Raw genomic sequence first — 57,671 nt, 5'->3', positions numbered from 1 at the left:
GTTTCCGTGAGACCGCAGAGGAAGAACTGCTGGCCCGTTTCCTGAAAACGGTACAGCCTTCCCGCTGGAGCAAGGTGAAGCCCGAACTGAAAAAGGACAAGATAACTTTCCCTGACATCGTATCCTGGGATAGCATCCATCTGGAATACCACCGGGAATATGAGTTCTCGTATGACTGCGGAAGGAAAGTGGACATTTTCTGCGAAGGTATCGCATACGGAGCAGATGACGTGATAAACGGTTCAAGCGGTATGGTCATCGGCCTTGACAGACGCGATGTGGATATAACCGAATGGTACAACCTCACCCTGAGCAACGCAGAACAGATCAAGTTCTACAAGAACGGACGCATCGACGTACGCTTCAAGGACAGTCAGGCCGCAGAGAACTGCTACAGAAGGCTGCGGCTGGATGAAATCACACTCAGAGAAGAGTGATTCATGAAATACTTATTCAGACACCCCGTAAGACATCCTTGCGGGGTGTCTTCGTTTCCAACCATTAAAAAAGAAAAGACATGTATGCCATCATACCCCAACAGATTCCTCAGGACAGGCGTGCCGAGATCAACGAGAAAATCCTATTCGCCATAGACTCCGGCAAGGACCTCGTTCCGAAGGAAAGCATCTACAACTGCTACACGGGAATCGGAGGACTGCACAACCTCAGGCAGGCGGATTTCACCAGCTACCATGAATACGCCGAGGCCAAGAAGGAATTCGAGATGGGACAGTTCTTCACCCCGCACGACATATGCCGAAGCATGGTGGAGACCCTTTCTCCGACATCGGCGGAAATGGTACTTGACATGTGCTGCGGCATGGGCAACTTCTTCAACCATCTGCCCAACCTGCACAATGCCTACGGATTCGACATTGACGGCAAGGCGGTGGCCGTTGCCAGATACCTCTACCCGGAAGCTCATATCGAGAAATGCGACATACAGCTGTACAATCCCGAACAGCGTTTCGACATCATTGTCGGAAATCCGCCCTTCAACCTGAAATTTGATTACAGGCTGTCGCAGGAATTCTACATGGACAAGGCCTATGACGTGCTCAACCCTGCCGGAATCCTGATGGTCATCGTCCCTCTCTCCTTCATGCAGAACGAGTTCTGGGAAAAGACACGCGTGGCGAAAATCAACTCGAATTTCTCCTTCATCGGCCAGACCAGGCTGGAACATTCAGCTTTCTCTACGGTGGGCGTGCAGAATTTCGCAACAAAAATCATGGTATTCCTCCGCCGTTCCCTCCATATTGAAATGCAGCCGTACAACGCGGAAGAGTTTGTCAGCATGGATGAGCTGAAGAAACGCATAGCCGAAGTGCGGAAAATGAAACACCGGCTGCGCCTCCAGCTGATGCGGGAGTGCAACCATATAGACAAAGAAGAGCTGGAACAGTTCGAGTACAGGCTCGCCAAATACATGTACGAGCTGAAAGCCCATGCCGTGCTGAACAGGCATGTCGAAAAGGCGGAGGCGCTGGTGTCCAAATTCCGCAACCAGAAACCGCCGGAAAATGCCACCCGGGAACAGATAAAGGAATGGGAACGCAAGAAGTTGACCACCGGCAAGGTTCTCGGCATCATCCGCAGGTACATCACCTCGCAGAACGTGGTGCAGCGCAAGGAAGTGGCATTGGTGAAGACATCCTACGGCTTCAAGCTGAAGCAATATGCCCCACGTCTGCTTGACAAGGTCACGCACAAGGCCGCAGGCATCAACGACCTCATACTCGGAAGGGCCGAACTCCCGATGCCGGAAAACGTCACAGAAAAGAACATGCGGCAGATCCGTGCCGCCAGTAAACTGATACGGCGCAAACAGAGGCAATACGAGACCCAGAATCTCCAGTTTGCGGAAATGCGGGAAGATGCCGGCCTGAAGGAATACCTGGACCGCACCACATTCATCAACAAGGACGGTGAAGTCTGCGAATTCACGGACTTGCAGAAACACGACCTGAACCTCGTGTTGCAGAAACGCTACGCCCTGCTGAACTGGCAGCAGGGTTCAGGCAAGACTGCCGCCGTCTATCACAGGGCGAAATACCTGCTCAAGTTCAGAAAGGCAAAGAACGTCATCATACTTGCCCCGGCCATCGCCACCAACATGACCTGGATACCGTTCCTTACCATAAACAAGGAACGCTTCCGTACAATACAGACCGCCGGCGACCTCAACAACATACCGGAAGGGACATTCCTTGTCGTCTCCACCTCCATGCTCCGGAAACTGAAAAGAGGACTAATGCGTTTCGTGAAACGCACTTCCGGCAAGCTGTGCCTTGTCTTCGACGAGTCGGACGAAATCACCAATCCCACATCGCAGCGTACAAGAAACATCCTGTGCATATTCAGGAGGCTCAGGTACAAGATCCTCGACACGGGAACAACCACCCGCAACAACATCGCGGAACTGTACAGCCAGTTCGAACTACTCTACAACAACTCCGTAAACATGATATGCTGGAGCCCGCAGGTCTACCACGAAAACAGGGGCCACGAGATAGAGGAAGAGAACAACCCGGATTACGGAACACCGTTCCCCGCCTTCAGGGGGCATGTCCTTTTCCGTGCCTGCCACTGTCCGGGGAAAGCCACTGTATTCGGCATCGAGAAACAGAACCAGGACGTGTACAACAAGGACGAACTCTCCGAACTTATCGGCAAGACGGTCATCACCCGTAAATTCAGGGACTTCGCAGGAGAGAAATACCAGATACGGACACATACCGTCCGTCCCTCGGAAGGAGAACACGAGGTATACCGTGTCATCATCGAGGAATTCTGCCGCATCTGTGAGCTGTACTACAACAGCACGGGAGACACGAAAAAGGATGCAGGACTGAGACTCATGAGGCAGATCAAACTGCTTATCAAAGCCTGTTCGGTACCTCACCTGATAGAGGGATACTACGGTGACAGTTATCCTTCCAAGACCCGCTATATTGAAAGGCTCATAAGGACAATACCGGGTAAGGTTGCCATCGGATGTACCACATTGGCGGCCTTCGACCTCTACGAGAGCTATATCCGGGAACATTTTCCCGACAGACCTGTATTTGTGGTCAAGGGAGATGTAGCCTTTAAGAAACGACAGAGCATCGTGACCGAATTCGACTCCACCATCAACGGCATCCTGATATGCACACAGCAGAGCCTGAGCAGCTCCGTGAACATACCTACCTGCAACGACGTGATACTGGAATCCCTGCAGTGGAACATCCCCCGTATGGAACAGTTCTACTTCCGTTTCATCCGTCTCGATTCCAAAGAAATGAAGGATGTCCACTATGTCACCTACGAAGATTCGGTCGAACAGAACCTGATGGCACTGGTACTGACCAAGGAGCGTCTGAACGAATTCATCAAGACCGGTGAGGTCAAAGAACAGTCAGAAATCTTCGAGGAGTTCGACATCACAATGTCTGTCATCGACAGCCTGCTCATCCGCACGCAGGACAGTGAAGGCAAAATACACATCAGCTGGGGAAGCCAGCGCATAACAGAATAAATATGAACCGTATGAAGAAGACCGGGAGTTCCATTCCCACCGACAAAGGTAAGCCGCGTCCCCATCGGCTGAGCAAGGTCAGGCCGCAGGCGGTTTTCAGGAAAATCATCCTCGCGGAGCTGCGGTATTTTCCCGAAAAACCCTGCACAGCCGGGACACGGCACCTTGTCGAGGTCGGTGGAATGGAATCCCCGGCATCCACATACATAAAAGACAAGTAATATGGATCTGAACAATGCAGAGATTGCCGTGACCACACAGCATCTCATTGACATAAAGGATTACAGGGACTACTGGCTGCACCTGTCCGACTACAGCGACATGGGCGAGTTCCTGAGTGCCTGTTCCGACCTGTTTCCCGGAGAAAAGGAACCGGAATACCGGTATCCGAAATGGGAAAACATTCCGGACACACTGATCAGCCGTGAATGGCTCTGTTCCAACTTCTTCGAGATCAGGGATGCCCTTGAAAGGCTCGAAGAGGAAGAAACGGAGTTTTTCATAAGCTGGAGCAGAAGTTACGGATATGACATCACCACGGATGACCCGCACATGATGGTATCACACTACCATGACCTGTACGGGGATACCGTCACGGAAACGGAAGAAGACGCGGACACGGGAGAAGATGCCCTGATATACACGGGCGTATCAAGCTACTACTGCGACATGCTTCCATTCCGTTACGAAATATTTGATGACAATTATGACTAAAAGACAAAAGATATGGAAATCAACTTCAAAGGACCTGTAATGCCTATCGACCCATACTCGCAGCTGGCATTCGTGGAAATACTGAACATACTACTGACGGCGGGACACATCGTGGACGTGAACCGCTTCCTCATAAGCAGGAATGTCAATCCGCAGTTCGGCTCACTGTCAGGCTATTTCAGATGGTCGTTCGCCGGAGACCATTTTACCCTCTGGCAACGCACGGACTACAATTCAACGCTATGTTTTAACCACAGGATACTCGATCTGCCTTTCGGTATCCTGGCAGCGAAAGACAGCGGGAAAGAGACAAAAATAAACTGAACGAGAAACAACAGAAAAATAAATACATGTACGGGAAACGGAATCCTGCCGTACACAGGTAACGGAATATGGAAGAACAGAAAAGACTGACCATGGAATTCGTGAAATCGCTTATGGACAAGTCCTACACGCTGGTGTGGGTGGGTTACAACGACAATTTCGACAACTGCTATGACACCATCCAGAAGTGTTTGGAAGAAAGGAGTTGTGAAAGTCTGTGGGAGAAAGTGGACGAGTGGTACGATGACGCGGAATGGGAAGCAGTCCATGAAATCTTCTCAAAGCTGAAGGATGAATGCATCGGCTTCCACGGCTTTGAAGAAGAGGAGGTGGAAGAGTTCTTCGAGGAACATGAGGAAGAAATCAGGGAGGAAATCTACAACCGAAACGATTCAGACATCTTGAAGGAACTGATTAAGAACACGGATGACATTCCCGTGCGTGTCGAGATGCTCTCCAACTACGACTGCATCAATTCCAACTGGCTGGAATCGCAGGAAGGCTACCGGTACAAGGAGTCCTATTTCGGGGACATAGTCGATGCCCTGAATCTCAATCCTGCCAAGGTGAAGAAAGTTTTGGTGGAGAATGGTTACACGGTGTATGGCCGTTTCCCCGACAAAAAATACCGAGATGGCAAGGAACAGGTATCCTACGAACAATTCTACCAGGAACTCGTCAACTCCTGCTGCGGTGCTAACCTGCTGACCTATATCGGTAAGGTAAGCCTGACGGAACTCTATGAAGCCGGATTCTCGCTCGGGGAAGTCATTATCCCCAAAGGTAACTGCTGCGGTATATTCAGCTCCATGTACGGTGGCGGAAGTCTCCTGGAGATGGAGCTTAAAAAGGATGTCCGGCTGAAACTGGGAGTCAGGGACTATCACGGATTTCGCTTCCGGCTTGACAGCGAGTGGTCAGAATATGAATGCTCCATCAAGCGAGTGTATGGGGTATGCGACTCCTTCTTCGGTGAAAGGATAGCTCTTGTCGTTTCATAAACAATTCATTTATATAACAATTAAAATCATAAGCATTATGGAAAAGTACGAAGTAAGAGTAAGGTACACCTTCGAGGGTACCTATAAGGTCGTGGCGGAAGACCGCGACGAGGCGGAAAGAATTGTAACGGAAGACTGCGGTCTGGTATTGGGCGGAAACATCCACACTACCCGCGATGATGACGAGGTGACAGAGTGGAGATTCAGCAGTCACCCTGACATGCAGATCCTTTCTTTCAGGGAACGGGTTGACAAAGGCAAGGTCAGATACACGTCCATGTGTTTCAGCGACAGGATTGAAGAACTGAGAAAGGACATAATCGAAGCCATCAGGCAACTGCTCGATGCGCACGGCCTGAAAAAAATCACGTTTACCGACAACGAAGAAGACCCTGTATGGATCATCTGGTTTGACGATAATGCAGAACCATACGAGTGTTATGTTACAGGAATTGAGGTTACTGACAAGCACATTACCGTGTTGACAACAATAAAGGACAGTATGGAAGAGGTTTTCTGTCAGAGTCCTTTCGAACTCGGAGCCAGCAACATTGATTGGCTTAATCAAATGTACGAAGCAGTAAGGCTTCAACTTGAAAATACAAAAGGAAACTCTTGAAACGAAAGACAATATGGCAACAAAAATCAATATGGACAGATACGTCTGGGAAGGATGGACTGTCGGAGCGTTCATCAGGGAACTGGCCCCGCAGGTGGAAATGATCATGAGCGGGCAAAGCTGGAGGGAACCTTTCAGGAACAAACAGGAACTGGCGGACTGGTGCAGGGACAACCAGCCCTATTACAAGAAAAGGATCCCTGAAGTGAACAGCTATTTTGCAAGGATGTATAACCTTAAATAAAAACAACATTATGAAATATCAAGCGGAAAATGCAGTCTCCAGCTTCTCGGATTATAACTTCCCCCAAAATTTAACCATGAGTCATTTGAAAGATTTGTTTTGATAACATTACCATATGTCAACAGCGTATTAATGATAAATGCAATAGCAATTCCACTAATTATGATTCCCAAAACAACATATAAATCTTTTTTTCATCAATTCATATTTATTACAACGATTCACTAACTTTTTTAATCGCCTTATAAATCTCGCTATAAGAATCTCTACCTTTATATTTTTCAGCCAGTTCACATGCTTTATCCATTTTTGAGTCTGCAAGCATTTCTTTGACCCATTTATCCTTCTCAAGATATTTCCGAGTTTTATCGTATGTTGGCAGATATTGCTTTAATGCTCTTTCTGTTGCTGTTGAATCTCGAAAATATCGACACGTATCTTCAAAATGTAGTAAAAACCAATATTCTATTGACTGTAAGCTATCACAGAGAATCACATTGGAATTATTTTCATATTTCTTTTTGAGCGACACCATTTTTTTATTCTCTGCATCAGAACGCCTGCTAACATCAGCATCAAAAACACATATTACAAAGACATCTTCATCCAAAAGTTCCTTTATTTTCTTTTCTATTTTCTCAATACTATTGTTTTCAAATAAACGAGGAGAAATAGAGTATCTATAACCAAGTATTTTTTTCAAATGACTGAAATAGAATAATTCAGTCAAACCCTCACCGACGATATGAATAACCTGTCTGGTCGCTGTATTTTTTCTCGATTTTCTCATAAAAGTACATGATTATAGATTAGGAACTGCACCGAATTTACCGAACTTATATGCCTTTTGGAGAGAACTGATCCTATTCAATCCCTTAAAATCTGTCAGAGGATACAATATACTTGATCCATCCGGATTCTTTTCAGTAAACCAAACATTATCTTTTCTAAGCAAATCTTCCTCTCCTAACAGTCCATCATAATGTGTAGTGAACAACAACTGGGCTTGCTCTGATTCCTTTAGAAAACGTTCAATGATGTATTCTATCAATTTCGGATGAAGAGAAGATTCAATCTCGTCAACTGCGAGAAAAGCATCTCTTTCAAGAATCTTTTGCACTTGAGCAGCTAAGCCAAATGTACGGATAGTACCGTCCGATTCAAACAGTTCCGGGAACTCATAATAATCATTGCTACCATCATCAGATGAAACTTTATGCTGATACATAGTATAATTAATCAAACCCTTATGCGTTTCCTGTTCTTTGGAAGTAATATTTGAAATATTAAAATCTGCTTCCTGCAGATACCTCAAAATATAATCTTTTGCAGACTCATTCTTGATTGATTCTTCGGCATAACGACTTAAAGATGATGCAGGCACAATAGCCGGCATAACCTGATTGGCCAGATACTGAAGAACCGTCTCTAGTTCTACAATATGTGTATTCACCTGCATATAGGCAGCAAAAACTGACATATTATGCAAACACTTCAATGTTATTTCCTCTTTGACAGATTGCGACATCTTGATTTTCTGTCCAAATTTAATAACAGATACGTTATTCTCAGTATTTCTTTCAAATATAGTAGCAGGCTGTTGACTTGGATAATAGATTAGACTTTCCTTTGCTACGTGCCATCTGTCTAAAGCTACAGAATAGACATAACGAACAGCTTTCTCCTCATTCTTCAAATAGAACGAAATCGAATATTCAGATAACTGCCTCGAACTTGTTTTATTCAGAAGAAACGGGACTATTTGAATTTGTTCTGCCTTATTAAGTGGAGTATAAGTAATGAATGACTTGATGAAATCACAAACTTTAATAATATTACTCTTACCCGAAGCATTTGCTCCATAGATGACAGCCACTTTCAATAGCCTCACATCACCCCCCAATTCAACGACATGATATGATTCCATATCCTTACTTCTATCAGCTTCAAAACTTAATATAGCCTCGTCTCTAAATGAGAACATATTCTTAAATCTAATTTCTGCTATCATATAATCTCTGTTTTTCACAAAAATATAACTAAATATCCAAACCTACAAATTAGATTTAATTATTTACATCATTCATGTAAATATTGAAAACTAATATCTATTTTATCGAATTTATTATAACCACAGAAGATATAATCATTTAATCAAAATATCAGTCCATCCATCAATACAAAAAATCGATACAAATCAACGTCAATCTTCATATTATCTCACTTCACAAAGATTTAAAGACAACCCGAAAATACGTATTCTATTTGCATAATATTACACGCCATTGATAAATATGCTACACCACTAAAAAAGAGGTAAAAAATACCTCTTCCTTGTAACTTATTTACTGGAAAACTTTGAAATTCAGCAAAATACAATTATCCTTGTCTATGGAAAGAATGTGAAGTTATTATAATTTATTTATAATCAATTAGTTGCAATAATTAAAAGAACAGGCAAGTGATGGTAAGTGGCATGTAAAAAAAACCGTCCTCGCTCCGGTATGGTTCATACATTTGCGAGGACGATATCTAATTGACACACACACTATTTATAATAAAATCCGAAATGAGTTTATTCCTAAAAAACTTTAAGTGCCTGCCTGGATTTTGCCCGAGTCAGGGTCGGGAATTTCTTTCGCGGATATTTTTCCGTTGTCAAGGGGATGATAGCGGGCTATCTGACGAGAGAAAACTGGGAAAAAAGCGGAAGAAAATGACCTGATAATATTTCCTTAATTGGAAAACCCAGACCGGCTCTTAAAGAAACACAACTTTATACACCTATCTAACCTATCTACTCTTGTCTTAAAAATTTACAAAACCGATATCCGGCTTCTGTTTTCACGATACAAAGGCAAATGCCTCGTGATTTTCCCACAACAACCGGTATTTTATCGTCTTCGACCCGTCCTGCTTGTATTAACTTGCCTTCTGCATCATATATTTTGTAATCTCCGGCAATTTTCTCGGCAAACCGTACTTGTCCGTCGAAGTAGTATGCTCTTGCTTCCGAAACTGCCCGGTCGCAGATACCGATTGTCCCGATATATTCGTATGCTCCTATTGTGGCGTGCCCTTCCATGTCTCGCGGACGCCCTGTCTGGTCTTGCTCCAAAAGCGTGAAGGGGGCTTCGTCTCTGAGACCGCCATCTAAATCGGTCATGGTCATATAGTATTCGTTCAAATCTCTTTTTGCCAGGTTATTTATCGGTGTAGTCCCATATTGCGGATTCAATACCCCGACCGTATAGGTTCCGTTTCCTTCATTTTTGGGACTGGCTTCGAACCGGTCGCCCGATACCGTCCCATCCAGGGTCTGCGCCAACCAAGAAAGTCCCGTGCCATAGTCTGCTGCCATTATATCCGTACCGGATTGTTTCATCACGATATTGTCGGCCGATGTGTACAGGTTGTGCTTCCCCATACAGTTCTTTATACCGGCACTTTCGTAGCATATATCACCGATACCGCCTGTCGAGTGATTTCCGGCTACTATATTGTTATACATAAAGACCCAGCCCGAAACCAATTGTACTGCCGCACCTTTGAAGCCGGAGGCGTTTCCTGCACTTTCACAGAAATTTCCGGCAATGGTATTGTTCACCAACGAAATTTTCCCATCCGTTCCGGCACGGAAGTATATGGCACTTCCTCCCGGAATATCGTCCCCGACTTCACCTTCAAATGCAAGGGCATTGCCAGCGAATGTATTGTTGACGAATGTAAACTTACTGCTTATCGCTTCTCCGATTACGGATATGCAACCGTACCGGGATGAATGATTGCCGATAAAACTGTTCCCCCGGGCATAAAGGGTCCTATTCTTGTCTATATGCAAGGCACTCCCCGACTCTGCGACATTTGCTTCAAAATGACAATTCCGCAATGTCGCCGACCAGTTTTTAGCCGATACATAAACTGCTCCTCCCGATGCTGCCCGGTTGTTGAAGAACGTGCAGTTTTCCGCATCTATGTCGGTCGTCGCCTTGACAGCTCCGCCGGATGCCTTTGAGATGTTATTCATAAAAATCACGTTTTTCATTTTGATTCCGGCTCCGATGCTATAAATTCCGGCTCCTCTTGTCACGGTATTATCATCGAGGAAGGCATTGCATATCTTAACATTTTCGATATGCAGAAGCGCGGGACTGTATACGTACACAAGCAGTTTGCAATTGTCTTCATTCCCCCCGATGACTTTCCCTTCATCGTCGTACCGGTCATTTCCGTTGAAGTCTCCGTCTATCGTCGTATATCCGGTAATTTTCTCAAATTTCTTATCGTACCCTCCGATAATACATAGTGTTCTCTTGACTTTGAGGTATTTTGTCCGGTCGATATTTTCCCGGTTTTCCGTCAGGTAACGGCCTTCGGTAATTCTCAACGTGTCACAGGAGCTTGCCATACTTATCGCTTTGCCGATAGTCTTAAAGGGAGACTGAAGAGTACCGTCTCCATTATCGTCTCCTTCTTCTCCGCAGACATATATGTTTTGCGGCAGAGCGGGTTGCCTCAGTGTCAAGGAGACTATTACGCAAAAGTGGTCGGACGGTGTCTCCCCTCTTCCATAATCTTCTGTAATAACTTTATAGCTTTTTACATCGGCATGCCGACTGTACACATAGTCGATGCGTTTGTTATCTGACCGCCCGGGGTTCCACCCCGAATATGTTCCTTCGGGCCCCGAAGCCGAGAGGTCAAGGCCACTCGTGAGCCGGCTGTCGTCATAGTAGGCTCCCATCACGGCATGTACGCCTTTTTCAGAAGCTTTGGCATTGAGGTCACCCACGATAAACACGGGGTAGTCTCCTGCCAGCTTATTCATCATCTCTACATTGATGCGTGTGCCTTCTTTACGGGCAATAACCCCGTCATTGTCCAAATGGGTGGAGCAGTAGAAAAATATCTCTCCGGTGTCCTTATCCTGAAGTTTTGCCCAAACAGATATCCGCTTACATCCAGCGTCCCAAGCCAGTCCGGGCACCTTCGGGTCGGGAGTCAGGAAATAATACCCCCAGTCCAGAAGGTTAAAATCAGAGGTTTTAAAAGCTACTGCCAACCGTTCTCCTTCGTTCTTCTCGGCACTTTCACGCCCCCAGGTAACCATCGAATATTCAGGTAATAATTGCCGGAGGTCGTTTTCCTGGTCGTCATTGGCGATTTCCTGTAATCCGATGACGTCGAAGCGGTTGTCTGTAATGATTTTGGCAACGTATTCTTTCCGGTTGTCCCAGTCCCGCAGACCGGTCAAGGTAGCGTTTATGCAACGGATATTGTATGTCCCCATATGGTAATCTTTTGCTTTTGCAGCTCCTGTACACAACAAGAGCAGTGCCACCATAGTAATGAATGGCGCATGGGGTATAACGGTGATATATTTTTTCGTTCTCATCTTTTTCCTGTTCATGATATAATTCGTTTTTTTTCTTTTCCGGCACGGCATTCTGCTGCTTTTCCAGGAGAGGGAGGCACGCGCGTATTTATTTTAACTTCAATAAGTCCTTCATCAGGTAAAAGGATGCTGTATTGTCTTTGAATCCGGAGAAGAGTTCTGCTCCGGGCCCGTAAGCGAAAAAGGGCACAGGCGATGCGGTATGCCATCCGGTATTGAATTTTACGACCACTTTTTTCTTGCCATAGTGTCCTTCGGCAACGGTTACTCCTCCTGTTTCGTGGTCGGCGGTAATCAGGACAAGCGTATTTTTATCTTTTTGGGCAAAGTCGAGTGCTTTGCCTACTGCCCTGTCAAAGTCCAATGTTTCGCTAATCATATAGTTCTGGTCATTCTTGTGCCCGCCTTTGTCTATCTGCGACCCTTCTACCATAAGCACGAACCCTTTCTTGTTACTGCTCAACTTGTCGATAGCCAATTGTGTGGCATCTGCCAGCAGGTCAGGGTCGCGCCGAGAGGCAGGCTCTACTGCGTCTTCGGCTATTAAAGCCCCTAATTTGTCCCCGGTTGTTTTCCGGGCCTCTTCCAATGAATATACTATTTCATATCCTTTTGCCCGGAGTTCTTCAGAGATGTCGCGCCCGTCTTTTCTTTTTTCAAAGTGCATTTTTCCGCCTCCGATAAAAAGAGTAATGTCGCTTGCCAGATAATCGGCGGCTATCTCCTCGTGCATAAACCGGTGGGGCCGATGTGCGACAAATGATGCCGGTGTCGCGTCTGTCACGGAGTGGGTGGCAATGACTCCGGTAGAGAGGCCCTTGAGTGTCGCCAAACGTATGATAGAGTTCAAAGGTACTGTATCGGGGGACATGCCTACCATATTGTTCTTGGTCTTTACTCCTGTTGCTATGGCTGTACCTCCGGCTGCCGAGTCGGTAATGTAGTCGCTTGCCGAATTTGTACGCCTCAATCCTGAGTAGGGGCAGCGGTCGGTCATATTCAGATAGCCTCCATTAGAGGTATATGCAGCCTGTACCTGATTTATTCCCATGCCGTCGCCTATCATGATAATAATATTTTTAGGGCCTTTTTTTGGCTAATGCCGCCCCTGAAAATATCAATAGTAATGCTACGAATAGAAATGTTCTTTTCATATTGTACAATTTTTTAATTATTGTGATAATGGTTATACATCGTGTATCTGATGTTTTTATATACATAGGGAGATATTATTACCCCTTACACCCATTTTAAATAGTCGATTTTCATTCATTTAGCATTAATATGTTAATTGTTGATTTTCGCCTATTTGTTGTTTCAAAGAAGAATAGTCCGTTGTGAAAGCATCACACTTGTATTGTTTTACCTTCCCACTATATGGGTTAGTAAATGTAGCCACTACACTCCAGTTGTCCATCTCAGACGGTTTAACATTATTGCTTGGCTTAAAATACCAATAGTGACTGGCAGTAGTCCCGCAATATGTATCTGTCTTTTTATTCGCTTCATTATAAAAGAACGAAGAAGCCCAAACATTGGAACAAGACTTATCAGCAAGCCTTGTGAAGTCGCCTACCTTTGCGTCATTCTGTCTCAACTCTACTTTCCAGTTATCAGAATCATCATCCCAAATCTGAACTACAAATGCATTCTGAAGATTTTCGTTACCTTTAATCTTACATTCGTCTGTCAAAGAAAGTGTAGAGGTTGTATACCAGTTGAGCTTGTAGCCTTTCGTTCCTGTAAGCATTTTATTGCCATCAAACACTCTCATTTGGTAGCCAGCAGGTCTACCTGTTCCTTTGGCAGTCCAATCCACAATGGAATTTCCTTCAATGGAGTAGATTGAATATCCTGATGGACCTCCGAACTTGTCCGTATTATAGGTTGACCACCAAGCTCCAGAGGCAGCACCATGGATGTGTTCATAAACAGGCTTACCATTCTGACATTTATAGTTAGCATGAATCCAGTTTTGTGAGTAATGCGTATGCCCTATCATGATATGAGCTTCATTAAACTGAGTCATCAAGGACAGCACTTCAGAGTAAAATTTATCAGTGTTAACATTGGAACCGTTATTAGAACCTCCTGCTCTAAAAGGAATATGTCCACAAAATATTAATAATTTCTCCTGTGGATTTTCCACATTGCTTAAGTCTGCTTTCAACCAATTGTATTGTTGTTCGGTGTATCCAGCCTGATAGTCCCATTTCTTGCCATTCGGCTTTGAGGTTGATGATATAGAAGTTTCATACACATTATCCATAACGACTATATGAGCCTTACCTACATTAAAGGAATAATCAGTCGGACCGAAATGGCTTTGGAAGAGTCCTGTCGGGTCAGTCTGGCTCAAACCATCATGATCATGATTGCCAATAGTCTGAAAGAATGGGATATAATCATTGCCTGATATAGCTACATTTGACATAGAGTTTTTTAGGCTTTCATATAGATTATTCGAGTCGAACGTAACGTCACCTAACGTGACAGCAACCACATTTTTGTAACCAGCATTTCTTGTTGTTGAAACGATATCAGCTATTGTTTCGGTAGTGTAACGGTTTAGCTCTGAATTACTTGAACATTGAGGGTCGCCCACACCTATCAAAGTAAAATTATCTCCATTATCAGAGGGTGTAAGATGGAAATCGGCAATATTTACCTGGGTTGGATCTGCAATTTTACTGTAGAAATCAGGAGTCTTTGATTGAGTTAAGTTTATATTATATCCTGATGGGGTTGAATAGTAAATAAAACGCGCATCTGAATGCAATGGAATTCGATATACGCCATTCGCATCAGTTTTAGTTACAGTGTAACCATCAGATACAGAAATTCCTGCAATGCCTTTTCCTGTAGTTGCATCAAGAACCTTGCCTTGACCGGTGTAGGTTTCTTGTTCTAAGGTGTTATAGTCAACAGCCGGTACATTTAAAATCCTTCCCGACTGGATAGTCATTTTTTTCACAACCTTTCTTAGACATTTGTTCCCATCGTATACATGTACCACAAGGTCAGAATATTCGCCTGCTGGTAAAGGGAATACAATTTCTGCCTTGCCATCTTTAATAATTACATCAGAAATGGAGATTTGGTTAAGGCCTTCAATTGGTGTAATGCTTGCAGATTCGTAATTTACCTCAAATTCGCCAGCTAATGCTGCTCCCGGTATGGAAAGCATAACCTTAGGGTATGATGAATTCTCATTGTCATTGATAGTAACTCTCAGGAAGCCACAAATATGTTTTAGGTGTATATACTGAGAATCGGATGTTTTAGCAACTGCAACTGATGAACCAGCAGGAATACCTGTTTCTGTGTGGCAATAGGTAAAAGGAAGATGTATTTTTGTATAATCTTCACTATCCACAACTGAAGACGGATAAACCACGCTATATGAAGAGGCTGGCTGCATATTTGGGACTGTAAAAGTAGCATTCACAGAATTTACATATTCGTTTGGCACCTCTTCTGATTGATATCCATTTACGGATATTTTGTCTCCTGCTGACCAAAGCAACTCGTAATGATTATCTGTCTTATCACCTAAGTGTGTTCTCGTGTCAGGCAACATTATTAGATTGACTCCAAATTCTAATGTATCAGTATCAGTTAATGAAGCCTCTATTTCGCTTTTACAAGCTACAAATGCCAGTGTTAACAAAGAAATAGTTGCCTTGAACAACATCGTGGTTATATGTCTCGTTATTTTCATTGATATAGTGATCTGTTATTAATTTAATTGTCCAGAAATCATTTTCTGCATTATCTTCAAAAATTCCGTCTATACGAGAGGATTGCGCAAATCCTTTTTCAACCTCAACTACAATTATTTGAACCTCAGGCGAGATATAATTTATATCCTGCTTATCTTCTTTACAATATTTGTTTTTATTTAACGATTATTCTATAGTCTAACTAACTTCTTAATAGCTAAAATCATATGACGTTTTAACCGCCACAAAGGTACTACTATCATTGTAAGTCATAGCTCCCAACACACCTGTGCCGTTGGTAGTAGCATCGATATAAGGGTCGTGAAAGTTTACAATAACGCTGTCTTTTGTCACACGGGCATCTATCTCTATCATATCGATGCCTTTCGCTACCGCCCATTCGAGAGCCTCTCGGGTACGTTGTTTTCAAATCCGGCGGCAGTGTTCCCGCGATGGGCACAGAGCATCATCTTGTACCGGCTGTTTTGCGCCAAGGTCTTCAAATCGCTGCTGAGACTGCGTGCCGATATATTCATTATCGACACAACTCCTAAGAACGGCAAGAGTGCGAATATTCTGATGAACTTCATAGGTTTGTCCTTATATCTGTTTTCCGGATATTTATAATACAAGCCGGAGCTCCTGTCATTACTGCAACAGGAAACTCCGACTTTTAAAAGGTGTTTTACTCAATTATTTTTTGATAAAACTTTGGGTCTGTGTTCCTACTCTGACAGCATATACTCCTGCGCTCAGACCGGATACATCTACGGTATTTCCAAAGCCTTCGATAACGGTTGCACCACTTCTCAAATCGATGATGGCATAATTGCTTTCGATTCCTTTGATATGTAAAACGTCCGTTGCCGGAGAGGGATATACGACGAGTTTTTCAGTGTCTTCTGCAATCGATTTTTCGATCCCTACGGTACCTTTTTTCGCTGTAATCCTTATTTCATCGAAATGCATCATTGGTGCCAACGACTGTACTTTCAAGGTGTGACGTCCTTTGGTCAGGGGAACATCCGCATAGTCGGGTTTTATATAGGCATTGAGTGATTCATCTCCGGTTATCTGTGCAAGTTCCTTATACAGTTCGCTCTTGTAATAGGTAGACCATACAACCATCGGATTGCCATTGTCGGGGTCACCCGAACGAGGATTCGGGTATATAAACAGAGTATCGCTGTTTACCAGATTGCCGTCTTTAAGTACTTGCGTGCTCGTCCATCCGCTGTAAGGGTCGCTTGCCAAAGCTGCATATTCCAGTTGCGAATGTCCATTAAGTTTCGGATATGAACTCCAGTTGGTGGTCAGGTTGTTACCATCGAGAGAAGTCACTACCGTTGCACAATATTTCTTTACCCAGTCTTCGGCCATGCCTTCTACTACATATCCTCCTTCTTCACGAGATTTACCGAAATTACCGGTTCCCACACCTCCGACTTGAGAATATACAAGCCAATGAGTACCTATCTTCAAAGATATATCGGCCACGCAATCTTCGGGTACGTCAAATGTATATTCCAACCAGGCACCCCAGTTTTTCTTTGCGCTTTCGGCTGTTATTATATTGGAAGTCCCATCTACGTAATCCCCTTTATAAGTCATCCAATCGCTTCCGCTGGGAGTCATGTTCTTTACAGCCATTCCATACCAGTTGTCTTTGTGCCCATGCCCCAAAGTCCACGACTGGAAGAAAGCTCCGTCATCTTGGAAGGCAACATACAAATCGGCGTCATCGTTCCGATAACTGTTGGCCCCTCCGCCTATGGGAGAATAGGCTTTACGGTTGTTTATCCAGAACTCGTCGTAGTCTTCTGCCTGGATATAGATAGTATCGTTCATTCTCAATTCGGGCATGAACCAATCGGATATCAAATCGATATAGTTGAATGATACCATTTCTCCTTCTTTCATGTTTTCGAATGTGACATCGATATATCTGATTTCTTTCGTCAATTCTTCTGTCATCTCTACTTTTGCCGTATCGCAAACTTGCAATTCCAAATTATCAGGCGCCGTTTCGAAAACAAATGTTTTCAAGGCATTTCCTTCTTCGTCTTTCAAAATAACTTTAGGTACGACATGGGCTTCCCCTCCTGTGTCGGTTCCACTGATGAACTTCAATATTGCCTGCGACACGTAAGGCTGATTTTTCTCCCCGGGTTGCGACTTCAGGTCACGAGTCCAAGTCACAGTTCCGGAGGCATCTGCCATCACTACATACAGACCATCAAGAGCTTCTCCCGTTCCTCCGGTTATCGTCCAACCGTCATTTGCAGGATTGTCTCCCATTGTGAACCTGAAATAGTCGTCTCTATGTGCAAACGCACTTGTTGCTAACAAGCAACACAATACCAAATGTAATAACTTCAATTTCATAATTGTTTTGATTTAAGTGAATAATAAATATTACATATCTCTTTTTTTATATGCCATTTTCCTTTGTCCGGTACCACACTCCCGCCCCCTGTTCCGCAAAAGGCTCTGCATTTTTTTGCCGAAAAGGGGTTCAAGGAATGCGGGCTACCAGTTTACCTTACTACGAATTTCTGCGTACCCGACCTGCCATCAAGGGAATACCGGGTCATATATACTCCATCGTCCAACATCATCCGTGCACCGTGTCCGGGCTCTTCTATCGACTTCATCATACGCCCCATAATATCGAAAACCTGAATGGATACTTCGGCAGAATCATTGTAGGAGAATGCCACATTCCCGTCGGTACAGGTTATTGTGAAATTTGTATCGTCTTTCTCGACACGGCTTACCGCAGAGGGCAAGGAAGCCCCTTTGTAACGATAGTTGAAACGTCCGTTGGGTGCGACATCCCCGTCCGATATAAATGTCATGATGTCGGGGTCGTTATCGGTGATATTATCGGCCCATTTGAAGTCTATGTCCCCGTCTCCGGCGAGTCCTAACGCAGCTCTGGGTACAGATACGTGCATCCGGTTTCCTACAACCTTATATTCCACAGGGGTTACCGTTTCCCAGAGGAATTTGTCTTGCCGGTTCTTCATCAACGAATATTTGCCGGTAGCGGCATCTTTGTACACCATATAATCGTATCCGCCCCATCCGGTCGTGTAGTCAGTATCGGTGTTGAGTAGCAGGCGCATCCAGTATTTCGATGATTCGAAGTCGCTTATATCGTCCATCGTCTCTACATAGAAATAGATATTGCCGGCGTCTTTGGTTACTTTGGCCATGACAATGTCGTTGGATTTCCGTTCAAGGGTCTCTGCCGTCTGCACGTCTCTCGATATGTATGCTACATCGCCTTTATCGTCCCGATATTCCACAGGCTCGGCATCCCACTGGGAAAAATCCCCGTTTATATCTATCGACAGGTTTACAGTGGGCACCGGTATCTTATTTACTCCCCGGTACTTGCGTGTATTGGAAACCAACTGCAAATAGTAGTTGTCCCGTATCAGGGGGTGTGTACCGGGTTCCAAATCGCGGCTGAACTCGGCGTTGTAGACATCGACGAAGTATGTCTCCCCGATTTTGGCTGTGGCTCCCGGACGGATGTTTCCATATTCTCCCTGATTGTGAATCACAAACCGCTGGGCTATCCATTCGTTGAACTGGGTCACCATCACGATGGGCGGATGCACATCTATGGCGTGGTTCCACTGTTCTTGGAAATACAGCCCGTAAGGGGTTTCTTCGCATAGCCCGTATTTGTCGTATGCCGGCTGTTTGCCCCCGTGGTAGCTCTTCCCCACTTTGGTCGTCGCATGCTGGGCTACGCTGACCGAGATTTGTTCGGTCTTCTTCACCGTCGTCCCCAAAATACTGTTGTACACGCTTGTCCATCCGGGACGTTGCGGATAATATTCGAGCCAAGCCCACTCGTCGGCATTCGCCCCGCCCATCCACGCCCAGGAATTACGGAAGGTAAAGCGGTCTACCAATCCTTTCACCAGGGTATGGGATATCTCGGCCTTATTCCCGAGCAAGAGAGGTTTACCCTCATACTCGAACCAGTACTTATCATATTTACTATCCTTATAAAAGGTATTGTATATATTCTCGGCTGTTGCCGTAGCGTTGGAGTGTACCATAAATGCCAGTTTCGGGCTTTTCATGCCCAAAGCCTCCCGCCGGTCCATCTCGCGCATCAGCACTTCTACCCGCGTGGGATAATGATAACTGTTGGTAGCATCCAGGAAGAGAAAATCTACTCCTGCATCGACCAGCATCTGCATGTGCTTGGCCACGACGTATTTGTCTCCTGCCGTGTAGTATCCCAACCAGGGCTTACTCCCCCAATGGAAGGTCTGCTCGGCTCCCCAATCGGGATTATCGGGATTTTCCTTGAGAAGTTCCGTCACATCTTTTCCTGCCATCGGATGCATTCCGTGCCAGATGTAATAAAACATGCCGACTGTGCAGTTCTTGTCGATACTGCCGCGTGTCACACCCTCATCGGACTGGGCTACATTTCTCCCCAATTCGTCAACAGCCACCCATGTATCGGGATATGTCTCCCATGTCTGGGCTTTCAGCGTTGACGTCACCAGCAACAGGCTCAATCCTGCCAGAATGATTTTTTCTTGTTTGCTCATCTTGTTATATTTACTTTCCGGTTCTTTTTTACTTTTAAGGAAACATTATAAGGGATTATTCCCATCCGGGATTCTGGAAATTGAGCCCGGTATGTACCTGCAAGCGTATCGCTTCTTCTCCCGGTATCGGGAAACGAAGGAACTTGTCTGTATACGCATTGCGCCGACTTACGACAAACCGTTCGTATTTGCCTTCGTCCGTCACCCGCATACCGGTGACAATCCGGTCGGTCTCATGCAGTATTTTCCAACGACGCACGTCATAAAAACGCTGTTCTTCAAAGGCAAATTCCACCCGGCGCTCGTTGCGTAATCTTTTCCGAAACTCGTCTTTTGCCAGCCCGTACGGAATGTCGGGCATCCCTACTCTGTCCCTGACTGCATTTACCGCATCTACAGCGGCATCGGGAGCTATATCAGATGCTTCGGCTTCATTCAAGGCTTCGGCATAATTGAGGTACAACTCTGCCAGACGGAATATACGGAAGTAGCCGTCATTGTTACCGTTGGCACGGTTTGACGTGGGGTTTCCGAACTTACGCATATAATATCCTGTACGTGTATTTCTCCGGTTCGTACTCGACAAAGCACAATTTCCTCCTTCGAATGTCCAGACGTAGGTGTCTCCTCCGACCTGAAAGGGAGCCCCGTTATAGTATATCGACGCTTTCAGGCGCGGGTCCCGATTGGCAAAGGGATTATTCTCATCATACAGCACGGCTTTCGGATTGATGATGGGTCTCAAATGGTCTTCGTCTTCGTATCCGAGTATAGGCATCTCTCCGTCGATGGTCTCATAGCTGTCTACCAGCTCCTGCGAAGGGCATGAGCCTGCCCGTACTTGCCCTTCGGTAACGGGCAATCCGCAATGCTCCCACACGGTGAGTTTGTTACGCCCGGTCATTATCGTTTCCGGGTCTTCTACTCCCCTTACATCGGCTGCTGTCATGAAATACATGTCGTAAGGGGTATATGCCAAGGAGGCAAATCCTCCCGAGGGGACGGCCTTGTACAGGGAATACCCGTTTGCCAGACAGAGGTCCAGCGCTTCTTTCGTTATCTGGGCAGCTTCGTCCCAATCCAACGTGCCATCGTTATTGAGGGGACTGGCCGCATATAAGGCGGCTTGTGACATTATTGCCGCACTCATCGCCTTGCTCCACCGGAAGCGGTAACTATCGGATGACCCGGAGTGCCATCCCAGTGTCTTATTTTCCATGGAAATACGACAGTCTGAAATAATCTGCCGGGCACACTCGGAGAACGTTGCACGACGCAGTTTGGAGAAGTCGTACCCTTCGGCAGAGGGGTCGTCGAGGATAATGGGCACTCCTCCGTAATTCTTAATCATCTGGAGATAATAAAAGGCTCTGAGGCCGTGTGCTTCTCCTTTGTAGCTTTCCCGCTGGTCTTCCAAGTGCATATTAGCGGTAGCGATACGGGCAATTATGATGTTGCATTTCCTGATAGGTTCATAATAATCCCACTTTTCCGGAGTTCCCAACGGATTGGAGAATGCCGATACAAAGCCGTTGCACCACTGGGACATCACTCCATTGGTGACATCGCCTACGTCATGGGCTTCATCGCTTGCCGAAGCCAGAAACGTATTATCTGTATAATTGTTTCCCATGTTATTCCCGATTGCACCGTAACAACTGTTGAGGTAGCCTCCGAGAAGTTTCTGATTTTCGAATATCTGGTCAAATTCCAGTCTTCCGTCAGGATAATCTTCGATAGAGGTGCAGCCGAATGAGATTACCGCCCATGCGGCCAGTGCAATATATGATAATCTGTATCTTTTCATTTTACTTATCCTATATTTATTTAGAAATTGATATTCAACCCGAAATTAAACATCCTGTACACAAACGAATCGATGCTCTTGGACTCAGGATCAAATCCTTTGAACTTAAGGTCGGTCATCGACAGGAGGTTTTGCCCTGTGATATATATTCGGAACTGGTTCATTTTCATCTTCTTAACGATTTTATCAGGTAAAGAGTACCCTAAAGTGACGTTCTTGAGCCGCAGATAATTTGCTTTGGAGACAAAAAATTCATTGGCCAGCAAGCTCGATGAAGTTGTCGATGTCAATGCCGGATATTCTATTTTTTCCCCGGCGGCATAGCGTTCGGGAGTCCAGGCATTCCGGTGTATGTCCAGATATACACCTTGTGCCTGATTTTCGAATACACCAAACCCGTCATAAAAGGCATTGCGCCCGGTCTCTCCCTGCAACTGGATATAGAGGTCGAAGTTTTTATATTTCATCTGTACGGAAGCCCCTGCCATAAAGCTGGGCATGGTTTTTACCCCATCGAGAGGGGCTTTGTCTCGCTCGTCGATAAGACCGTCACTGTTCAGGTCGCGATAGATAAAGTCACCGACACGGGGTGTGACGCCCTGATAAACGAGTTTACGGTCTGCAATTTCCTGCCGGCTGTTGAAAAAGCCGTTACCGTTGGAATAATCGATTAGATAACCGAATTTCTGCCCGATGCTGTATCCGGTCTTGCGGAAGGGGTAATAATACCCGATACTGGAATAATTGAGGTCGTTTGCATCGATTATCTCGTTCTTGTTCCAAGCGAAGTCTCCGGTCACCCCGATTTCAAACCCGGAATTCCATTTTTTGCTATATCCGACTTCGATATCTACTCCCTGATTCTGTACTTTGCCGACATTCGTATAGGGCAGTTTGTCTCCGGTGAAACCACTCAGGGCAGGGGTCAAGTCGCTCTGGCACAACACTCCTCTCTGTTGGGTACGCCAATAGTCTACCGACAGGCTCAACGAGTTGAAGAGAGTCATATCTACGCCATAGTTTTGCTGGTACGACTTTTCCCATTTGATATCCGGATTGCCCAAGGCTCCTTCTGTGACGAGAAAATTGGTAAATATAGAGCCTATGAGCCCGCTACCGCCCATATCTCTGATGTCATCGGCATACAGGTAACGGCTCGAAAAATTCCACAAGTTGTCGTACTGAAGAGCCCCGAATGACAACCTGAATTTCAAGAAATCCAGTACGCTCTGGTTTTTCATAAATTTCTCATTCGATACCACCCAGGCACCGGAAACTGTCGGAGAGAAATGAAACTGATTGCCTTTCCTCATCTGTTCGGAACCGGCATGTGTAAAGTCGAATTGCAGGAAATAGCGGCCATCGTAGCCATATTTTGCATGTCCACCCAATTGTATCCGGCGGAAAGGCAGCAACCATCCGGCACTGGTACTGTCACCGAGACGGTCTTCGGCCAGATAATTCAAAAAGGCATCGACCGAATGGGCTCCGAAAGTGCGGTTATATTCGAGCATTCCTTGAAAATTCATAAAATATACGGTCGACGCGCTCTTGGACCAACTCAAGGCTTTCTCCACGTTGGTACCGAAGAGTACGAGTTCCCCTTCTTCATTCCTTACGTAACGGGCATAGTCGTACTCCCCGTTCCGGATACCGGTATAATATGAGTGGTACCCGACAATGCCTTTAAGCGAAAGTCCTTTGGTGAGGGCACTCAAATCCAGATTCAACCCGAAATCGGCATTCACATCCGTGGCTGTCTCCTGATTTACTCCTTTATAATTGATAGAACCATATATAGGATCGGAGAAATTCTCGGTGGTTACGATTTTACCGTCGACCAAAGGCCCTTCTATCGTATTGGGGGTCGTATAAATTTTATTGATAATATCTCCTCCCCGGGTTTCATTGTTACGGTATATCCTCATATTTGTATTGAGGAATGCCGTCATAAAGCTGAACAAGTCGACATCGATATTCGATACCAGTGTAAAACGGTTCTCGAAGTTGGCGGGATTATACTTTTCTTTCCAGTCTACTTTATACATTCCTTCCGTACGGGCATAACCGCCGTTGACATAATAACGTACTCTCTCATTTCCTCCGTTGAGTTCTATATTGTACCGTTGCGAGGTACGCATGTCTTTCAGAAAAATTTTGCGCCAGTCGTTGTCGATACCGGTACCATCGGCAAAAGCAGTGATGTCGTCCGGGCTGTAAACGGGTTGCAACCCGTCATTGGCCAGTGCCTGATTACGTAAAACAGCGTATTGGTAAGAGTCGAGCATATCGGCCTTTACAGTAGGCATCTCAAGAGCAAAATTCAGATTCACATTGACTTGAGTTTTCCCGGGACGGCCTTTCTTGGTCGTAACCAATATCACTCCCTGTGCTCCAAGGGGGCCATAGAGTGCCTTTGCTGCGGCATCTTTCAGTATAGAGACCGACTCTATGCTTCTCGGGTCGAGCGAATTCAAATCGAGGGTTGGCGCCGGCACTCCGTCGAGCACTATCAATATCGCTTCGCCGTTCATCGAACTGAGTCCCCTGATATGTCCGTCATGATATCCCGCGAGCTTTCCTTGAAGGGTTTCGGTAAGGCCTTTGGACTGCCACAGTTCTATCTCTCGGCTCTTCACGGTACTCATAGACCCGGTGTAGGAAAAACGCGGTTCGGTACGGTCTAAGGCAATGTCGAGCATTTCATCGCTGCATGAGGCATCGGGGAGCATTTTCACTTCCATATCCGAATTTTCGGTTATCGGCAATATCTCGTTTTTATAACCGATACAGCTAAAAGAGAGTTTGCCGTCGGCTTTATCGGTATTTATATAGAATCTGCCTTCAGAATCGGTTATGACGTATTGCCATGAATCCAATATTTTGACGGATACTCCGGGAACGGGGTTTCCTGCCTCGTCGCGAACGACTCCGGCCAGATGTTTTGTTTGAGAAGCAGCCTCTCCAACTCCTGCCAGAGAGCAAGCCGCCACAACAATCATTACTATTTTTCTTATTTTTTTCATGATTATATTTTTAAGACTTGTTACCAACCATAATTCTGCCAGCGGTCTCCGGTCTGGTCTTCCAATGATGACACATCATCAATCGGTATCGGCAAGAAATGCCATTTAGCTTTATAGGAAAGCTTGCTGGGCGACGAACCGTCAGAACCGACGATAAAGCGTTCGTATGTCAGTTTGAGCCCCGAACGTTTGGCCCTCATACCGGTACAGAACTTTTCGTTCTCCAGATCTTCTTCGTTTCTCGTCCATCTTCTTGTATCGAAGAAACGGTGTTCTTCGAAGGCAAACTCAACTTGGCGTTCGTGCCTCAACAACAAGCGGGCTTCCTCCTGGGTAGTCGCGGTGACGTCTACCGACGGGTCGAACCCGGCGCGATGCCGTATATCGTTGATAAGCGCCAGCCCTTCGTCTATATGCCCGGCTTCAATGGCGGCTTCGGCCAGATTGAGATATACTTCTCCCATACGATAATGCTTCCACTTGCCGTCTTGTCCGGAGAGACCGGAATAGGCTTGCCAGTTACGGTATTTGTTCAGGTAATAACCGGTACGGGTGTACCGGCGGTCATTGTCGCGAAGTTCGCTATTGCCTCCGTTATAAGTCTGCACGACAGATTTGGTGTTACCTACGTATATAGAAGCCCCGTTATAGATTATCGTGGCATAGAAGCGAGGGTCTCTGCCTTCGTAAGGGCGTGCCGGATTGTACCCTGAGCCCTCGGTATAGTTAGGCTGCAAATGTGTCTCGTCGAGGTAGGGTTGCTTCAAGTCCAGAACGGGTTTCCCAGTTTCGAGCATATCATAGGCATCGACCAACTCCTGGGAAGGCACGCAACCGGCCCTGTAATTGCTCTGTATAGGCAGGCCCCATACCCACCACATGCCCCAGTTGTCCTTGATGTCCAACCAAATGGTTTCGCGGTCGATAGGATTTGCCCCACCTGTGGCATTTTGCGCGAAATACTCTCCATAGGCATTCAGATATTCTTCCGGATGATGTTGTTGTGTGTACAGCTCATACCCATTGGCTTTCAGCTTCTGATAGCTGTCCTTGTTTTTCTCGTAAGCATAGTCCCAGAGATTTTCGCCACCGGTATTATACAGCGGGCTTGCGGCATACAGAGCAGCTTGGGAACGGATAGCTGCAGCCATGGCGCGGGTCAGGCGCCTGAATTCCCGGTCGTTCACTATACGCCACGGCAGGTCTTCGCACAGCATAGCCGTCTCGCAATCTTCTACGACAAACTTGAGGCAGTCTACGGCCGAGCTCTTTTTTACGGTCGAGTAGTCGACATCGTCCGGGAAAGGGACTTTTATTATGGGAAGCGCTCCATACCATTTTATCAACTGCAAGTAATAGTAAGCCCGCAATACATGTGCCTCGGCCGTCATTCTCGACCGGTCTGTCTCGCTGTTGACTGCAGCGGTAGGGATATTCTGTAAAAAGACATTTATGGTGCGTATCGACTTCCAATATCTTTCCCAATACTGGCATTCGAAGTTTTCGTTATAACATGTCTCGAAGAGATTTTCACGGGCACTGCCCTGCCCTTTATAGGCATTGATGGCGCCGACCCCTTCCACATCGTCGCATGACCAAGACTCATCGCTCAGCGCCGAAGGCAGGTTGTCGAACCAATAATAGTTCATCATTTTATGAGGCAAATTATCGAATGCCTGGGAAAAATAAGCGGCCGTATAATCGGGATTGGCAAATACTTCTTCGAGAGAGAGACGTCCGTCAGGTGTAACGTCCATCACATCGCTACAAGAGCCTAACGATAGTGCAAAAGAGGCCGCAATGCAGGTATATAATAGTTTCTTTTTCATATCTGGGGATATTAGAATTGAATATTGATTCCACAATTGAATGTCCGCATCAAGGGGTAGTCTACTACCGATGCCTGTTCCGGGTCGAATGCTTTTGTAGGCAGCGCTGTCCACGTACAGAGATTGTCACCGGAGATATAGATGCGTACATGGTTCATTTTCGCTTTGCGAGTAAGCCGTGCGGGGAAGGTATATCCTATCTCTGCATTCTTGAGACGCATATAGGCGGCATCCATTATATAGTAACTATTCTGTATATGGCTCACGGAACCGGAATTTGCCAAACGCGGATGCGTGATTTTCTCCCCGTTGGCATAGCGCTCTTCATTCCAGCGGTTGTCGCAAATGTCCAAATAGTATTTGGAGCCTTCTTCTTCAAATATGCCCCGTCCCGAATAGTATTTGGAGTATTGTCCTACGCCTTGGAACATGACGGAGAAATCGAATCCTTTGTAAGAGGCTCCTATATGGAAGCCGTAGCTTATACGGGGCACCAGAGAAGAGTACTTGATAGGGGCCATGTCTTTCTCATTGATAATATGGTCTCCATTCAGGTCTTTGTAGATAAAGTCTCCCGGCTGGGGGATTCCTCCTCCGGTCTCATAGGTAAGCCCGCTATTGATGACATCTTCTTTACTGTTGAAGAATCCGGAACCGTCTTTTCCATGCTCAGGGTCTACGGTATGGTCGATAATGTATCCCCAATTCTGCCCCAAAGAGAATCCGGTCTCACGGTATCTGTAGGCATAGTCGCTCGACAATACGGCTTCATCGGCCGATATGACCTTGTTTCTTGCATAAGAGAAGTTTCCGCCAAAATTGATGTTCAAATCACGGGTGATGTCTGTATTATAGTCCAAGGTGATTTCGTATCCCTTGTTCTTTATCTCGCCCATATTCACTCTCGGCAATTGCGAGGATGTAAGTCCGGAGATGGCCGGGACGGTATTCCTCTCGATAAGAATGTCGCTACGGTCTTCGATAAAGTAATCGAAAGTCAAGTCCAAGTCATCGAAAAGCGTCAAATCGACGGCATAGTTCTGCTTCCACGCTACTTCCCAATGGATGTTCTTGTTCCCTACCATCCGTTCGTAAATTTTGCCTCCGTTCCCTAATGAGGGGATATGGCTGGTATGGTATTGCAGGTCGATATTGTCCAGATACAGGAACCGGGTGCTTCCCAGACCGTCATTCCCGACTTTGCCGACAGATGCCCTTAGCTTCAAATTGGAGATGATTCCGTTATTGCGCAAATTGTCCATAAAGGATTCGTTCGATATGACCCAACCCAAAGAGAATGCCGGGAAAAATCCGAAACGATTGGAGGGGGCAAACTGCTCCGTCCCGTTGTAACCGATATTGACCTCTGCCAGATAACGGCTATCGAATGCGTATGTACCGCGTGCCGACAGTCCCACCATATTGTAAGGGATGTCACCGCTGGCCATCTCGCGCAAATCTCTCTGGAAAAGCACCATACCGGTTACATAGTGCCTGCTGTTGAATGTGCGGTTGTAATTGAGCTGCATCTGCATATTGAGGAAGTAGTTGCTTGTCGTGGAGCGGTGCAGGCTCAAGGGGTCGTCCTCCTCATTATCCCCGTCGAAGGTGTAAATCGGCTGGTCCAGACCGGCAGGCTTGCGCTCATACTTGTAGGTCACGAAACCTTTCAATGCGGTGGTCACGTTATTGCTCCTCGACTCGAACGATGCCAGCCCTTTCAGGCTCAGGCCTTTTGTAATAAATCCGAGGTCTACATTCAACGACGCTATGGCATTCACTCCGGAACGTGTCTGCAAATTGTATCCGCTGCGATTCATATTGCCGTACCCCGATTCCAAGGTCTGTACCGGGTCGTGTACCACCTGCCCGGGCCTGACGTCGTGCACAAGGACGTTGCCTTCGGAGTCGGTCCCGTTTTCACGTACTTTGAATCCGGCTACGGTAAGCGGGCCGGGAGATGTGGGCCGGGCCGTTATCGCGTCGCCCCAGACGGCCGATTCCACCCCGTTCGTCCCGTTTACTTTTTCGATAAAACTGGAGAGGTCAAAAGAGGCTTTTATCCATTTGCTGAATGAATAGTCGATATTGGAACGGAAATTATAACGGTTCATCTTCGCCTGGGGGTCGTATCCCAGTTGCGATTTCGGTTCGGTATTGTACATACCCCCCTGGTATACATATCCTGCATTTACAAAGTACTGCAAGCGGTCGGAACCTCCCGATATGTCGACATTGGCTTTCACCATGGAGGCATAGTCTTTGAAGTAAATGCTTTGCCAGTCGGTATTGGGATACCAATAACGGTCTACGGGGTCAGAGGGCCCCGAACCATCGCGCCAAGCATCGAACTTGGCAATGTCTTTTTCGTCAAACTCGGGGGCTGCTCCTTCATTTTTGCGTGCTTCGTTGAGCAAGCGCACATAATCCCACGAATTGCGCCGGGTAGATTTGCGGGCAAATGTCTGCATACTATACGAGAGGGAGGGACGTACGGAGACTTTCCCTTTCTCACCTCTCCGGGTGGTCACAAGGATAACTCCATTGGCTCCCCGCACTCCGAATACGGCTGTAGAACTGGCGTCTTTGAGCACGGTAATCGACTGTACTTCGTTGGCATCTATTTCGCGAATGCTTTCCCGGGGAATACCGTCGACCAGAATCAAGGGTTTCTTATCGTTGTACGTAGCTGCCCCGCGTAAAAACATCGTCACTTCGTCCTTGCCCGGGGCACCGTTGGTCTGTATGGTCGTCAGACCGGGAAGCCGTCCGGCAATGGCTGCCGTGATATTCGGGGCAGAACTTTTCTTGATGTCGTCGGCCCCGATAGAGGCGACAGAACCTGTCACGGTGACTTTCCGCTGTGTACCGTATGCCACGACAACAGTCTCATCGAGCAATTTTTCCGCAACTTTCATGACCACTTTTACTTGTGAGGTTTTCACAGGATATGTTGCTGTTTCATATCCCATGTAGGTGATTTCCAACACGGGTTTGGGAGTCGTCAGTTTCAGATTGAATACTCCTTCGAAATTTGTGACAGTAACATTGGCTGTTCCTTTTTCTTTTACGGTAGCTCCAATCAGGGATTCTCCGGATTCATCTACAACAATGCCTTTCACGTTTTTTATCTCGGCATATATCATTACCGGAGCAAACAATATAAGTCCCATCAGTAAAAAAAACCGGCATAGATTTTTTATTGGAATTTGAAATTTGTTAAGACTCATGTATATTAAATTTAGTTCGGTTTCCACTATACAAAGTAATGCATCGATTCATATAAGTACTATCGATTTTTGTCTAATTGATTTGCATATTTGTCTCTTTTATGCATGTGAGACTTTTTTGCATTATATACACAACATATTAATAATCAGTATATAAGAGCTAGTTTTGTCTTTACGTATACATTTCCGTATTATCGATACAGATGCAACAAAATGGTCTTGGCGCACCTGCTCATACCGGAAATTCCCGGTTTGTCTACAGTCATTTAAATACTTCCTGAACAAACCGGGAAATATAGTGACGCCAATTTCTCCAAGAATGACCGCCTTCTGTCTCGAACCAAGTATAAGGATAGTTGTTGAGAGAAAGGTATTTCCTGTAATCGAGGTTTGCACTGTACAGGAAATCATCTTTACCGATGGATATCCAATATAATTCGGGGGAGGTATCGAACTGTTTTTTCAATTTGAGTTCCATATTCTCGTAGACTTCACTATGTACTTTTTCTCCGGGTGCAACGGCTGCCGAAAACAATCCGATATAATCGAACATGTCGGGGTATCGTGCCGATATAAATTTGGCATGGAACCCACCCATCGACAATCCGCAAATGGCACGATGCGACTTTTTACGGGATGTGCGATAATGCGTATCGACGTACTGCACGATATCGGGGAATGTGCTTTCGAATGTCCCTTCCATCGTCTTCGGCAGATAGGGCGTCGGAGGGACAAGCCCGAGTGCAGACTCTCCGGGAGCTGCTTCCTGCGCTACATTGCCATTGGGCATTACTACAATCATGGGGTGTGCCTTGCGAGCCGCTATGAGGTTGTCCATTATCTGCGCCACACGCCCGAGGGTCAACCATGCCTCTTCGTCCCCTCCCATACCGTGCAACAGATAAAGTACCGGATATTTCCGTTTCGAACCGGGGTCATATCCGGCGGGTGTATAGACGGAGAGACGTCTCTTCATCTGCAACGACGGACTGTCGTACCATACCCGCGAGACCGTCCCGTGAGGCACGGCATTGACTTTATAAAGGTCTCCAATGCCTCCACCTATGATAAAGATATTCATCGTCGTGGATACATCCCGGACTATATACACGTTAGAGGGGTCTAACATCATCATGCCATCTACTACATAGAAATAGCTGTACAACTCTGAAGGCAAAGGCTCCGGGGTCGTATATTCCCAGATTCCTTCCGCATTTTTCTTCAAATCGGCACCTCCTGAAGAAAAGCAATCACTACCTACTCTCACCGATGCAACATGGTCCGGGGTCTTCAGCCGAAAAGTAACCCGGTTATCGTCATGTATTTCGGGAGAGACAATCGTGTGCCTGCTATCCAATGCTTCTTGGGCTGAAGCGGTGATGCCGACTGTCAAAAGCATTGTCAATAAAAGATTTTTTATCATACTGTCTTTTCTATAATTCAATGGTGAGATATGCTTATGTAACCTATTTTCCAACCGTCCATCGCAGGCAGAGTGACTATAACATCGCTACCGTCAGCTACGGCTTTCAGCCGGATATTTTTATGTCCGGGTCGTTTCCAGATGTATCTGCTTTTCGAGGCGCATCCTCGTAATCTCAGTTTTATCCCTGTATACCGGGATATGCTGCTGTTGAGTACCGTAACGGAACGCAGGCGATAACCGGAATCGACCCGAGGCACGACCACTACTTGTGCTGCTGTCTCAGTCATTACGGGCAACCGATGCTCCGATACCCAGTCGGCAGCCTGTATCAGGGCAATCCTCGAGGCATTATTTACCGCAAGGCTGAAGAAGGGTACTACTGCTACCCGCGCTCCGTCCGTCGAAGTATAATATCGGGTCTCTACGGCTTCTACCGATTTGCCACAAGGGTCAAGTCTCTTATCAAATCCACGGCTGCACGCTATATTCCAAGCTGCCCGGTCGATGAGTATGCCTCTTTCCCGAAACAACGATTCCCCTTCTTTCTGTCCCAATCCCTTAACGGCCTCGGCATCCATAAAGAGTGCAGAGCTGTAATCTCCGTCGGGACTGAATGGTATTCCTAAGGTTGCCAACTCTGAAATCACATCATTGGCTCCGGTGGTAAACCATCCGAAGGCGGGTTCTCCGGGATAATGCGGACGCAATACGAAATCGGGGCTGATATAGGGATTCAAACCTCCCGGCTGAGTGCCTCGATTGAACTCTACGTATTCTTCATAAAAGGACCGGCAAGCGGACAGAGGGCCAAAATAGTTACCGGCATACCAGCTCATGGGTTCCAATGCACTGCATATAATGGCATATGACAGTTGTGTCGCCCCCATGGAGAGGTATAGCAATGACTCAGTACACAGACCGTCAGGGGATTTTCCGGTATGTCTGTGCGGATGGCCTTCGATTTCGGCTGCAATCTGCGTTACATACGCGGGCAACCGCCGTATCTGCCGCGCCATGTCGAATGCTTTTCGTATCATGCCTCTGGGTTCATGATCATCGTAAAAACCGCTGCCCGGACGGGATGCCGGGGCCTTACCCGTCTCGTCTTTAATGGCTTCAAAAACGGGGGTCCAATCGTATCCTTCGAGCAACTCGCGATGAAAATTGGGATGCTGCAAGCCGACAATTGTCTCCGGTGATACGGCATGTACGCCACGGGCAACAGAACGGGCTACTTGAGCCAGGCTTTCTTGGGAGAATTCTATCCATCGACTGCGCAAAATACCGTTGTCTGCATTGCCGTTCATGGCAACAAGGAGAGATGCAGCCTCGTAACTGTATCCGTATTTTTGATTGAAGAGGGATATGCAAGTATTGCAAAAACACAGCATTTTTGCAGGCCAATGCTCCGTAATTCTCAAATCGTCGTCGAGCCATACTACCGACGGCTTGCATTGTAATGCGTATTGGGCAAAGGTATGCTCTACGTATTCGAGGAACTGTGCCTGCCGGGGACAACTGCACATTCGGGTTGCCTGCCCGGCATTGTTTACTATCGTTGTCCATTTATCGGGAATGGACTCCTCGGTATTGAATTCAAAGCCGTCTCCATGTCCTATCGTAAGTCCCTGCACAGACGGCTTTATTCCTATGGCTCTCAGCTGCCGGGCAGCTTCCCCCATTTTCCGAGCCGAACAGTTATGTTTCTCAGATAAAAGCGTATTATATTCCATGAAAAACCAGGCTTCATCCCAAAGTCCGGGATAATCTTCCAGCGCTGCCAACAGCTCATTTTTCAACGAATCGTCGGTATGGTGATGCGGCCAGAGCCGTAGCAACATCTTAAATTCGGATGCGGTTGCCCATACCGGCCATAAGAAGGACATGAATACCAGAGCTAAAATGTAAAGATGTGTTTCGGATTTCATTTGAATATGTCTATTACTTTGGCGTAATTGTATCCGTACTTGTCATATATCTGTGCCAAATGACGGAGACGTTGCAGGAAGGCCGAATAGTCCATCCGGCCGGGTTGGGACCATTGTACTTCAGAGAGTGCGGCCAATCGTGGCAGCAGCATGTACTGCACTCTGCCGAAAGTGGGCATATACTCGGTCCAGACGTTTGCCTGGACGCCTAAAATGTGTGTCATCTTTTCGGAATCGAATCCTTCGGGCACCGGATTCAGAGAGTACACTTTGTCTATCTGCGTCACTTTTTCCTGGTCGTAGTCAAAGTAACAGTGGGACGTGGGGGAAAGTATGGCGTCGTGCCCTTGCTTGACGGCTTCGACGGCCCCGCCCATGCCTCTCCAGGAGTGCACTGTGGCGTCAGGGCCCAAGCCTCCTTCGAGTATTTCATCCCAACCGATGACTTTACGTCCTTTTGCCGCCAGAAATTTCTCGACCGAGACCATGACATAGCTTTGCAGTTTCTGCTCTGCCGAGTGTTTTTTGTCCGGGACTATGCCGAGTTCTTTTATTTTTGCCTGACACGCCCGGCACTCTTTCCAACGTTGTTTGGGGCATTCGTCTCCCCCGATGTGTATGTACTGCGAGGGGAAGAGCCCGGCTATCTCGGTAAAGACATCTTGCAGAAACTGCATGGTCTCGTCTTTTCCGGCGCATAGTACATCTGCCGGCCCTCCCCATACTTCGCATACTTCATAAGGGCCACCGGTGCATCCTATCTCGGGATATGACGCCAATGCCGCTGCAGAGTGTCCGGGAATGTCTATCTCGGGAATAATGGTTATATACCGCTCTTGTGCATATCTGATGATGTCGCGTATCTCGTCTTGTGTATAAAACCCGCCGTGAGGCGTGCCGTCGCCTGCCGTCTGTTTACGGTATGCTCCTACGGAGGTGAGCCGGGGCCGAGACTTTATCTCTACTCTCCAGCCCTGGTCGTCGGTGAGATGCCAGTGGAAACGGTTTACATTGTGAAGCGCAATGATGTCGATATAGCGCTTTACCGAATCGACAGGGAAAAAGTGCCTGACTACATCGAGATGTACTCCCCTGTATGCGAAGCGGGGCGAATCTTCTACGATACATGAGGGTATTTCCACTTCGGAGGCCTGCCCTGCAGGGAGTGCCTTGCGCAATGTCTGTATGGCATAGAATACACCTGCGGGAGAATTGCCGACGATGTGTATGTTTTTCTTGTCGACAGTCAAGGTGTACCCTTCGGCATCGGAAGAGGTATCTTTGACGCGGAGGCTTATCGTCCCGCGTTTCCGAGGTCTATCGGTCAGCTCGGGAACAATGCCTGTGATGTCGGTAATGTATTGTTGCAGAAAGGCGGCATTGCGCTTCTGCCCTTCTTCGTAGTATATTTTGGTATTGCTATCCAGAACAAAGGGGGCCGACGTACCGGCACAGATGGTACGCGGCACGGGTATTACATTAAAATCGGCTTTCGGGCCGGCGGCAGATGCCGTACTCAACAGGGCAAACAGCCCGATAATCGTGACGATTCTATTTTTCATAGGAAAGAGTTTATTGGTTGTCTACTTTGAATTTATATTTTCCTTGCGGCACACGCACGATACAGTTCCCGTCTTGTATCCTTTCGAACCGGACGTCTTTCGAGTCGCGTACCGATATCCCGCTTTCTGTCACTTCCGAGGTATTGCCTCCTACGGGTATGTATATGGTGGCTGTACTCCCTACGGGAACGGTCACGTTCATTTCCAGATTGCGGCCTGTCTGCCTGATTTCGGACACGACTTCGCCGTAAGGTGTCATGTGCGAGTAATAGACTTCGGGCAGCCGCTTGTCCAAGATGGGCTTTATGATGATATGTTCGTATGCGGGTCTTTCGGCATCGACATTGACTCCTGCAAGAATTCTGTAAAACCAAGTGAGTCCTCCTCCGAACATCGGATGGTTGCGGGAATCGGCTCCGTTCCATTTTTCCCAGGTGACGGTAGCTCCTTGTTTTATCCAGTTCCCGAAACTGGGAAAATCTTCCTGATTCATGGCGTTATAGGCGATGTCGTTGAGCCCGTTCAGCGCCAGTGTCTCGAAAAAGAATTGTGTACCGAATATCCCGGTATTGAGATGGTTGTCGTACTTGACCGAAATCTCGTGTTTCAAGGTCGCCACGACATCGTCGTAACGGTCGTCAGGGACACCTAATACCAATGCGAATATATTGCTGCCAAAATCTCCATAAGAGCGGGTTTCGGGATTGTAAAATTTCTTGTTGAAGGCTTTTTTTACATTGCCGGCCAATACCGAATAGTAACGGGCATCGTCCTGCAACCCCATCACCCGGGCGGCTTTTGCGGTAAAATCGGCACAACGCCAGAGATAGAACGTGTGCACGAGCTCGACAGAGGGTATGTCGAATGCGGGTGCCCAATCGCCCAGATTGAGCCAATAATTGGGTTGGGTCGCATTCAGATTGGCACGTTGTGCGAGCATGGTACTGTCGGGAGTAAGCCATGTCAGCATGTAGCGTATTTGCTCTTTCATGGCGAAATAGTTGTCTTCCAATATCTTCTTGTCTCCATAGTGCAGATAGAATTCCCAGGGCATGATATTCATGGCTGCGCCCCAGGGAACTCCTCCTCCGCAACCGGGTTGCCAGGGGGCTCCGTTGGGGACATAGCCGGTCTCTATATTCTGGGCATCTCTCATGTCTCGTATCCATTTCTGATAAAAAGCGGCAGCGTCGAAGTTGTGCATTACCGTAGTGCACACGACTTGCGCATCGCCTGTATAAGGTGCTCTCTCTCGGTGGGGACAGTCGCTGGCTATGCCCCCGTGCATATTGTCGAGCTGGCTTTGCCGCCAGATTTGGTTTATCTTGTTGAACAGCGGGTTCGAAGTCCTGAACTCTGCATCAATGGGAACATCGGTATTGACAGCTTCTGCCGTCATATTTTTTTCGGACAGGTCATGTACTCCCGATATGACGGCTTTGCGGAAGACGTACCATGTAAAACGGGGTGCATAGCTCTCCTTGCCTGTGCCCTTGAATATGTACCGGTATACTCCGAGGGGAGACTCGCAGATGTACTTGACATCGAGTGTATCGCCTTTGTTCCCTTTTATGTCCTTGAACCGTATCCAACCTGAAATTTCTTTGCCAAAGTCTACTTCGTAGGTACCGTTGTCCAGCTTTTTCAAGGATACGGGCTCCAGCACTTCGGTGATTTTATCGGTAGGTGCGGTGTTTGCCGTGAGTGTGCCGACAGGGGCATTCCGATAAACGGCCCGGCTCCAGTCTGCATCGTCGCAGCTCGTCGTGCACCAACCGTCAGTTTCTTTATTGGCATCGTAGACTTCTCCTGCGAAGACGTCATCGGCTACAATCGGAGACTCTTTTACTTTCCAGGTTTCGTCGGTGCATATCATTTCTTTGGTATTGTCGGCGTATGTGATTTCTATCTGGCAGAGCAGGCGGGGCGACCCGAAGGAGCATACCCAACCGGTGGTGCAATCGTAGAATCCGTTGCCCAATATCGCCCCGGCTACGTTGTCACCGCGACGGAGCATGTGCGTGATGTCATAAGCCAGATACATGACCCTGTAACCGCGAAATTTGTTGTCGATGGATATGCCATAGTGCTTTATGTCTTCGCGTACGGTGTAATTGGTAAAGTTGGGGACTAAATAGTCGTCTCCTACTTTCTCTCCGTTGATATACAGCTCAAAGTAGCCCAGCCCGGTGACGAAGGCTTTTGCAGAGGTTATTTTTCCTTTGGCCCGGAATGTCTTGCGAAACAGCGGTGCCGGGTATTGTCGCTGCTCGTACTTTACCGGGCTGAGTACTCTCCGGGGGGCTTCTCCCTGCCAGGGCACTCCTATCCACCGGGCTTTCCAGTCGGCGGGTTCCAACAGCCCCATGCCCCAATAAGCGGGCTCGCTCCAGTCTGAAGCCCGGTCTTTATCGTCCCAGACCATAACGCGCCACCAGTAGTCTCCCGCCGACTTCAAGGGGGCTCCTGCATAGTGCACCAGCCGCGACACGGAGGAGTTTTGCCGGCCGCTGTCCCACGCGTCGTAGTCTCCTTTTTGCAATTTTTCTTTCGAGGTGGACACGACTATGCGGTACGCCTGTTGCGAGCGTCCTCTCTCCTGCCCGGAAGATGCATGGTTTATCCAAGAGAGGCGCGGGGCACGGGTGTCTACCACTGCGGGATTTTCCATATATTCGCATCTCAGGTTACCGGGGCTTATTTTCCCCCATGCCATATTGCCAAAAACAAACAGCATCGCCCCCAGAGAGAAGAGGGCACGTCTGTCCGGCCGGCATCCGGCCCGTAATTTTTCTAATGTTCCTGCCATTGCTCAATTTTTAAAGGATATGGATATTTCTTTGTTTTCGGGTTTTATTCTAAATATTCGTCCCGAGGAGTCTTTGCAGTCTGCGAATGTTCCTTTCTTACAGGTTATTTTATAATCGAATGTTTTTTCCCGGGCATCGATACGCTTGTCATCTATTCGTGTAAAAGGCAATGCGGTACCCGGCACGACGGAGAGTTCCATGTACCATTCCATGCGGGTGTTGCCGGCCGATTCGATTTGCATACGGACTTTGTCTTCGTCAAAGGTCATGACAAAAGTTGCTCCGGGTATTTCCAGCGGCCATCTTACGTAAAGACGCTTTCCCTTGTGTGCTATTTCGGGTTCCCGGCCTGTCGCTTCAATCATCGTACCGTCTTGACGGGCACAGAAAAGCCGGAGGCCTGCCAACTTCTTGTCGGAGCTCCAGATATTCCCGTCGACAAAGGGCAAAGTGGTGTACAGGCAAGTAGATGTCGTACCGGGCTTGTCGATATAGTCGGAAGCAAATCTTTCATCGAAGAGGTGTATGTCCCTGAACCGGAATGTATTGCCTTCCCAAAAGAGATTGGCCCGGTAGTATTTGCTGTTGTACCATACGGTCTTTTTCCCGGTGTTTTTATAGTCGGTCAGTGCACTGATTGCCGAGGGTGCAGTGGTAGAATAGTTGTCTTTGTACCATCGTCCTGTCTCGGAGAGGGTCTGGATGCGTATCGTATTATCGTCCCGAAGGCGTGCGAGGAGGGGTATCTGTATCTCCAGGCCTTTTTTCATGGCTCCCCAAGTGAAGGAATTTTCTTGTCCTGCCTGGACGTACGACAATCCCATACCGGGGTCTTTGAACATGGAGTCGAAAAACCATTTTACCCAAGTTTCCGACCCTCCGGCACTGCCATATACCGGCTCCAAGGTAACTACTCCTTGATAGTTGCCGCCGATTCCCAAATCGTACTGGTATATGGGGTCGCTTCCCAGCATACGGAATACGGGTACGGGAATCTGCCCTTTCCGGGTCTGTGCCGGCATATATGCGTTTTTGCGGCTGGGGTAATATCCTCCCTGCCAGTATCCTCCCCAGAGGGTGTATCCGTCGGTTCCTATCTGGTCTCTACAATTGCAGGAAGCCTCGATATGGTATTTGTCGTACATATATGCCAGTGTATGGGCGTCTATAAACCATGAGCCTATGGCTGAGGGATATTTTCCGAATATTTCCTTGAATTTCGCCATATACACATCTACGAGTTTTTCGCGTTCTTCGGGGGTATATCCGGTGGCAAAGCCTACATCGGCATGCCAGTCCCACGGATACCGTCCGCGCCACTTGAGCCCGGCGGCTTCCACATGCGGCTGTGTGATTTCCCACCAGCCTCCTATTTCTGTTCCCGGCAGGGTTTCTTTTTTCAGCAGTTCCTGATATGAGGGCGATATAAGCGCATCGTATTGCAACAAATATGTGCCTTTGATACCGTACCGATTGAGGAGCTTTACCTGCTCGACAACGGTGCGGTAGAGCACTTCGTCGGTAATGGCGTCGATACGGGGTTCGGTCTGCCGTATAAAATTGATTACGTTGACTATTCTGGGAGCTGACGTGCTCTCCTGCTCTCCTGCTCGGATTCCTGCGGTGCAAACAGAAAGGGAGAGGGCGAGGATACATAGTCTTTTCAATGATTTTACCATAGTTGAAATATTAATGTTTTATGTGTGATTTACTGTAACAAGGGGTGGAGAACGGTCATTTATAGTAATAATCGAATGCGAATATGTAGACTCCGGCAGTCCACCCCATGAAGGCTCCGGGCATGGCATATTCGTCTTTCACATCGGTACTTCCGCTGACGGCATTGTACTTTTCCCAGAGGTTGCCGGTGCGCTTGTAGATATCGGCCATACTGTGCACGTACTTTCCGGCTATCCTGCGGGCGGCTTTCCTGTAACCGTAACTGTCGAGTCCTTTTATCGCGAGATAGTTGAGTGCCGCCCACCCGTTGGGATAGTCCCACTGGTATACTCTCCGGCGGTCTCCTTTTTCACAGGCTGCGACTCCATTGGCACACTCCAGCCGGGAGAGGTTGCGATATATGGCGCGGGCTTGTTTCTTGCCCGCCAATTTTGCAAACAGTGTACTGAACACGGCAGCCGAAAGTACAGGGGAACGGCGCCGGTTGACATAGTCGTAATCATAATACAGCCCGTCCCGGGGGTCAAGGCACATCTCGTCGAGCAAGGCCTTGCGCCGGGCTGCAAGCTTTTCCCAATTTTTTGCTCCCCGGAGCCCGAGTTCTTTATAGAAATACGCGAAGTTGCGCTCATAGGCGTATAGGTTGGCATTGAGGTCTACGGGATTGTGGTCTTCGCATCTGGAATCGAACCGGGGGTTGAAGTCCCAGCCCGACTCTGCTTCTGCAAGAAAATGGGAGGCTACGGCACATCGCTCCTCATCATCGGTATAGTGAGCGGGATTCAGCCCGAGCCTTCCGACAATGTAGTTGTAGAATGCCATCAATGATGCTTTGTCGGCATTGTTGGAATACCGGTTGAGCCCGCTGGGGGTCATGCGCCGGGTCATCCAGAAGCCGTATTCTTTTTCGAGAGCCTTGCATGCCCGGGCAAGCCAGGCTTTGTCCCGGGTCGCTTCGTATACCTCTCTTACCATCATACTTGCATACGGGGGCTGCGACCTGTTGAGCATCCCCTCGCAAGTGGCATTGGGCATGTATCCGAACCGCTCAATCATCGCCAGTATGTTATCTATGTTGTTTTTTGCTTGTCCTGTATTCCCGTCGAGCAAGAGCCCGACATTGGTGAAATATGTGTCCCAATAGAACATATTTTGAAAGCCGTTTACGATGCAGGGCACACTGAACGGATAGGGCAAGGCGAAGTTGCCTACTGTATCGGCCGTGCATACACGTACGGTCTTGGGCATGTCTCTGTCGATATACGCTTTCAGATTTTTTGCCTCGTCGGGAATTTGTGCCCGGCTGAAGGCAGCCCAAGCCATCGCCAATATGGTTATCGTCTTTTTCATTTTCGTATCGGTAAACCGGTATGTCATATTGTTATCTTATTTGTCCCATGTCATCGTGAGTTTCTGTAGCTCACGGGAATTGGGGCCTACCGAGATGTTGAACTTCCCGGCTTCCCAATCGTATTTCAAATCCTGATTATAGAACTTGAGCTGCCCGGTCGTAATGCGGAAAGTTACTGTCTTGGTCTCTCCCGGTGCAAAATCGACTTTCTGAAAGTCTTTCAATTCTATAACGGGTCTCGAAACAGATGCTTCGGGGTCTCCGATATAGAGTTGCACGACTTCTTTTCCGGTATATTTTCCGGTATTGGTAATGTCGATGCTCAGTGTTACGACATCGTCATCTCCCTTGGCCTTTTTCTTGTCCAAAACAGGTTTTCCATACGTGTACCGGTTATAACTCAACCCGTAACCGAACGGATAAAGGGGTTCATTGACGCAATCGACATATTTTGTCGTCGCCCAGAAGCCGGAATACGGACGTCCCGTCCTGAGGTGGTTGTAATATATGGGTATCTGCCCTATGTGGCGGGGAAATGTGGCTGTAATCTTTCCTGAGGGACATACTTTTCCCAATAATATGTCACACAGAGCTTCACCGGCCATAGTACCGCCGTGCCAGGCTTCTACAAGGGTGGAAAACTCGGCATCTTCCTCTGTAAGAATCAAAGGCCGGCCGCTGAATATGACGACAACGACGGGTTTTCCTGTTTTCTTGAGTTCGCGAAGCATCTTTTTCTGGCAGTCAGGCAGGGAGGGATTTACCCGGCTTTTGGCTTCTCCACTCCAAGAGGCAGGCTCTCCTACGGTTGCGATTATAAGGTCGGCATCGCTTGTCTCAGCAATGGCTCTGCGTATGAGCGAGTCGGTGGGTATGGAAAATTTTCCATTATATATACAATAGTCTTCGATATAATTGGCTCCTTGCGAGTAGGAGACTTCGCATTTCCCGGCCAGGGCTTCGCGGAGCGCTTCGTATGCCGAATGCATCTTGTCTTTAGAGTAGCCGTATGACCATGTACCGAGCAACTCGTCACGTACATTGCCCATAGGCCCTACAACGGCTATTTTACGGGGAGGGGTAATCGGCAGGAGCTGCTCGGAATTCTTGAGCAGGACAATAGACTCGGCAGCAAGCCTACGCGCGACATCGCGGTTTTGAGGTGATAGTACTTGTGATTGCCGTTGCTTGTTTTTCAGATACCTGAAAGGGTCTTCAAACAGTCCTAATTTGTATTTGGCTTCGAGCACTCTGCGGCAGGCGGCATCTATCCGGCTGAGGGGGACCCGTTTTTCTTCTACCGCTTTTTTGAGACAGAGTACATACAGGCTGGAACTCATGTCCATATCGAGCCCGGCGTTCATCGCCAGCTCGGTGATTCGTTGAGCGCCGCCCATTCCGTGTTCTGACATTTCGGCCAGCGAATTGGCATCGGATACCATGAATCCTTTGAATTTCCATTGGTCACGCAGCAAGTCGGTCAGGAGCCACTTGTTTCCTGTGGCCGGTACTCCGTTCACGACGTTGAAAGAGGTCATCCCACTACCCGCTCCCTCATCGAAGGCTGCCTTGTAGGGCGGCAGATAGTAGTTGTACATGGTTACGGGATCCATGCTCACGGTATTATAGTCGCGTCCGGCTTCGGATGCTCCGTACAAGGCAAAGTGCTTTACACATGCCAGGAGGGTATTGGGTTTGGAGAGGTCGTCACCCTGAAATCCCCTGACCATTGCCCGGCCTATGCGGGAGCCGAGGCAGGGGTCTTCTCCTGCACCTTCGGCAATACGCCCCCATCTCGGGTCGCGGCAGATGTCGACCATAGGCGCGAATGTCCAGTTGATACCGAATGCGGATGCTTCGTCGGCTGCGACCCGTGCGCTCTCTTCCAAGAGGGGCATGTTCCAGCTGCATGCACTGGCCAAGGGTATGGGGAAAATCGTATAATATCCGTGAACGACATCGAGCCCTGTAATCAAAGGTATCTTCATGCGCGAATTTTCTACGGCAAATTTTTGGGCGTCTTCGGCTGCTTTGGCATCGAACCCTCCGACCGAACTGACAAGCCCTTTTCTTATGGCTTCGTCGAGTCCTATGGCACTGCCGACCACTTTGGGGCTGCCGACTCCTCCCAAATTCAACTGCCCGATTTTTTCTTCCAGCGTCATCTTCTTCATCAATGATGTGATAAAGTCATCCATCTGCCTGTCGTCCGAGGATTTTTTTGCCTCCCCGTACGTCACTGCCAATAACAGGATAATAAGGATAGTATGTATTCGTTTCATTCCAATAAAAAATTTATTACAGACTTGTTTTCGCTTTATTTTCAAATAATGGCTTCTGCCGGGTGCCGGGGGATTATGGTGTTGTCCCCGGGCTTTATGGTTACATGGTCCGACAAAAGTAGTTGCATCGAAACAATGGGCTGCCATCTATATGTCTCATTTATTTGAATATTTGTTTCAGAATCGAATGGCGAATTTGTCTATACAAGGGTGGTACATTTTGCAATTTATCCAATCATCATTCTTATTATCAACATTTTATATTTTCAAAATTCTTATCAAAGTTTATTTCAAAATATTTTCCGACGAGCGGGCCGGCTAATATTTCACTTTTATCCAAGGGGCGTTTTCTGCAACCCACTTTTTGAGCTCAACCGGGATATCGGTGCACATATAGTCACATCCCAAGTACGCCCCGAGCATAAAGTCCTGTACCGACTTCCCCGGCCACAGGCTTACGATAATGCCTTCATCGTGTGCCCGCCGTACACTTGCGCGACTGGTACCGTCCATGGTCGCCCCGAGGCGTTTTATGCCGACAGTCTTACAGAGGTCTATGGTCTCGTCGTTGCAGGGCTTGGAAGTGATGAGCAACAGTTCTACTCCGGGGTAGCGCGATTGCAAATAGCGCAACGCCCGATAATCGCTCGACGTGAACACATAAAGGGCATCTGCGGGCTTCTCTGCCATGACTGCTTCATAGAGTTTGTCGCAATACTCCTCAAGACGACGGGAGGGATAGAGATGTTGCGGAGCGGTCTTCATCTCAAACTCGACATAGAGCCCCGGCTTGTCGTGCAGGAAGCGAAGCAGTTCATCGAGAAAGAGCACTTTGTTCCCTTGCCGGGTATGCAATTGCTCTATTTCTGCCCGAGTATGCTGCTCTACCACGCCTTTGCCGTCGGTGGTACGCTCCAGCGAACTGTCGTGCGTGATGACGAGTGCTCCGTCGCGGGTCATCCGCACATCGGTCTCGAATCCCCGGTATCCTGCCCGATAACTGGCTTCAAAGGCCCGGAGCGTGTTCTCGTCGTGTTCCAGGCGCCCTCCCCGGTGTGAAAAGAGCCGTATTTCCTGATTTTGGGCGAATGTCTGGGCGACGCATATAAGGTATGTCGCAAATAACAAGAGGTACGGTTTCATTTTTATATCCATATTACATATAGTGTGATAAATTCGTACAATTACTTCGTTCCGATAGCGGACACCATATTTCCATCACTTGCCGAAATGTTCGGTCAGGTACTCTTTCGGCGATATCCCGAAATGTTTCTTAAAGAGATTGGAAAAATGCGACTGGGTCCCGAAACCAGTCATCTCACTGATTTCTCCCAATGTATATTCCCGGGTCAATATAAGCTCGGCCGCGCGGTTGAGACGGTATGTCTTAAGCAAATCATTCGGAGTGGCTCCTGTAAGTGCTTTGATTTTCCGGTAGAAATTGGCACGGGAATAACCCAGCTCGCGGCTAAGGATATTGATGTTGATATCATCGTTGGGTATGTTGTCTTCTATGTATTTGTACAATTTGTCGAGAAATTTCCGGTCGAGCGGGCTGAGCTCGAGCCGTACGTCTTTCTCCGCCGGGACAGAGTCTTGTGCTCCACATGCCGAAATGAGAAGGACTTTGAGCTTGTCCTGCTTTGCCATCATCCTGTTGACTATGGAAATAAGCACACTCGGATTGAAGGGTTTGCTGAGGTACATATCGGCTCCCTGGTCATATCCTCTTATCTGCTCCTCGTCCATGACTTTGGCCGTAAGCAGGATTACGGGGATATGGCAAATGTCCTTGTTCTTCTTCACTTCACTGCATAGCTCATATCCGTCCATACGCGGCATCAATACATCGCTAATGATGATGTCGGGAACCGTCTCCACAGCCCTTTGCAACCCGTTGAGGCCGTCAAATGCCGTGGTTACATCGAACTTATCGCTGAACAGGCCGGCTATAAAGGCGTTCATATCGGGATTGTCTTCGATGATAAGTATCTTCCTGCGTTCGGCACCAGCCGCCTCTTCTTCTGCGGCATCGTCCGTAACGGGGATTGCAGGGAGGATATCACTGCCGGCTGCCTGTTCTGCTTCCTGCTTCATATCCATATCGTCGGATGCCCGTTCGTCTTCGCTATATGCACTCTCGCAAACGGGAATGACAACCGTAAAGGTCATCCCCCGGGAGACATTCCGTTCGGCACGTATTTTTCCCTTGTGGTTTTCGACCAAGTGATATACGTAGTTCAATCCTATGCCGAATCCTTTTATCTGCCCGTATTTCGAGGGTGTCACCAACCGGCTGAAACGCTTGAAGAGCCGTGTAAAATCATTTTTATCTATGCCTATGCCGTTATCGGTCACCCGGATTTCCATATACGTCCAATCGTTTCCGGTAGTTCTTTCCGGGTATTTTGTCAAGTCGAGCTTGACGATAATGCGACCGCTGTCGAGCGTATATTTGGTCGCATTCATCAGCAGATTGTTCATAATCTTATCCAGCTTATCGGCGTCGTATATGACCGTAAGACTGTCGTACGGGCAGTCGAATTCCACTATCTGATTTTTCTCTGCCGTATATATATTGTATAATTTAATAATATTTTCCAATTGGTGAACACAATCGTGCCGACTGACTTTCAGCGGAAGTGTTTCGTCCTTGACATGGCGAAACTTCAGTAACTGGTCGGTGAGATCGAGCAACCGGTCTACGTTGCCGGCTATAAAATCGAGATTCGACTCTACTTGCTGCTCGCTCAGAGTCCGATATTTGTCTTTCAACATCTTTACAGGGGCATAAATCAGAGTCAGGGGTGTCCTCAACTCGTGCGATATGTTGGTAAAAAAGTTTACTTTCATCTGGGACATTTTGTGTTCCTGCTCAATTTTTGCCTCGATAAGGGTATATTTTTCTTTGGCAAGCTTGAGACGGACATATAGTTTACTGAACAGGAAAACAAGCAATACCGCCAATACCGCATATACGGATAGCGCGAGAGGATGCAACCAGGGTGCGGGACTGACTTCGACGTCGAGCAGCTTTCTGGGCTCACCCCAGGCCCCGTTACGATTTTTTGCCTTGACCAGGAAGGTATAACTGCCTGCCGGCAGGTTGGCGTAGGTAGCCCGGTTGTATTTGCCTATATAGTTCCATGTGTGGTCGAAACCTTCGAGCATATAGGCGTATTCGAGAAACGACAGACAGTCATAAGCAATGCCCGAAAACTCGAAACTGACAACATTCTCGTCATGGTCGAGTTTGAGGTTCCTTATCAAGGATATATCCCTGTCGATGACTCCGCCGTCTTCGGGTACCACGCTGTTGCCGAAAAGCTTGAAGTCGGTAAGATATATGGGAATGTCTTGGCGGACAGGCTCCACGTTATCGGGGAAGACTTCTTCGAGTCCTGTGTTCCCGCCGAAATAGATATGTCCCCGGCTGTCCTTGAACGTACATTTTTCATGGTACTGGTTGCCTCCGATACCGTCTTGCTGGAGATAGACGTTGATGGTATCGGCCGGTGATATGCGGTATATGCCGTAAGAAGAACTTGCCCATACATTATCGTGCGCGTCGCACTCGATGCCTACCATGTCATTGCGCTGGAGCGGGTCGTACTGCTTCAGCGTCTTCTTTTTCAAGTCGTATTTCATAAGGCCGTTGCCGTAAGTGCCGATCCACAGGTTGCCTTTAGCGTCGAGCCTGAGTTCTACGGCATTGCTCCAAAGCTTCCGGCACTTGGCATCGAGAGCACTGGCTACCAGCGAATTGGCATCGATGACGTAGATATTGTCCATGTATGCCGAAAAGAGCATCTTGTCATCGGAAAGGGGTATGATTTTGGTGATGTTGTTGCTGTTGGAAACGGCCGATGTGATATGTTGCTTGAGAATAAGATCGTCGTCGTAGATATATAATCCGTTTTCGGACGAGCCCGCCCATATCCTGCGGTTAGCGTCTTCGGCTATGGTAACCACATTTCCGGTTCCGGAACAGGTTTTTACCAAAGAGAGTTGCCCGTCCCGGCCAATGTTGCAGACTATAAGCAAATTTCCATACCCGACCCATAACCGGTTGCGGGTATCACAGTATATTTCCTGCACAAAGTTGCTGTTGAACACCGACAGCCAGGGGGTCGTGGAGGCGTCGTACCAGACCACTTTCCCGGTGGCGGTATTGTAATATGCCAGGCCGTCATAGCGGGTTCCTATCCACATATTTCCATACCGGTCGGCGGTAATACGGGTGACAAACCGGTTTCTGAACAGGTTTACTATGGCTTTGTTTTCATTAAATATCTTTTTCTTGTTCGAAAGCATGAAATGCCCCCGGTCGAAAGTCCCGAACCACACGTTTTTTTCCTTATCGACAAATGCCGTATTGATATCGACAGAGGGTATATCGGCAAACTCGTCGTTGTTGTACCGGCTTATCACATCGCGGGTTTCCATGTCGTACACAAGCGCACCTTTGTTTCTTGTGCTTATCAGCAACTTACGGCCTCCGTCGACGGGCAACATCTGATTGATACGCAAATCGTCGAGCGCATGAGGGAAATCGCCGTCGCTGATTTCGAGGCTATGCAAATCGAGGAGCTTGATGCCGTTTTCGGTACCCAAAAGTATCTTTTCACGGTCACTGACCATACAGTTTACAACATCGTCCCGTCCTACGACGATTTTGGAAATCAGGCTCAACGAGCGGTCGAGCTTTATCAGCTCTGCCCCATTGGTGAGCCACAAGTTGCCGTGACTGTCGGTAACGGCTCCATATATGACCTGCCTATCGACTTCGATGCGCGGTATAAGCGTCTTGTTTTTTTCATCTATCTCGTACAGCCCGTTATAGCCGTATGTATATATTCTCCCGGCATACTGCACAAATCCGAGAAAAAAACTTTCCATACCGGTCGAGGTACTCTGCGAGTATCGGTGAAACTCGTACTTCCCCCGCGCCATCGAACAGATACCCTTCCCGGTAGATATCCACAGCTTGGAGGCGTCGTCGACATAAAGGCCTGTAATGAGATTGGAGGGTATGGAGTGTTCGTCGGCTTCGTCATAGAAGAATACATCATAGCTTTCGCCGAAGCTCTTACAAAGTCCGTTTGCCGTAGCTATCCATATATATCCCAAGCTGTCTTGGGCAAAGGCATTGACCCGAAGGTTTGACAAATCGGTGCGATGCAACGGCTGTGAAAGGACATCGGAGAGTGCCGACAAAATAAAAACACAACATAGCGATATCGTCAGTATTTGTTGTCTCATAGAGGTTTCATGGATATTAAAAAAAATAAACAGGTGTGATAAATCACTGTGTAAATTTATCTCAAAATATCGTATATTTCAAAACAAATTTGTACGATTTCCCTATTTTGAGACTTATATAATAACTTTTGAGACAAAACACGAGACCTTGAAGACAAATATCACACAAATCGGGATAAATGAAAAACTGATACGGCCGTAAATTGCGTAACATTGTAAATCAAAAAAAATCAACTTTATCAAACAATAATTTTACGTAATGGTGAAACCTCATTTATTTATAGTGTTTTCTCTCTTATGCTTGTTTGCGCTCAGCTCCCAAGCGAAAGTCACGCATACAACCGTACCTCCGGCCAGAATCGTCTGGATGTCGGATAATACCGGGAAATTCGTCTCCAATCCCAATCACCTGTTGGGGACATTCAGCGGACAGTTATCGGTATCTGATACTTCGTATGCAACCCTGATGAGCTCCGACACGCATCAGGCCTCCATTTTACTGGATTTCGGCAAGGAAATGTATGGAAGGATAAAAATATTTTCGGCTATCCGGGAATGTAAAGTTCCCGTCAGATTGAGAATACGCCTGGGCGAGTCGGTCACGGAGGCCATGAGCGACGTGAATATGCCGGATAACCCTCAAAATCCGACCAACGAGCATTCGTTGCGTGATTTTACGGTTTCGGCTCCGTGGCTGGGCTCTTTCCAATGCGGGAACAGCGGCTTCAGGTTTGCCAGGATAGACTTGCTCGATAAGGATATAAAATATAACTTGCGCCATGTATCGGCTGTCTCGCTGATAAGGGACATCGAGGACAAGGGGTCGTTCTGCTCTGATAATGAACGGATAAACCAAATATGGCAAACAGGTGCTTATACCGTAAAACTGAACATGCAGGAGTACCTCTGGGACGGGATAAAGCGCGACCGGCTCGTATGGGTGGGCGACATGCATCCGGAGGTGATGACGATAAACAATGTATTCGGGGAACAAGAGGTGGTGTACAAGAGTCTCGACTTTGCCCGCGACGATACGCCTTTTCCGGGCTGGATGAACGGGATGTGCTCCTATTCGTTGTGGTGGATAATCATACAGAAGGACTTGTATATGTACCAGGGCAACCTCGATTACTTAAAAAGCCAGCGCGACTATTTGCTCCGTCTCGTCAAGCAGATCGACGAGAGGATTGACGAGAACGGGGTGGAACGGCTCGACGGAATACGCTTTCTCGACTGGCCGACATCGGAAAACCAGAATGTGATACACAGCGGACTGCAATCGCTCTCTTTCATGGCGATGAAAGCGGCTGTACAAATCGGGGAGTATATCGGTGACAGGGATATGATAAGAATGGCATCGAGCTGCCTCGAACGGATGAAGGGGGTGGCCGTGGATGCTCATGATAACAGCCAGGCGGCAGCGTTGAATATCATATCGGGGTTGAGCACAGACCCGGAGAAGGATTGTGAAACGATATTGAAAAACGGCCTTGACGGTTTCTCAACGTTTTACGGGTATTATATGCTGGAGGCTCTTGCCATGCTGGGCAAATATGATGAGGCTCTCGACTTCATCTCTACGTATTGGGGAGCGATGCTGGACTTGGGGGCGACTACTTTCTGGGAAGATTTGAAATATGCCGACGTAGCCAATGCGGCACGCATCGACGAGATAGTGCCGCCGGGCAAGCATGACATACATGCAGGCGGGGGTGCTTATTGTTATAAGGGGTTGAGGCTGAGCCTTTGCCATGGATGGGCATCGGGCCCTACATCCTGGCTTACCCGGCATGTGCTCGGCATCGTCCCGATAGAACCGGGATGCCGTGTCCTGCAGGTGAAACCCAACCTCGGCCCGCTACAGTCAGTCAAAGGGACTTTTCCCACTCCTTACGGTATCGTAACGGTAAGTTGCACGAAAAACGGCCGGGGAAAAGTCGTATGTGACATACAGGCTCCGAAAGGGGTAAAGATAGTTAGGTGAAACAACATAAAAGAAATATAAGGGATATATTATCATGAAATCGATGAATTTAAAATCGTCTTTGGTCGCAGCAGCCTTGTTGTTGCTTACGGTACAAGTACCGGCTGCCACGGCTACCGACAGTTACCAGGATATGCGCAAGGTGTTTGCCTCGCCCCAAGATGTACAAACCAGTTGCTACTGGTATTGGATATCGGGCAATATAAGTAAAGAGGGTGTCATCAATGATTTGAAATCGATGAAAAAGGCGGGTATCAACCGGGCTTTTATCGGATTCCAGGGTATTGCAGAAATGCCGCACGGCCCTGTGTATATGCAGAGCGACGAGTGGTATGACATCGTACACGCTGCTTTGAAAACGGCTACTGAAGAGAATATCGAAATCGGCATTTTCAACGGCCCCGGATGGAGCCAGGCCGGAGGGCCGTGGGTAGACCCGAAACAGTCGATGCGTTACTTGGCTTCACAACATGCTCTGGTAACGGGCGGAGGCGAAAGGGATATCGTATTCCCCCACCCCGACAACTTCCTGCAGAATGTAAAAGTGCTTGCTTTCAAACGTAACAACATCGCTCCTGATATAAGGGCGACGGTAGATCATATTACGACAGAGGGCGTGACGGATGTCGCCCGGATGTTCGACGGGGACTTGAATACTACAGGCGGATTTGAACGCGATAAGGCCAGCATTACGGTAAGGCCGTCGAAGAAGGATTTTACACTCCGCTCTATCCGGATAGAGAGCGCTACGCCTATCAGGGCTTACTTTTCCGTAAAGGTGAAACGCAACGGGGCTTTCGAAGAGGTTTGTTCTTTCGGGGCCGACCGCACAGTTCTAAAGAACGAAGTGGGATATGACGGGCTGGCTCCTACGGCTGTGGCTGTACCCGAAACGCGCGGCGAGGAATTCATGGTAGAGATGAATATCAATGCCAACTGCAAAATAAAGGAATTCAAATTGTCCGAAACTCCTATCGTAGACCGCTATGCAGACAAGATACTGAGCAAAATGCACCAGACTCCCCAGCCGATGTGGCATGACTATAAATGGGACAACCGGGTTTCTTATGCACCGGATGCCGTAGTTTCGGAAAGGGATATTATCGACATCACCGACCACATCGATGCCGACCGGGTTGTCTGGAATGTCCCGGAGGGTGATTGGGAAATCGTACGTACTTACATGGCTCCTACGGGCATATGTAATGCCCCTGCCATAAAAGGCGACGGGGAAGGCCCTGAGGTAGACCGCTGGAACCGGGAGAACTTGAAACACCACTACGACAGTTTTATAGGCGAGATACTCAGACGGGTTCCGGAAAATGACCGGAAGACCTGGAAAATGATTGTATGTGACAGTTATGAGAAAGCTACGCAAAATTATGGAGACGACTTTATCGACTATTTCAAATCGCATTTCGGATATGACCCCACTCCTTACCTTCTCACCTTTGACGGCATTGTGGTAGGCAGTACCGACAAGTCGGACCGCTTCTTATGGGACTTGCGCCGCATGATTGCCGACCGCCTGGCCTATGACCATATAGGCGGTATGCGGGAGCTTGCCCACAAAGACGGGTTCGGTATATGGCTGGAGCCATACGGGCATTGGGGGTTTCCCGGTGAATTTTTGCAGTACGGCGGCCAGTCGGACGAAGTGGCGGGCGAGTTCTGGAGCGAAGGCTCGCTGGGCGACATAGAGAACCGCGCGGCGTCATCGGCGGCTCACATATACGGAAAAGGCAAAGTATCGTCCGAATCGTTCACGTGCGGCGGGCCGGAGTTTGCCCGCAGTCCCCGCCATATGAAACAGCGGGGCGACAAGTTCTTTACAGAGGGTATCAATAATACTCTACTTCACTTGTATGTCTCCCAACCCGATGAGACCTCTTTTCCGGGACTGAATTGCTGGTTCGGGAACGAATTTAACCGTAAAAATACTTGGTACAGCCATATAGACTTGTTTACCGACTATCTGAAGCGTTGCAATTATTTGCTGCAACAGGGGAATTACGTGGCCGATGTGGCTTATTACATCGGAGAGGATGTCCCTGTAATGACGGGTATTACCGAACCGGCTCTGCCTAAGGGATTCCAATATGACTTCATAAATGCCGAGGTCATCGAGAATTATCTTTCTGCCAATGAGGAGCATATATTGTCTTTGCCTCATGGCACCCGATATAAATTGCTTGTTTTACCGCCGAGCAAAACCATGCGCCCGGGGGTCATCAGAAAAATAAAACGGCTTCTCGAAGAGGGTGCCATCATTCTGGGCCCCAAACCGGAAAGGTCGCCGAGCCTCCAAGACTATATGGAGGCGGATGCCGAAGTGAAAGCTATTGCCGACGAATTGTGGGGCAACAGCAACTCTCAAACGATACGCCGCATAGGTAAAGGATGGTTGTTTGCCGGATACAGCATAGAAGATATATTCGGTATGATGGGATATATGCCGGACTTCCGGATATCTATCGACAGTGACGTGAAATATGCCCATACGACACAGCGTGACCGGGATATTTATTTTGTGAGCAACCAGACCGAAAAGGACATTGAATTTACGGCTCAATTCCGCATCGGAGGGAAAGTTCCTGAATTATGGAGCCCGATGGACGGTTCGGTACGTACCCTCAAATCGTTTGTAAACGTGGGGAATGTAACTCATATCCCGATGAGACTGCATCCCAACGAAAGCGCTTTTATCGTATTTGACAAAGATATATCGGGTGAGCCCCAAGTGTTGGACATGGCTCTCAACTATCCGGAAACAAAGGTGTTGTCCGTGATAAACGACGACTGGAGCCTGACTTTGAAATCGATGGTCAACGACGGGAAGAAACTGAAACCGGAGGCTTTGAAAGATTTGTCGACGATGGATGATGACTATGTGAAGTATTTCTCGGGTACGGCTGTATATACAAACTCATTCAAAATAAAGGAGATTCCTGCCGGCAAAAGGGTAATTCTCGACTTGGGAGAGGTATACGAAATGGCTAAAGTGAAGGTGAATGGAAAGTATGCGGGCGGTGTATGGACGGCTCCTTATACTCTGGATATCACCGATGTCTTGAAACGGGGCAAGAACTCGATAGAAATCTCAGTGGTAAACAACTGGGTAAATCGTCTGGTGGGGGATTCCAGAGTACCGGAAGAGAAGCGAAAAACATCGTATGTATGCCGTACTTACCGGCCTAAATCTCCGCTTCAAAAGTCGGGATTGACGGGCCCGGTCAGAATCCTGACCGAATAGTTACGTCCGGCTAAAAATACTTTTTGTGACGCAGAGGCGCAGCGTAGATGCATCGGCTTATTTTATCTTACGCTGCGTTTCTTGTTGTCATATAATGACTTACCTCATCTGCCGCCCCCGAATTTTTCCGACGCATTAAAAGGTGCAAAAAAACTCATCCTGCCACACATTGCATCGGGAAGGGGTTACGGATGACGAATACCGTCCCTACGAGGGTTGCAACGCCACACAGATGGCCTTCATTGCAGACAGCATAGCGACAATCTGCAACATATCCTATCAATGGAAGGCATTCGGCAATTACCGGCATCTGTCCAGTCTTCGGCAGTTGTCAGGCACAAAAGACCGCAAAGGCTCCAAGACGGAAAAGAAGGACATCTCATTATAGACTTGTTCAAAAAAACGCCGAAGCCGACAACATTCTGTTGGGTTCTCCCATTTATTCCGCTGATGTTCCATCTACATTAAAAGCTGTCATTGAATGTGCCAGTGTAGTAAGCGACTCCAATCCGGGCATGTTCCGTCACAAGGTTTGCGGAACAGTTGCCGTAGCAGGGCGTGGCGGAGCCATGAATGTCATCGACACTCTCCACCATTTCTTACTGAATAAAAAAATATCGGGTAGGCTCTACTTATTGGGACATCACCTACGGCCTGTCTATTAAAGGAAAACAAGCCAGTAAATCAGCCACCTTTTCATTGAAGTTGTTATTCGGAGAAACGGATGCGAGGAAGTATCTTCCATGAGCATACCACGTGTCTTTAATATCTGAATAATCTGTTTCGGTGAGGAATACGGTTTGATGAAATTCGTTTTCATACAGGTATAATAAAAAAACGACCCGCCGATTTGAGCATCGTTGAGAGGCTTGGCAGGTTCTAATGTTGTAAAGGCAACAAATCTTTTTTAAGTACCCAAATATTCGATAACTTTGTTTTCAAAACTGCATTATGAATATTTGTAAAAACATTGACGGTTGTTCAACCTTATTCTTTTTGAAATACAAACAATGATACTAAAATGGTACTAAACAGTATATATACTCTTTTGTCTATCACATAAAATACATAAAAAAATACACAAATTGTAGCCTACCACGACGATTTTGGTATAGGAATCGTCAACACGATTGAGGGAATTGGCCTCTTGCTGCCGTTTCTCTTCATTGTCCACGGTAAGAGATTTGTTTTCGGGCTATTATTTCTGACAGGGCTTTCATCTGGTAAAAATTTCATACGTATCTAACGTTTCGTCTAAACCTATTATCCCTTTGGGGGCTTCATATCTCCAACTATATCCGTATTTCGTATCGAGATAGTCAAAAATTATCCGGTTTTTCCTAACTTCGTGGAAATAGCCTATAGCCGTCATTCGTTGCGATTTGTCTTGCAAACTTTCTTTTGTGTAAAACGACCCTCGAATCCCGTATTTAGTCCAAAATGTCCTTTTCAGCACCTCACATATTTCCTTCTCCGGAAGTATCAAGGACAGTTGCGGGGTAGAAATACTGAGATTTGATAATGTGATTTTCAAATCTACATCGTTGTCAATGAATAGTGCTGTATCTACAGGCTCAAGACCGATATATGAAAAGGTCAGATGATATTTCCCCCTTCGCAGGCTATCTATTCTAAAATATCCTTCTGCATCTGCCAACCAGCCTCGTTTTGGTATTTCTTTGACCCGGATATATGTGCCACCGCCTAAAGGGGAAGTTGTTGTATGGTCAGGAACTATGTGTTCTTCTACAAATGTTTTTCCTATTATGGAAAAATATTCCTTTTGTGCAGATGCTGTAAAGGTAAGGCATAAGAAACCGGATAGAATAATCTTCTTCATAAATCATGTCCCAAATCATAAATCATATACAAATACTGAAAGTCCCGGTGCAGGCTTATCGGAGGCTGGTCGTCAGTCTAACACGTGCTCGGGCATGTCATTTGTCCTTGCAACAAAGTAATATACTGTATTCGTTTCGGTATCTGTGGCATTCATCCCGACGGGGGATATTTCTTTTGTCGCCGGACTCTCAACGGGGGCATGCCAATCCCAGCCTAATAATCCTTTTATGGCATAAAACATGGCTTGGTCTGTACCCGACAAGTTGTATTTATATGTTTTTTTGCCTTCAAAGTCTTCATGATAGGTCAGTTCCATATATGGGATATTGCTCTCTACAAAGAACTTATAGCTGCCTGTATGTCTTAATGTCATCTCTTTATCATACAGATAGAAGTCTTTATCTTCATTGTTGATTAAGAAAAACTCATCCTCTTGCCGGTAGGGTGGTTTTATCGGATTGGCAACAGCCAGATTCAGGTAACTGTCTACAATCTTGATTTTCAAGTCGACAGTTTCGTTTGCAACTTTGTCCCGAACTTTGATTGTCGTTTCTCCTTTTTGTTTCGGATGTATTTCCAAATTACCCATATCAGCAGGGCTTGATAAATCTACGGTAACTTCCAATATGGAGGGATTTTCTATCTCGACAGCATAGTCTCTATTTCCTCCTCGTATCATGATGTCTTTCGCTCCGACCAAAGGTCGCTCGTAATAGTCTTTTTCAAATGACAAATGATGTATTTCCGTGGTTTCGTTATCATCGTCATTACAGCCCATAAAACATCGTCATTACAGCCCATAAAACTGAGTGTGTATATCAATAGCAAGAAGGTTTTCCCCAAAAATTTTGTTTTCATTGTATTCTTTGACTTATAATTCTGCACTTATGTATATTTTTCCGAATATCTTTCGTGATTGCAAATTTAGAAATTCTCAGGAAAAAGATACAATAATTTCGGATTGAGATGAAAAATCTATGACGTTGTCATAACCTAATCTGTTTTCTGTTACAAAATTATTCTTTTTATGCGTAACTGTCAGATTTGAGTCTTGACTAATTCAAGTTATTTTCTGTCAAATCCTTTTCTATAAACTCCAAACCATAACACTCTTTTTCCAATGTAGTTTCAATGTTTCTATCCAACCTAAAATACTGACATCCGGTGTGCATTGTTTCAAGTGGATTTCTTGGAGTTCCTTTTCTTTTATACCTTATGCAGATATTTTCGTGACAGATGCCATTCACCTCCCTTAAATAGTAACAGATTTCACAAAGGCACAATACTTTTTTCTTGTTATAACAACGCAATACCGCATATTGTCTCATCACTTTATAGTTTTCTGTACCTTTGGATATAATTATCTCATATATTGCACTTTTTTTCTTTGTACTCATGCAACTTTCTGTACTCAAATAATATTTACCACTGGAAAACAATCTAAATTTCAATACTTTACGATTTACATTCTCCCAGGATGTGGTCTTCAAATCTTTATGTCCAAAATTGAAAAATCTGACACATTCTCCACGTAAAGGTTTATCATACAATTCAAAAACATCATTTTCACATCTTACGGCTACTTCTATTGTCCTATTTTTTAGATTCCCCGGTTCTATACGGCATGTCTCCGCATCTATGACTATTACTATTGCCGTTTTCAAATCCTCACCCCGTTTCAAGACTATGTCATAAGAAAATTGCTCATTAGGGAATTTATATTCTATTTCACACGAATCATATCCATGCGCTTTCAAGTCATAAGGTATTGGAATTGCAACGGAACAACAGTTTTCATTAAAGAGCAAACACTGATGCCCTTTTTCGCATAAGTGCCGTTGGGGTATATATACATCGAACTTATGTTGAGTGTTGAATCTTCTACATAACACCTTTTTTGCAGCTTCATGCAAATAAAAGTCATCCTCACATGGTATGTTTTCATCCAAATGTAAAAATGAATAATTTCCCCTATCATCCACATCTACAAATACTTCTTTACCACAAGCTATGCAAAAGTAAGTATGCTTATTTGCATCAATCTCATCAAGATTGTACAAATTCACTATTGTATTTTGCTCATCAATGGCAATATGGCGAAGCATTCTTTGCCCCAAGTTGTAACCATTACCAAAGTTGTAATACTGGACGTAGTTAACTCGTTGGTTGAATTAGATTTATAAATAATCACAAATGAAAAAGTTGCACAAATCGCAGATAATTAGTAAATTAGTGGCAGCTACACCGTTAACTACTATCAGTCTGCTTATGCGCAAC

General features: G+C 46.9%; 36 protein-coding genes (1 of these 36 running past the window's edge). 11 read left to right on the top strand and 25 right to left on the bottom strand.

Translation table 11 applies throughout. The features are described 5' to 3' along the window. The 7 genes from NBH06_RS11320 to NBH06_RS11290 all read left to right on the top strand — a co-directional run. Positions 1 to 437, top strand: the final stretch of a protein-coding gene (locus NBH06_RS11320) for a hypothetical protein (RefSeq protein ID WP_250794415.1). Its footprint begins 505 nt before the window's first position; only the last 437 of its 942 coding nucleotides appear in the window; the start codon falls outside the window, past its left edge; the stop codon is at positions 435 to 437. A gap of 80 nt (positions 438 to 517) precedes the next feature. Then, positions 518 to 3,520 (top strand): N-6 DNA methylase, encoded by a 3,003-nt coding sequence (locus NBH06_RS11315; RefSeq protein ID WP_250794413.1) that lies wholly within the window; start codon positions 518 to 520, stop codon positions 3,518 to 3,520. Positions 3,521 to 3,742: 222 nt separating this feature from the next. Then, positions 3,743 to 4,234: a hypothetical protein gene (locus NBH06_RS11310; RefSeq protein ID WP_250794411.1), complete on the top strand. Its 492-nt coding sequence runs from the start codon at positions 3,743 to 3,745 to the stop codon at positions 4,232 to 4,234. Positions 4,235 to 4,246: 12 nt separating this feature from the next. Next, a complete protein-coding gene (locus tag NBH06_RS11305; RefSeq protein WP_250794409.1) occupies positions 4,247 to 4,558 on the top strand; it encodes a DUF8466 domain-containing protein in 312 nt (103 codons plus the stop codon). 68 nt (positions 4,559 to 4,626) lie between these two features. Beyond that, a complete protein-coding gene (locus tag NBH06_RS11300) occupies positions 4,627 to 5,559 on the top strand; it encodes a hypothetical protein (RefSeq protein ID WP_250794407.1) in 933 nt (310 codons plus the stop codon). A gap of 37 nt (positions 5,560 to 5,596) precedes the next feature. Further along, complete coding sequence (locus NBH06_RS11295) at positions 5,597 to 6,178, top strand: hypothetical protein (RefSeq protein WP_250794405.1); 582 nt, start codon at positions 5,597 to 5,599, stop codon at positions 6,176 to 6,178. A 13-nt stretch (positions 6,179 to 6,191) separates the two neighbouring features. Beyond that, positions 6,192 to 6,422 (top strand): hypothetical protein, encoded by a 231-nt coding sequence (locus tag NBH06_RS11290; protein ID WP_005801758.1) that lies wholly within the window; start codon positions 6,192 to 6,194, stop codon positions 6,420 to 6,422. Between the two features lie 211 nt (positions 6,423 to 6,633). On the opposite strand, the gene NBH06_RS11285 is transcribed toward NBH06_RS11290, so the two are convergent. The 22 genes from NBH06_RS11285 to NBH06_RS11180 form a co-directional block, all read right to left on the bottom strand. After that, positions 6,634 to 7,212: an RloB family protein gene (locus NBH06_RS11285; protein ID WP_250794403.1), complete on the bottom strand. Its 579-nt coding sequence runs from the start codon at positions 7,210 to 7,212 to the stop codon at positions 6,634 to 6,636. A 12-nt stretch (positions 7,213 to 7,224) separates the two neighbouring features. Next, entirely contained in the window at positions 7,225 to 8,433 is a 1,209-nt protein-coding gene (locus NBH06_RS11280) for an AAA family ATPase (RefSeq protein ID WP_250794400.1), read from the bottom strand. Between the two features lie 786 nt (positions 8,434 to 9,219). Then, a complete protein-coding gene (locus NBH06_RS11275; RefSeq protein WP_250794398.1) occupies positions 9,220 to 11,817 on the bottom strand; it encodes an endonuclease/exonuclease/phosphatase family protein in 2,598 nt (865 codons plus the stop codon). 88 nt (positions 11,818 to 11,905) lie between these two features. Next, complete coding sequence (locus tag NBH06_RS11270) at positions 11,906 to 12,886, bottom strand: alkaline phosphatase (protein ID WP_350449415.1); 981 nt, start codon at positions 12,884 to 12,886, stop codon at positions 11,906 to 11,908. 210 nt (positions 12,887 to 13,096) lie between these two features. Then, a complete protein-coding gene (locus NBH06_RS11265) occupies positions 13,097 to 15,538 on the bottom strand; it encodes a metallophosphoesterase N-terminal domain-containing protein (protein ID WP_250794394.1) in 2,442 nt (813 codons plus the stop codon). A 211-nt stretch (positions 15,539 to 15,749) separates the two neighbouring features. Beyond that, positions 15,750 to 15,914 carry a glycerophosphodiester phosphodiesterase family protein gene (locus tag NBH06_RS11260; protein WP_082002291.1) on the bottom strand — a complete coding sequence of 55 codons (165 nt, stop codon included), beginning with the start codon at positions 15,912 to 15,914 and terminating at the stop codon, positions 15,750 to 15,752. A 14-nt stretch (positions 15,915 to 15,928) separates the two neighbouring features. Continuing rightward, complete coding sequence (locus NBH06_RS11255; protein ID WP_250794392.1) at positions 15,929 to 16,129, bottom strand: hypothetical protein; 201 nt, start codon at positions 16,127 to 16,129, stop codon at positions 15,929 to 15,931. Between the two features lie 103 nt (positions 16,130 to 16,232). Beyond that, positions 16,233 to 17,924, bottom strand: coding sequence for a T9SS type A sorting domain-containing protein (locus tag NBH06_RS11250; RefSeq protein ID WP_250794390.1), 1,692 nt, complete (start codon positions 17,922 to 17,924; stop codon positions 16,233 to 16,235). 152 nt (positions 17,925 to 18,076) lie between these two features. Beyond that, positions 18,077 to 20,122: a T9SS type A sorting domain-containing protein gene (locus NBH06_RS11245; protein WP_250794388.1), complete on the bottom strand. Its 2,046-nt coding sequence runs from the start codon at positions 20,120 to 20,122 to the stop codon at positions 18,077 to 18,079. 55 nt (positions 20,123 to 20,177) lie between these two features. After that, the gene (locus NBH06_RS11240; RefSeq protein WP_021930388.1) at positions 20,178 to 21,929 is read right to left on the bottom strand and encodes a RagB/SusD family nutrient uptake outer membrane protein; all 1,752 of its coding nucleotides are present in this window, start codon (positions 21,927 to 21,929) and stop codon (positions 20,178 to 20,180) included. A gap of 20 nt (positions 21,930 to 21,949) precedes the next feature. Then, complete coding sequence (locus tag NBH06_RS11235) at positions 21,950 to 24,955, bottom strand: SusC/RagA family TonB-linked outer membrane protein (RefSeq protein WP_250794384.1); 3,006 nt, start codon at positions 24,953 to 24,955, stop codon at positions 21,950 to 21,952. 20 nt (positions 24,956 to 24,975) lie between these two features. After that, positions 24,976 to 26,784 (bottom strand): RagB/SusD family nutrient uptake outer membrane protein, encoded by a 1,809-nt coding sequence (locus NBH06_RS11230; RefSeq protein ID WP_250794381.1) that lies wholly within the window; start codon positions 26,782 to 26,784, stop codon positions 24,976 to 24,978. Positions 26,785 to 26,795: 11 nt separating this feature from the next. Next, a complete protein-coding gene (locus NBH06_RS11225; RefSeq protein WP_250794379.1) occupies positions 26,796 to 29,957 on the bottom strand; it encodes a SusC/RagA family TonB-linked outer membrane protein in 3,162 nt (1,053 codons plus the stop codon). A gap of 319 nt (positions 29,958 to 30,276) precedes the next feature. Further along, positions 30,277 to 31,437, bottom strand: a complete 1,161-nt coding sequence (locus NBH06_RS11220; protein ID WP_250794377.1) for an esterase — start codon at positions 31,435 to 31,437, stop codon at positions 30,277 to 30,279. Positions 31,438 to 31,454: 17 nt separating this feature from the next. Further along, the gene (locus NBH06_RS11215) at positions 31,455 to 33,368 is read right to left on the bottom strand and encodes a hypothetical protein (protein WP_250794375.1); all 1,914 of its coding nucleotides are present in this window, start codon (positions 33,366 to 33,368) and stop codon (positions 31,455 to 31,457) included. Continuing rightward, positions 33,365 to 34,930 carry a beta-N-acetylhexosaminidase gene (locus NBH06_RS11210; protein ID WP_021930395.1) on the bottom strand — a complete coding sequence of 522 codons (1,566 nt, stop codon included), beginning with the start codon at positions 34,928 to 34,930 and terminating at the stop codon, positions 33,365 to 33,367. The genes NBH06_RS11215 and NBH06_RS11210 overlap by 4 nt, the downstream gene beginning before the upstream one ends. Positions 34,931 to 34,940: 10 nt before the next feature. After that, on the bottom strand, positions 34,941 to 37,739 hold the full coding sequence (locus NBH06_RS11205; protein WP_250794373.1) for an alpha-L-rhamnosidase-related protein: 2,799 nt from the start codon (positions 37,737 to 37,739) through the stop codon (positions 34,941 to 34,943). Positions 37,740 to 37,742: 3 nt separating this feature from the next. Further along, positions 37,743 to 39,419 carry a hypothetical protein gene (locus NBH06_RS11200; RefSeq protein WP_055096200.1) on the bottom strand — a complete coding sequence of 559 codons (1,677 nt, stop codon included), beginning with the start codon at positions 39,417 to 39,419 and terminating at the stop codon, positions 37,743 to 37,745. A 55-nt stretch (positions 39,420 to 39,474) separates the two neighbouring features. Continuing rightward, positions 39,475 to 40,797: a trehalase family glycosidase gene (locus NBH06_RS11195; RefSeq protein ID WP_200755386.1), complete on the bottom strand. Its 1,323-nt coding sequence runs from the start codon at positions 40,795 to 40,797 to the stop codon at positions 39,475 to 39,477. 9 nt (positions 40,798 to 40,806) lie between these two features. Then, on the bottom strand, positions 40,807 to 43,053 hold the full coding sequence (gene bglX, locus NBH06_RS11190) for a beta-glucosidase BglX (protein WP_250794371.1): 2,247 nt from the start codon (positions 43,051 to 43,053) through the stop codon (positions 40,807 to 40,809). 318 nt (positions 43,054 to 43,371) lie between these two features. After that, entirely contained in the window at positions 43,372 to 44,208 is an 837-nt protein-coding gene (locus tag NBH06_RS11185; protein ID WP_246469156.1) for a glycerophosphodiester phosphodiesterase, read from the bottom strand. Between the two features lie 63 nt (positions 44,209 to 44,271). After that, positions 44,272 to 48,315 carry a hybrid sensor histidine kinase/response regulator transcription factor gene (locus NBH06_RS11180; protein ID WP_250794369.1) on the bottom strand — a complete coding sequence of 1,348 codons (4,044 nt, stop codon included), beginning with the start codon at positions 48,313 to 48,315 and terminating at the stop codon, positions 44,272 to 44,274. A 259-nt stretch (positions 48,316 to 48,574) separates the two neighbouring features. Here NBH06_RS11180 and NBH06_RS11175 point away from each other — a divergent pair, with 259 nt between their 5' ends. From NBH06_RS11175 to NBH06_RS11160, 4 genes are all read left to right on the top strand, one after another. Next, positions 48,575 to 50,299, top strand: a complete 1,725-nt coding sequence (locus tag NBH06_RS11175) for an alpha-L-rhamnosidase-related protein (protein ID WP_250794367.1) — start codon at positions 48,575 to 48,577, stop codon at positions 50,297 to 50,299. A 43-nt stretch (positions 50,300 to 50,342) separates the two neighbouring features. Continuing rightward, complete coding sequence (locus tag NBH06_RS11170) at positions 50,343 to 53,552, top strand: glycosyl hydrolase (protein ID WP_250794365.1); 3,210 nt, start codon at positions 50,343 to 50,345, stop codon at positions 53,550 to 53,552. 142 nt (positions 53,553 to 53,694) lie between these two features. Then, entirely contained in the window at positions 53,695 to 53,940 is a 246-nt protein-coding gene (locus NBH06_RS11165) for a hypothetical protein (protein WP_250794363.1), read from the top strand. 37 nt (positions 53,941 to 53,977) lie between these two features. Then, positions 53,978 to 54,217 (top strand): NAD(P)H-dependent oxidoreductase, encoded by a 240-nt coding sequence (locus tag NBH06_RS11160; RefSeq protein WP_200755380.1) that lies wholly within the window; start codon positions 53,978 to 53,980, stop codon positions 54,215 to 54,217. A 551-nt stretch (positions 54,218 to 54,768) separates the two neighbouring features. Here NBH06_RS11160 and NBH06_RS11155 read toward each other — a convergent pair. The 3 genes from NBH06_RS11155 to NBH06_RS11145 all read right to left on the bottom strand — a co-directional run bounded on the left by NBH06_RS11155 (position 54,769) and on the right by NBH06_RS11145 (position 57,499). Beyond that, a complete protein-coding gene (locus tag NBH06_RS11155) occupies positions 54,769 to 55,392 on the bottom strand; it encodes a peptidase associated/transthyretin-like domain-containing protein (RefSeq protein ID WP_250794362.1) in 624 nt (207 codons plus the stop codon). A 72-nt stretch (positions 55,393 to 55,464) separates the two neighbouring features. Further along, positions 55,465 to 56,172, bottom strand: a complete 708-nt coding sequence (locus NBH06_RS11150) for a hypothetical protein (protein WP_250794360.1) — start codon at positions 56,170 to 56,172, stop codon at positions 55,465 to 55,467. A 277-nt stretch (positions 56,173 to 56,449) separates the two neighbouring features. Beyond that, on the bottom strand, positions 56,450 to 57,499 hold the full coding sequence (locus NBH06_RS11145) for a hypothetical protein (protein WP_250794358.1): 1,050 nt from the start codon (positions 57,497 to 57,499) through the stop codon (positions 56,450 to 56,452). Positions 57,500 to 57,671: the final 172 nt, after the last annotated feature.

It is taken from the genome of Barnesiella sp. B2-R-119 (assembly GCF_023656675.1).
GTDB lineage: Bacteria > Bacteroidota > Bacteroidia > Bacteroidales > Barnesiellaceae > Barnesiella > Barnesiella intestinihominis.
The sequence above is the reverse complement of the archived record's forward strand: the minus strand, read 5'-3'. Positions and strand labels throughout refer to the sequence as shown.

Bases quoted from the DNA above. Each gene is read 5' to 3' on its own strand.
- NBH06_RS11315 (WP_250794413.1), top strand. From the start codon at position 518: ATGTATGCCATCATACCCCAACAGATTCCTCAGGACAGGCGTGCCGAG.
- NBH06_RS11310 (WP_250794411.1), top strand. From the start codon at position 3,743: ATGGATCTGAACAATGCAGAGATTGCCGTGACCACACAGCATCTCATT.
- NBH06_RS11305 (WP_250794409.1), top strand. From the start codon at position 4,247: ATGGAAATCAACTTCAAAGGACCTGTAATGCCTATCGACCCATACTCG.
- NBH06_RS11300 (WP_250794407.1), top strand. From the start codon at position 4,627: ATGGAAGAACAGAAAAGACTGACCATGGAATTCGTGAAATCGCTTATG.
- NBH06_RS11295 (WP_250794405.1), top strand. From the start codon at position 5,597: ATGGAAAAGTACGAAGTAAGAGTAAGGTACACCTTCGAGGGTACCTAT.
- NBH06_RS11290 (WP_005801758.1), top strand. From the start codon at position 6,192: ATGGCAACAAAAATCAATATGGACAGATACGTCTGGGAAGGATGGACT.
- NBH06_RS11285 (WP_250794403.1), bottom strand. From the start codon at position 7,212: ATGAGAAAATCGAGAAAAAATACAGCGACCAGACAGGTTATTCATATC.
- NBH06_RS11280 (WP_250794400.1), bottom strand. From the start codon at position 8,433: ATGATAGCAGAAATTAGATTTAAGAATATGTTCTCATTTAGAGACGAG.
- NBH06_RS11275 (WP_250794398.1), bottom strand. From the start codon at position 11,817: ATGAGAACGAAAAAATATATCACCGTTATACCCCATGCGCCATTCATT.
- NBH06_RS11265 (WP_250794394.1), bottom strand. From the start codon at position 15,538: ATGAAAATAACGAGACATATAACCACGATGTTGTTCAAGGCAACTATT.
- NBH06_RS11260 (WP_082002291.1), bottom strand. From the start codon at position 15,914: ATGATAGAGATAGATGCCCGTGTGACAAAAGACAGCGTTATTGTAAAC.
- NBH06_RS11255 (WP_250794392.1), bottom strand. From the start codon at position 16,129: ATGAAGTTCATCAGAATATTCGCACTCTTGCCGTTCTTAGGAGTTGTG.
- NBH06_RS11250 (WP_250794390.1), bottom strand. From the start codon at position 17,924: ATGAAATTGAAGTTATTACATTTGGTATTGTGTTGCTTGTTAGCAACA.
- NBH06_RS11245 (WP_250794388.1), bottom strand. From the start codon at position 20,122: ATGAGCAAACAAGAAAAAATCATTCTGGCAGGATTGAGCCTGTTGCTG.
- NBH06_RS11240 (WP_021930388.1), bottom strand. From the start codon at position 21,929: ATGAAAAGATACAGATTATCATATATTGCACTGGCCGCATGGGCGGTA.
- NBH06_RS11235 (WP_250794384.1), bottom strand. From the start codon at position 24,955: ATGAAAAAAATAAGAAAAATAGTAATGATTGTTGTGGCGGCTTGCTCT.
- NBH06_RS11230 (WP_250794381.1), bottom strand. From the start codon at position 26,784: ATGAAAAAGAAACTATTATATACCTGCATTGCGGCCTCTTTTGCACTA.
- NBH06_RS11225 (WP_250794379.1), bottom strand. From the start codon at position 29,957: ATGGGACTTATATTGTTTGCTCCGGTAATGATATATGCCGAGATAAAA.
- NBH06_RS11220 (WP_250794377.1), bottom strand. From the start codon at position 31,437: ATGATAAAAAATCTTTTATTGACAATGCTTTTGACAGTCGGCATCACC.
- NBH06_RS11215 (WP_250794375.1), bottom strand. From the start codon at position 33,368: ATGAAATCCGAAACACATCTTTACATTTTAGCTCTGGTATTCATGTCC.
- NBH06_RS11210 (WP_021930395.1), bottom strand. From the start codon at position 34,930: ATGAAAAATAGAATCGTCACGATTATCGGGCTGTTTGCCCTGTTGAGT.
- NBH06_RS11205 (WP_250794373.1), bottom strand. From the start codon at position 37,739: ATGGCAGGAACATTAGAAAAATTACGGGCCGGATGCCGGCCGGACAGA.
- NBH06_RS11200 (WP_055096200.1), bottom strand. From the start codon at position 39,419: ATGGTAAAATCATTGAAAAGACTATGTATCCTCGCCCTCTCCCTTTCT.
- NBH06_RS11195 (WP_200755386.1), bottom strand. From the start codon at position 40,797: ATGACATACCGGTTTACCGATACGAAAATGAAAAAGACGATAACCATA.
- bglX (WP_250794371.1), bottom strand. From the start codon at position 43,053: ATGAAACGAATACATACTATCCTTATTATCCTGTTATTGGCAGTGACG.
- NBH06_RS11185 (WP_246469156.1), bottom strand. From the start codon at position 44,208: ATGGATATAAAAATGAAACCGTACCTCTTGTTATTTGCGACATACCTT.
- NBH06_RS11180 (WP_250794369.1), bottom strand. From the start codon at position 48,315: ATGAGACAACAAATACTGACGATATCGCTATGTTGTGTTTTTATTTTG.
- NBH06_RS11175 (WP_250794367.1), top strand. From the start codon at position 48,575: ATGGTGAAACCTCATTTATTTATAGTGTTTTCTCTCTTATGCTTGTTT.
- NBH06_RS11170 (WP_250794365.1), top strand. From the start codon at position 50,343: ATGAATTTAAAATCGTCTTTGGTCGCAGCAGCCTTGTTGTTGCTTACG.
- NBH06_RS11155 (WP_250794362.1), bottom strand. From the start codon at position 55,392: ATGAAGAAGATTATTCTATCCGGTTTCTTATGCCTTACCTTTACAGCA.
- NBH06_RS11150 (WP_250794360.1), bottom strand. From the start codon at position 56,172: ATGGGCTGTAATGACGATGATAACGAAACCACGGAAATACATCATTTG.
- NBH06_RS11145 (WP_250794358.1), bottom strand. From the start codon at position 57,499: ATGCTTCGCCATATTGCCATTGATGAGCAAAATACAATAGTGAATTTG.